Source organism: Rathayibacter festucae DSM 15932, assembly GCF_004011135.1.
GTDB classification, from domain to species: Bacteria; Actinomycetota; Actinomycetes; order Actinomycetales; family Microbacteriaceae; genus Rathayibacter; species Rathayibacter festucae.
Genome location: NZ_CP028137.1, coordinates 4,300,487 through 4,356,232, shown reverse-complemented (window position 1 = coordinate 4,356,232; position 55,746 = coordinate 4,300,487). Strand labels below are relative to the sequence as shown.

The window sequence follows — 55,746 nt, the reverse complement described above, 5'->3', positions numbered from 1 at the left end:
CAGGAGACCGTGCAGGCCGACGTCCGCACGGCGCTCGGCTCGGTCGCCTCGGCCGACGACATCAGCGTCGCCGCGTCTTCCGGCTTCGGCGCCTCCTCGAACATCGAGGTCGACCTCTCCACCGCCTCGCAGAGCGACCTGCAGAGCGCGAACGACGCGCTGCTCACGGCGCTGCGCGGCACCGACGGCATCAGCCAGGCCGAGAGCAACCTCTCCTCCTCGCTGCCCTACATCGCCGTGCGGGTCGACCGCGCGGCGGCCGCCGACGCCGGCTCACCGAGGTCGCGGTCGGCACGCTCGTCAGCCAGGCGCTGCAGCCGACGCAGACGGGCAGTGTCGTGATCGACGACCGCACCCTCTCCGTCTACCTCGCCGACGCGCAGCCGCCGGCCACCCTCGACGAGCTGTCGGCCCTCGAGATCCCGACGCGCACCGGGACGGTGCCGCTCTCCTCGCTCGCCGTCGTCGAGCGGACCGACGGGCCCGCGAGCATCACCACCGAGCGCGGGCAGCGCACCGCCACGATCACTGTGACCCCGGAGGGCGACGACCTCGCCTCGGCGAACGTCGCGGTGCAGAGCGCGATCGACGACACCGAGCTGCCGGCCGGCGTCTCCGCCTCGCTCGGCGGCGTCACGGCCGATCAGAGCGACGCGTTCTCGCAGCTCGGGATCGCGCTGCTGGTGGCGATCCTGATCGTCTACGTCGTGATGGTCGCCACGTTCCGCTCGCTCCTGCAGCCGCTGCTGCTGCTGGTGTCGGTGCCGTTCGCGGCGACCGGCGCGATCCTGCTGCAGGTGCTCACCGGCGTGCCGCTCGGCGTGCCCTCGCTGATCGGCGTGCTGATGCTGATCGGCATCGTGGTCACCAACGCGATCGTGCTGATCGACCTGGTGAACCAGTACCGCGAGCGGGGGATGCCCGTGCGCGAGGCGCTGCTGCACGGCACCGAGCGGCGGCTGCGCCCGATCCTGATGACGGCGCTCGCGACGATCTTCGCGCTGCTGCCGATGGCGCTCGGCATCACCGGCCACGGCGGCTTCATCTCGCAGCCGCTGGCGATCGTCGTGATCGGCGGCCTGGTGTCCTCGACCGTGCTCACCCTGGTCGTGCTGCCGGTCGTCTACAACCTGGTCGAGGGGTATCGTGAGCGGCGGCGTGCCGCCCGCGCCGGAGAGGCGTCGGCATGAGCGACACAGGATTCAGCACCCCGGCAGTGGAGACCACGGCAGCGGAGGTCGTCGCCGCGGCCCCGAGACGATCGGCTCCCGCTGGACGAGCGGCCCGACCGCGCCGCCCGCGCGATCGCCGAGGTCGGCCCCGAGCGCTTCGTCGCCGCGGACTACCGCCCGGGCACCATCCGGCACATCGTCCTGTTCCGCTTCAGGCCGACGGCGCTCGTCGCCGAGGTGGACGGCGTGATCGCGTCCTTCCTCGCGCTCGGCGAGGAGTGCCTCCGCGACGGCCGCCCGTACATCGTCTCGATCGAGAACGGCCCGCAGCTCAGCACCGAGGGCGCGGGCGAGGGCTTCGACCGCGCGTTCCTGCTGACCTTCGCGTCCGAGGGCGACCTGAACTACTACATCGGCCGCCCGGCGGTCGACGGCCCCGGCCTGTTCGATCCGGCGCACGACGCCTTCAAGGGCCTCGTCGGGCCGCTGCTCGACACGGCCGGGGTGGTCGCCTTCGACTTCCGTCCCGAGCCGTTCGACGCCGGCGCGCTCGCCGGCTAGGGCTCGGGAGCCGGACGACGTGGCGACCCCGACTTCATCCTCCGCCTGCGCGAGCGGGTGGGCACCGAGCTGCTCTGGCTGACCGGTGTCACGGCGGTGATCGTCCGCGAGGAGGCCGGTCCGCCAGGTCCTCCTGGTCCGCCGCGCGGACACCGGCGCCTGGACCGCGGTCACCGGCGTGATCGACCCGGGCGAGACGGTCACCGGCACTGCCCGCCGCGAGGCGCTGGAGGAGGCGGGCGTCGAGATCGAGGTCGAGCGCGTCGTCTGGCTGCACACCCTGCCGCCGATGGAGTACCCGAACGGCGACCGGCGCAGTACCTCGACCCACGTGCTGCGCGCCCGCTACCTCTCGGGCGAGGCGCACGTCGCCGACGACGAGTCGAGCGAGGTCGGCTGGTTCGCGCCGGACGCGCTGCCGCCGATGAGCGCCGATCACCGCGAGCGGATCAGCCGCGCGCTGTCCGACGAGACGGCCTGCGCCTTCGACTGAGCGCCGGCGCCTTCGACTGAGGGCCAGCGCCTTCTCAGACCTGCTCCGAGACGAGCACGGCGCTCGTCCCCGGCTCGAGGGCGTCGAAGACGTGCGGCTCGTCGCCCGGGTAGGACAGGCAGTCGCCGGGCGCGAGCTCGACCGGGCGTCGGCCGGACCGGCCAGGGCGCGTCCGGTGGACAGGATCAGGTGCTCGACGGTGCCGCGGGCGTGCGGCTCCGAGTTCCGTGCGGCTCCGGGCTCGGCGGTGAGGCGGTAGACGTCGCGGCGGGCTCCGGCGGGCAGACGCTGAGCAGGGTGGCGGCGTAGTCGGCGGTCGCCGAGGCGATGCGCGGCCCTCCCCGGCGCGGATCAGCTGGACGGACCGCCGCGGCGGCTCGACCAGATGCGAGAACGGCACCCCGAGCGCGCCGCCGAGCGCCCAGAGCGTCTCGAGGCTCGGGTTGCCCTCGCCGGCCTCGAGCTGCGAGAGCGTCGACTTCGCGATCCCGGCGCGGCGGGCGATCTCGGAGATGCTCAGGCCGAGGCGCCCGCGCTCGCGGCGCAGGGCGGAGGCGACCAGGTCGCGGGGTGAGACGGCGTCGGTCATCGCACCGAGCGCGCGAAGCAGACGCCCGAGTCGTCGCCCACGTGTGCGCCGAAGCCGTCGATCTCGGTGAAGCCGAGCGCGCGGGCGGCGGCGAGGGCCGCCTCCGCCTCGACCGGCACGCGGAAGCGGAGCGTGCGGATGCGCTGCACGCTCGCGTAGGAGAGCGCGGCGGCGACGAGCCGGCGGGCGACTCCGCTCCGCCGCGACTCCGGGGCCACTTCGAGGGCGAGCAGCTCGGCGAAGTCGTCGGGCCGGGCGTCAGCGCCAGCACGCCGATCGGCTGCTGCGTCGCGCCGTCGCGGGCGACGAGGAGCCGGGCGTGCGGTGGAAGGTCGGCGGTGAGCAGCGAGGCGAGCGCTGCCGGCTCCGGCTCCAGCCGGACGACGACCCCGGTGGCTCACGAGCGGGCGCCGCGGCGGCGGCGCGTGGCGGCTGCAGTCGCAGGCTCGCGAGGCGCTGGACGCGGCCGGCGCGAGCGTCGACTTCGTCCTCGTGCCCGGCACCCGGCACTCGATCGCGATGCTCGACGACTCGCTCCGCCGCACCGTCGTCGACTTCCTGCACGAGCAGCTCGACGCGCCGGCCGAGCAGACGCTCTCGCTCGAGCCCGCCACGCAGACCGAGCCGGCCGCGGCGCCCGCGTCGTGACCACCGGGGTCGTCGTCCGGCTGGAGCGGCCGGAGCCGGCAGCGCTCGCCTCGCTGCTCACCGCCGACCTTCCACCGCACGCCCGGCTCCTCGTCGCCCGCGACGGCGCGACGCAGCAGCCGATCGGCGTGCTGGCGCTGACGCCGGGGCCGACGACTTCGCCGAGCTGCTCGCCCTCGAAGTGGCCCCGGAGTCGCGGCGGAGCGGAGTCGCCCGCCGGCTCGTCGCCGCCGCGCTCTCCTACGCGAGCGTGCAGCGCATCCGCACGCTCCGCTTCCGCGTGCGGTCGAGGCGGAGGCGGCCCTCGCGCCGCCCGCGCGCTCGGCTTCACCGAGATCGACGGCTTCGGCGCACACGTGGGCGACGACTCGGGCGTCTGCTTCGCGCGCTCGGTGCGATGACCGACGCCGTCTCACCCCGCGACCTGGTCGCCTCCGCCCTGCGCCGCGAGCGCGGGCGCCTCGGCCCTGAGCATCTCCGAATCGCCCGCCGCGCCGGGATCGCGAAGTCGACGCTCTCGCAGCTCGAGGCCGGCGAGGGCAACCCGAGCCTCGAGACGCTCTGGGCGCTCGGCGGCGCGCTCGGGGTGCCGTTCTCGCATCTGGTCGAGCCGCCGCGGCGGTCCGTCCAGCTGATCCGCGCCGGGGAGGGGCCGCGCATCGCCTCGGCGACCGCCGACTACGCCGCCACCCTGCTCAGCGTCTGCCCGCCGGGAGCCCGCCGCGACGTCTACCGCCTCACCGCCGAGCCCGGAGCCGCACGGAACTCGGAGCCGCACGCCCGCGGCACCGTCGAGCACCTGATCCTGTCCACCGGACGCGCCCTGGCCGGTCCGGCCGACGCCCCGGTCGAGCTCGCGCCCGGCGACTGCCTGTCCTACCCGGGCGACGAGCCGCACGTCTTCGACGCCCCTCGAGCCGGGGACGAGCGCCGTGCTCGTCTCGGAGCAGGTCTGAGAAGGCGCTGGCCCTCAGTCGAAGGCGCCGGCGCTCAGTCGAAGGCGCAGGCCGTCTCGTCGGACAGCGCGCGGCTGATCCGCTCGCGGTGATCGGCGCTCATCGGCGGCAGCGCGTCCGGCGCGAACCAGCCGACTCGCTCGACTCGTCGTCGGCGACGTGCGCCTCGCCCGAGAGGTAGCGGGCGCGCAGCACGTGGTCGAGGTACTGCGCCCGGTCGCCGTTCGGGTACTCCATCGGCGGCAGGGTGTGCAGCCAGACGACGCGCTCGACCTCGATCTCGACGCCCGCCTCCTCCAGCGCTCGCGGCGGGCAGTGCCGGTGACCGTCTCGCCCGGGTCGATCACGCCGGTGACCGCGGTCCAGGCGCCGGTGTCCGCGCGGCGGACCAGGAGGACCTGGCGGACCGGCTCCTCGCGGACGATCACCGCCGTGACACCGGTCAGCCAGAGCAGCTCGGTGCCCACCCGCTCGCGCAGGCGGAGGATGAAGTCGGGGGTCGCCACGTCGTCCGGCTCCCGAGCCCTAGCCGGCGAGCGCGCCGGCGTCGAACGGCTCGGGACGGAAGTCGAAGGCGACCACCCGGCCGTGTCGAGCAGCGGCCCGACGAGGCCCTTGAAGGCGTCGTGCGCCGGATCGAACAGGCCGGGGCCGTCGACCGCCGGGCGGCCGATGTAGTAGTTCAGGTCGCCCTCGGACGCGAAGGTCAGCAGGAACGCGCGGTCGAAGCCCTCGCCCGCGCCCTCGGTGCTGAGCTGCGGGCCGTTCTCGATCGAGACGATGTACGGGCGGCCGTCGCGGAGGCACTCCTCGCCGAGCGCGAGGAAGGACGCGATCACGCCGTCCACCTCGGCGACGAGCGCCGTCGGCCTGAAGCGGAACAGGACGATGTGCCGGATGGTGCCCGGGCGGTAGTCCGCGGCGACGAAGCGCTCGGGGCCGACCTCGGCGATCGCGCGGGCGGCGCGGTCGGGGCCGCTCGTCCAGCGGGAGCCGATCGTCTCGGGGGCCGCGGCGACGACCTCCGCTGCCGTGGTCTCCACTGCCGGGGTGCTGAATCCTGTGTCGCTCATGCCGACGCCTCTCCGGCGCGGGCGGCACGCCGCCGCTCACGATACCCCTCGACCAGGTTGTAGACGACCGGCAGCACGACCAGGGTGAGCACGGTCGAGGACACCAGGCCGCCGATCACGACGATCGCCAGCGGCTGCGAGATGAAGCCGCCGTGGCCGGTGATGCCGAGCGCCATCGGCAGCAGCGCGAAGATCGTCGCGAGCGCCGTCATCAGGATCGGGCGCAGCCGCCGCTCGGTGCCGTGCAGCAGCGCCTCGCGCACGGGCATCCCCCGCTCGCGGTACTGGTTCACCAGGTCGATCAGCACGATCGCGTTGGTGACCACGATGCCGATCAGCATCAGCACGCCGATCAGCGAGGGCACGCCGAGCGGCACGCCGGTGAGCACCTGCAGCAGGATCGCGCCGGTCGCCGCGAACGGCACCGACACCAGCAGCAGCAGCGGCTGCAGGAGCGAGCGGAACGTGGCGACCATCACGACGTAGACGATCAGGATCGCCACCAGCAGCGCGATCCCGAGCTGCGAGAACGCGTCGCTCTGATCGGCCGTGACGCCGCCGAGCGAGGCGGAGACGCCGGCCGGCAGCTCGGTGTCGTCGATCGCGCTCTGCACCGCGACGTTCGCCGAGGCGAGGTCGTCGCCCTCCGGGGTCACAGTGATCGTGGCGGTGCGCTGCCCGCGCTCGGTGGTGATGCTCGCGGGCCCGTCGGTCCGCTCGACGACGGCGAGCGAGGAGAGCGGCACCGTCCCGGTGCGCGTCGGGATCTCGAGGGCCGACAGCTCGTCGAGGGTGGCCGGCGGCTGCGCGTCGGCGAGGTAGACGGAGAGGGTGCGGTCGTCGATCACGACACTGCCCGTCTGCGTCGGCTGCAGCGCCTGGCTGACGAGCGTGCCGACCGCGACCTCGGTGAGCCCGGCGTCGGCGGCCGCCGCGCGGTCGACCCGCACGGCGATGTAGGGCAGCGAGGAGGAGAGGTTGCTCTCGGCCTGGCTGATGCCGTCGGTGCCGCGCAGCGCCGTGAGCAGCGCGTCGTTCGCGCTCTGCAGGTCGCTCTGCGAGGCGGTGGAGAGGTCGACCTCGATGTTCGAGGAGGCGCCGAAGCCGGAGGACGCGGCGACGCTGATGTCGTCGGCCGAGGCGACCGAGCCGAGCGCCGTGCGGACGTCGGCCTGCACGGTCTCCTGGTCGGCCGACTCGTCGGTGGTGACGGAGTAGCGGATCGAGGTGCCGCCGCCTCCGCCGCCGAACGCGCTCTGCAGCCCGCCGCCGCCGAGCCGATCGAGAGCTGCACGGTCTGCACGCCGCCGACCTCGAGGATCGCCGCACTGGCCTGCTGCGCGGTCGCGTCCTGCGCGTCCAGGCTCTGCCCGTCGGGCACGGTCTGGGTGACGGTGAAGGTGTTCTGCCCGCTCGCACCGAGGAAGTTGGTCTTCATCAGCGGGTAGAGCGCGCCGGTGCCGACGAGCACGAGCAGCGCGAGCAGGACGGTCGCGACCGAGTGCTGGAGGGTCCAGGCGATCACGGGGCCGTAGACCCGCTGCAGGCCGGCCGCGCGGCGGGGAGTGGCGCGGGCGCTGTGGCGGGCGTGCTCGGGCTCGGCCTCGGGAGCCGGGACCACGGTCTCGCCGGCTGCGCCGCGCTCCTCGGCGAGCGCCGCCTGCGCCGCCTCGCGGACACCGGGGCGCTTGGAGGGCCGGAGGAACCAGTACGCCAGCACCGGCACGATCGTCAGCGCGACGAGCAGCGAGGCGAGCAGCGCGATCGACACCGTCAGCGCGAACGGCCGGAACAGCTCGCCGGTCGTGCCGCCGACGAACGAGATCGGCAGGAACACCGCGACGGTGGTGATCGTCGAGGCGGTGATCGCGCCCGCGACCTCGCGCACCGCGACCGCGATGGTCGCCGCGCGCTCCTCCCCCGCGTCGAGGTGCCGCTTGATGTTCTCGATCACGACGATGGAGTCGTCGACCACCCGGCCGATCGCGATCGTCAGCGCGCCCAGGGTGAGGATGTTCAGCGTGTAACCCGCGGTCTGCAGGCCGATGAAGGTGATCAGCACCGAGGTCGGGATCGAGATCGCCGTGACCAGCGTCGAGCGCACCGAGAGCAGGAACAGCAGGATCACGAGCACCGCGAAGACGAGGCCGAGCGCCCCCTCCTGCGCGAGCGACTCGATCGAGTCCTGGATGTAGGGGGCCTGGTCGAAGACCGAGGTGAAGGTCGCGTTCTCGCCGAGCGACGCCTCGAGATCCGGCAGCAGCGCCGTGACGCCGGTGGAGACCTCGACCGTGTTCGCCGCGGGGAGCTTGGTGATCGAGAGGGTCAGCGCCGGCTGGCCGTTCACCCGCGAGATCGAGGTGATCGGGGCGTCGGTGACGGCCACGGTGGCGACGGAGCCGAGGGTGGGGGCGGGCGTGGGCGCGAGGGCACCGCCGACCTGGATGCCGGCGGCCGCAGAGGCTCCGGCGGACCGGATCAGCGGCAGCGCCGCGATCGCGTCGGTCGAGTCGAGCTTGACGCCGGACTGCACCGAGAAGGTGCTGCCGTCCTGGGTGATCTCGCCGCCGGCGACCAGCACGCCGTTCTGCTGCAGCGCGGTGCGGATGTCGGCGGTCGAGAGGCCGGCGGCGTTGAGCGCTGCGTCGTCCGGGGTGATCGTGACGCGCTGCGCGCTCTCGCCGACCAGGGCGACCTCGCGGACGCCGTCCACCTTCTCCAGGTCCGGGATGACGCTCGTGCGCAGGCGGTCGGCGAGCGCCTTCGCGTCACCGTCGCTCGAGACGGCGAGCTGCAGCACCGGCAGGTCGTCGAACGAGCCGGTCACCACCTGCGGGTCGACGCCGTCCGGGAGCGTGCTCTTGATCCGGTTGATCGCCTGCAGGATCTTCTGCTCGGCGGTCGCCAGGTCGGTGCCGTAGGCGAAGGAGGCGGAGATCAGCGACGAGTTCGTGGACGAGGTCGCGCTGGTCGTCTCGAGCCCGGGAACGCCCTGGATGGCGGTCTCGATCGGCGTCGAGACGTCGTCGTTGACCACCTCCGGAGCGGCGCCCGGGTAGCTCGAGATCACCGCCAGCTGCGGGAAGGAGATCGACGGCGCGAGCTCCTGCTTCAGCCCGGTGAGGGCGACGCCGCCGAAGACGGCGATGACGACGGTGACGAGCGCGATGAGCGCCCGGTTCTTCATGCTGAGGACCGCGAGGAGATGCACGCCGTGAGTCTTCCATCAGCTGGCTGAGTATTCGTCCCCCTCCGGGAGGACCTGGAGGATCAGACGACGTCGGCGAGGTAGCCGGTGTCGGCCGCCGGGTGGCGCGCGACCTGGCTCCAGGCGACGGCGAGCGCGTCCACGGCCCGGTCGGTGATCTCCGGCGAGTAGCCGATCGGGATGCGCAGGAAGCGCTCGAAGGCGCCGTCGATCCCGAAGCGCGGGCCGGCCGTGATCAGCAGACCCGAGGTGCGGGCGGCGAGAGCGAGCTGCGAGCTGGCCGGGCGGCCGAGGCCGACCCAGGTGGAGAGGCCGCCGGAGACCCGCGGCACACTCCACTCCGGGATCGCGCGGGCGAGCGCCGCCTCGAGGTGGTCGCGGCCGGCGCGCAGCTGCTCGCGGCGCAGCTCCAGCACGCCGTCCATCCGGCCGAGCATGTCGGCGACCAGGAGCTGCTCGACGATCGGGCTGCCGAGGTCGCCGGCCGAGCGCGCGGCGACGAGCTTGCGGACGACGCTCCGCTCGGCGCGGATCCAGCCGATCCGGATGCCGCCCCAGAGCGTCTTGCCGACCGAGCCGATCGAGATCACCGTGCCCTCGGGCCCGTAGGAGGCGAAGGGCAGCGGCGACATCCGCCGGTCGATGTCGAGCTCGGCGGTGGTCTCGTCGGCGATGATCAGCGTGCCCTGGCGGGCCGCGGCGGCGATGGCCCGCTCGCGCAGGTCGACGGCCATCGAGCGGCCGGTCGGGTTGTGGAAGTCGGGCATCAGGTAGGCGAGCGTCGGGCTGGTGCCGCGGATCGCCGCGATCAGGCCCTCGCCGTCCCAGCCGTCGGCGCCGTCCACGTTGACCGGCACCAGCCGGGCGCCGGCGAGCCGGAGCGCCTCGTAGGCGTGCGGGTAGGTCGGCGCCTCGATCAGGGCGCGGTCGCCGCGGGCGAGCAGGGTGCGCGCGACGAGCGCGATCGCGTGCTGCGCGCCGATCGTCACCATGATCTGGCCGGGCTCGGTGCGCAGGCCGCGGCGGGTGTAGCGCTCGGCGATCGCGCGGCGCAGCAGCGGCAGGCCGACGGTGTCGTAGGAGCCGTCCTCGAAGTACTCCGGCGCGAGGCGCGCGGCGCGGGCGTAGGCCTCGGCGAGCTCGGGCACGGCGGGCAGCGCCGCCTTGGTGAAGTCGACGAAGTCGGGCGCGAGGGTCGGCACGGCGTGCACCGCGGCGCCGGGCAGGCGGGTCGCGCTGCCGGAGCCGCGGACGCTGACGAGGTAGCCGCTGTCGCGCAGCTCGCGGTAGGCAGCGGCCACGGTGGTGCGGCTCACGCCGAGCCGCGCCGACAGCTCGCGCTCGGCGGGGAGCCGGCTGTCCGTCGGGATGCGGCCGTCGATGCTGAGCAGGCGGATGCGGTCGGCGAGGGCGAGGTACGCGGGGCGGGTGCCGCGCTGCTCGCGCCAGTCGCCGAGGAGGGTCTGCAGGGCGCGCACGCCGAAGTGGACATCAGCCATGCGTCCAAGATAGCCGGATTGGACCGCGCGAAGAAGGCCACTCCTGCGATGGGATTCTCGGCATGACGATCACCGCGCCCCTCGCCGTCCCCGCTCCCCCGGTGAGCCAGTGGCGGCTGCGACCCGTGCCGCGGCTGCTGGTCGGGCTCGTGCTCTACGGCTTCGCCGACGCGATGATGATCCGCGCGTCGATCGGCGTGGACCCGTGGACCGTCTTCGCCCTCGGCGCCGCCCGCCAGACCGGACTGGGGATCGGACTGCTCACCAACGTGATCGGACTGCTCGTCCTGCTGCTGTGGATCCCGCTGCGGCAGCGGCCCGGCCTCGGCACGGTGCTGAACGTGCTGGTGGTCGGCACCACGATCGGCGTCGGGATCGAGCTGCTCGCCGTCCCCGCCGAGTGGTGGGGGAAGGCGCTGCTGTTCGCCGGGGGCCTGGTGCTGCTGGCCGTCGCGAGCGGGATCTACATCGGCGCCCGCCTCGGCGCCGGCCCGCGCGACGGCCTGATGACCGGACTCCACAACCGCTTCGGCGTGCCGATCTGGGCGGCCCGCGGCGGCGTCGAGCTCATCGTGCTCCTGATCGGCTGGGCCCTCGGCGGCGACGTCGGCCTCGGCACCCTCGCCTTCGCCCTGCTGATCGGCCCCCTCTGCGCGGTGACCCTGCCACTGCTGGGCGTCCGCCGCCACTGACGCCACCTGCTGATCGCGCGGCCTGCCCCGTCATGCTGAGCAGCCCGCGCAGCGGGCCCCGTTTCATGCTGATCGAGTAGCCCGCGAAGCGGGCGTATCGAGATCCACCACCGCCGGCGAAACGAGTCTGCAGACCGCCCTGCTGAGGACGGTGGGTCTCGATACGCCGCTGCGCGGCTACTCGACCAGCATGTGGCCGCACAACATCAGCTGAGACGAGGGTCCCTCCCCTGACAGCGGAGGCCCACCCTTCTCAGCTGATGTTGTGCGGCGCCCGGCCGCCCAGCGCTCCTCCTAGCGCTTCGCGCTCAGCTCCGCGCGGGTGCGCTCGGCCTCGTCCGAGTCCTGGATGGAGGCGATGCCCTCGGTGATCGAGGTGCCGGACGCCGGGGCCTCGTGCTCGTCCGCGCCGAGGGTGGCCTCGTCGAAGGGGGCGCGGCCACCGAGCACCTCGCGGACCTGCACCATGTCGATCTGCTTGGTCCAGGTGCCGACGAGGAGGGTGGCGACCGCGTTGCCGGTGAAGTTGGTGACCGCGCGGGCCTCCGACATGAAGCGGTCGATGCCGACGATGACGCCGACGCCGTTGACCAGGTCGGGGCGGAAGGACTGCAGGCCGCCGGCCAGCGTGGCGAGGCCGGCGCCGGTGACGCCCGCGGCGCCCTTGGAGGCGACCATCATGAAGAGCAGGAGCCCGATCTGCTCCGGGATCGACATCGGGGCGCCGGTCGCCGAGGCGATGAAGAGCGAGGCCATCGTGAGGTAGATCGCTGTGCCGTCGAGGTTGAAGGAGTAGCCGGTCGGGACGGTGATGCCGACGACGGGCTTGGAGACGCCCAGGTGCTCCATCTTGGCGATCAAGCGGGGCAGAGCGGCCTCGGAGGAGGAGGTGCCGACGATGAGCAGGTACTCGCGGGCCAGGTACTTCATCAGCGAGAAGATGCTGACGCCGGTGACCAGGCGCAGCAGCAGGCCGAGGATGACGACCACGAAGATCGCGCAGGTGAGGTAGAAGCCGATCATCAGGGTGGCGAGGGCGACGACCGCGCCCCAGCCGGTCTTGCCGACCACCGCGGCGATCGCGCCGAATGCGCCGATCGGCGCGACCCAGAGCACCATCGAGAGGATGCGGAAGACCAGCACCTGGAGCTGCTTGATCGCGCCGAGGATCGGCTGGCCCTTGGCGCCCATCTTCTGCAGTGCGAAGCCGACCAGGAGGGCGACGAAGAGCGTCTGCAGGATGCTGCCGTCCACGAGCGAGGAGAACAGCGAGACCGGGATGATCCCGAGGATGAAGTCGCTGGTCGACTCCGCCTTGAGGTCCGTGGTGTCGTAGGTGGCGCTCGAGATGTCGAGGCCCTCACCCGGGTGCAGGATGTTGCCGACGACCAGGCCGATGGCCAGCGCGAAGGTCGACATCACGATGAAGTAGCCGAGGGCGAGACCGCCGACCTTGCCGACCGTCGCGGCCTTGGCGATCGAGCCGATGCCGATCACGATCGTGCAGAAGATGATCGGCGCGATCATCATCTTGATCAGTCCCACGAACGCCTTGCCGACGGGCTCGAGCGTCGCGGCGAACGCGGGGGCGACCAGGCCGACGATCACGCCGGCGACGACCGCGATGATCACGGCGATGTAGAGCCAGTGGTTGCGGTCGATCCGCCGGCGGGTCTTCGCGGGGGTGACCGCGGGGCTGAGCCTGTCGGTGCGGGGCCGGTCGGCGGGGCTGCCGGGCGTCTTCGCCATGAGCGTGTCCTGTCTCTTCATCGAGCTGGGAGGGGGTGAGACGATGCTGACCCCCGCGGGTCGCCCGGCCGATGTTGCGTTCATACTGTTCACGGACATCGAGCTGTTCACGGACATCGAGGTCCAGGTCGCGGACGAGGAGGTCGGATGCCCGGAGCGAGCCCCCGCGGCAGCATCGCCGCCCGGCTGTTCGCGGTGCAGCTGGTCTGCATCCTCGTGATCGGCGCGGTGGCGGTGCTGGTCCTCGCGTTCGACGCCCGCGGGCGCGCCGGCGACGACGCGGCCCAGCGGAGCCTCGTGGTCGCGCGCACCGTCGCCGACAACCCGTTCGTCCTCGACGCGGCGCAGGGCGCGGACCCGTCCGCCTCGCTCCAGCCCTACGCGGAGGAGATCATGGCCGACACCGGCGTCGACTTCCTCACGATCATGAACCCCGACCGCACCCGCTACACCCACCGCGACCGCGCGCAGATCGGCCTGCCGTTCATCGGCACCATCGCGCCTGCGCTCGAGGGCCGCACCTTCACCGAGACCTACACCGGCACCCTCGGCCCCTCGGTGCGCGCCGTCGCCCCGATCGAGAGCGCCGACGGCACCGTCGTCGCGCTGGTCTCGGCGGGCGTGACCCTCAGCCGCGTGGACGCCTCCTTCCTCCCCCGCCTGCAGGTCGTCGCGGGAGGCGTGCTCGGCGCGGTGGCGCTCGGCGGCATCGGCTCCTGGCTGCTCGCCCGCTACCTCCGCCGGGTCACGGGCGGCCGGGGGCCCGAGCAGATGAGCCAGGTCTTCGCCTACTACGAGTCGGTGCTGCACTCGGTGCGCGAGGGGCTGCTCCTCGTCGACGACCGCGGGCGGCTGGTGCTCGCGAACGACCACGCGCTCGAGCTGCTCGGGCTCGAGGGCGTGTCGATCCCGGTTCCCGTCGCCGAGCTCGACCTCCCCGACGCCCTGCGCGCGGTGCTGCTCGCCGACGAGCCGGTCGCCGACCGCCTGGTCGTCGCGCACGAGCGGATCCTGGTGGTCAACGAGCGACCGGCCGCCTCCCCCGGTGCCCGGCCGCTCGGCACCGTCACGACGCTCCGCGACCGCACCGAGCTGCAGCGAGTGTCCGGCGAGCTGGAGTCGATGCGCACACTCTCGGACGCGCTGCGCTCGCAGACCCACGAGTTCTCCAACCGCCTGCACACCATCGCCTCGCTGATCGAGCTCGGCCGGCCGGAGGAGGCGCTCGCCTTCGCGGCCGGCGAGCTGAACCTCAGCCAGCGGCTCGCGGACCGGGTGCTCGGCTCGGTGCAGGAGCCGGTGATCGCCGCGCTGCTGCTCGGCAAGGCCGCTCAGGCCCGCGAGCGCGGGGTCGAACTGCACCTCGAGACGCACCTCGAGCCGGGCGCGCAGGGCTTCGAGCCCGGCGACCTGGTGACCGTGCTCGGCAACCTGATCGACAACGCGCTCGACGCGGCCGCCTCCTCCGCCGCCGACCGCGAGCCGTGGGTCGAGGTCTACCTCGGCCTGGCCGAGGCGTCGGGAGCCGAGGGCGCCGAGCTGGTGCTGCAGGTCTCCGACAGCGGACCCGGCGTCGCCGAGGCGGCCGACGTCTTCGCCCGCGGCTACTCGACGAAGGAGTCCGATGCGTTCGGCCGCGGCATCGGCCTCGCGCTGGTGCAGCAGGTGGTGCAGCGGCTCGGCGGGAGCATCGAGGTCACCCGGCACGTCGGCGCGGTGTTCACGGTGCAGCTGCCGCTGCGGGACCCGGCCGGGGCGACGCGATGAGCACGCCCGCGACCGCCGCGCCGATCCGCGTCCTCGTCGTCGAGGACGAGCCGCTGACCGCGAGCGCGCACGCCGACTACGTCCGCCGCGTCGAGGGCTTCGAGGTCGCGGCCGTCGCCGGCAGCGGGGCCGAGGCGATCCGGGCCCTGCGCGCCGATCCCGCGATCGCGCTGATCCTGCTCGACATGAACCTGCCCGACATGGGCGGGCTCGACCTCTGCCGTGCCGTGCGCACCGCGGGCCTGGACGTCGACGTGATCGCGATCACCGCCGTGCGCGACGCGGCAGTGGTGCGCGCCTCCGTCGCCGCCGGGATCGTGCAGTACCTGATCAAGCCGTTCGTCTTCAGCGTCTTCGCGGCGAAGCTCGCCAGCTACCGCCAGTACCGCGAGCGGATGCACGGCGCCGACGTCGCGAGCCAGCACGAGGTCGACGGCGCCTTCGCCGCGCTGCGGACCTCCAACGCGCCGGGGCTGGCGAAGGGACTCTCGGCGGAGACGCTCGACGCGGTGACCGCGCTGCTGGGCCCGGTCGGCCTCTCCGCGGGCGAGCTCGCGGCCCGCCTCGACGTCTCACGGGTCACCGCGCGGCGCTACCTCGAGCACCTCGCCGACTCGGGAGTCGCCGAGCGCGCCCCGCGCTACGGCTCGCCGGGGCGGCCGGAGCTGGAGTACCGCAGGGTCTGAGCGGCAGGGTCTGAGCGGCTACTGCGTGTACGACGACAGGAAGTTCCCCAGCCGCTCGATCGCCTCCGAGATGACCCGCTCCTCCGGCAGCGTCACGATCCGCAGGTGGTCGGGTGTCGGCCAGTTGAAGCCGGTGCCGGGCACCAGCAGGATGTGCTCCGCGAGCAGCAGGTCGTAGACCAGCCGTCCGTCGTCGCGGATCTCGTGCACCTCCGGGTCGAGCCGCGGGAACGCGTAGAGCGCTCCCATCGGCAGCTCGCAGGAGACGCCGGGGATCGCCTGCAGTCCCTTCCACGCGGCGTCGCGCTGGCGCCGCAGCCGCCCGCCGGGCGCGATCAGCGCCTCGATCGACTGCACGCCCGAGAGCGCCGCCTGCACCGCGTACTGCCCCGGCACGTTGGGGCAGAGCCGGGTCGAGGCGAGCAGGGTGATCCCCTCGAGGAACCCTGCGGCGTGCTCGCGCGGCCCGGTGATCGCCAGCCAGCCGGAGCGGTAGCCGGCGACGCGGTAGGTCTTCGACAGGCCGTTGAAGGTGAGGCAGAGCTGGTCCGGCGCGAGCGACGCCAGCGGGATGTGCTGGGCGTCGTCGTAGAGGATCCGGTCGTAGATCTCGTCGGCGAGCAGCAGCAGCGAGTGCTCCTCGGCGAGCGCGACGATCCCCTCGAGCACCTCGCGGGTGTAGACGGCGCCGGTCGGGTTGTTGGGGTTGATCACGACGATCGCCTTGGTGCGCGCCGTGATCTTCGAGCGGATGTCCTCGAGGTCGGGCTGCCAGCCGTCGTCCTCCGCGCAGCGGTAGTGCACCGCGGTGCCGCCGGCGAGGCTCGTCATCGCCGTCCAGAGCGGGTAGTCGGGCGCCGGGATGAGCACCTCGTCGCCGTCGTCGAGCAGCGCCTGCAGCGTCATCGTGATCAGCTCGGACACCCCGTTGCCGAGGAACACCCACTCGGGGTCCACCGGCGGGAAGCCGGGGACCTCCTCGTAGCGGTAGGTCACCGCGAGGCGGGCCGAGAGGATCCCGCGGCTGTCGCTGTAGCCGTGCGCGCTGGGCATCGCGGCGATCATGTCGCGGACGATCTGGTGCGGCGCCTCGAAGTCGAAGCCGGCCGGGTTGCCGGTGTTCAGCTTCAGGATGCGGTGCCCCTCGCTCTCCAGCCGCGACGCCTCCACGAGCGCCTTGCCGCGGATCTCGTAGAGGACGTTGCGGAGCTTGGAGGACTGCTCGAGGGGGCGCGGCGGGGTCATCGGTCCAGTATTCACCGGCCGACGACCCCGAGCGCCGGTCAGCCCCTCGTGGCGCGGACCGCGGCGGCGATCTCCTCCTCGATCAGGTCGTAGTTGATCGCGGCGGCGACGCGCAGGCCGTCGGCGGCCGCCGCCATCACCTGCGACATCGGCTCCACCAGCGAGCCGGCGGCGAAGACCCGCGGCGCGGTGGTGCGGCCCATCGGGTCGACGGTGAGGTGCCGGGCGGCGCCGGAGGGGTGGTCGACGAGCTCGAGGCCGAGGCCGTCGGGCAGGTTGCCCTCGACCCGCGGGCCGACGACGAGCGCGTCGAGCTCGAGTCGGCGGCCGTCGACGACGACGCCGACCAGGCGGTCGTCCTCGACGAGGACGACGCCGACCAGGCGGTCGTCCTCGACGAGGACCTCGGTGACGGCCCCGTCGATCAGCTCGATGCCGCGGGCGGCCAGCCCCTCGGCCTCCTCCGCTCCGGGCTGGAAGACGCCGTTGGTGAGGATCGACACCCGGTCGCTGAGCTGGCGGAACATCTGCGCCTGGTGGCCCGAGAAGCCGCTGCCGAGCACGGCGATCCGGCGCCCGCGCACCTCGAAGCCGTGGCAGTACGGGCAGTGCAGCACGTCGCGGCCCCAGCGCTCGGCGAGCCCCGGGATCCCGGGCAGCCGGTCCGTCGATCCGCTCGCGAGCAGGAGCCGGCGGGCGCGGAGCACGGCGCCGTCGGCGAGGGTCGCGGTGACGCCGCCGTCGGCGGTCGAGGCCGACACGATCCACCCCGGGACGACGCGCGCGCCGTAGCCCTCGGCCTCGATCCGGGCGAGGCGGGCGAGCTCGACGGGCGCGGTGCCGTCGCGGGTGAGCACGTTGTGGGCGCCGGGCGAGGGCGCGTTGCGGGGCGGCCCGCCGTCGACGACGAGCACGTCGCGGAGGCTGCGGCCGAGGGCGGTGGCGGCGGCGAGTCCGGCGAAGGAGGCGCCGGCGATGAGGACGTCGGGGAGGTCTGAAGCGGTCATGTCCCGAGCATCCGGTGGCGGCCGCGGTCCGTCGAGGATCCGTGCCGTTCCGGCACGACCGCGCGGCCCGCGTGCCAGGATCGGGGCATGCACCCCGAGCACGACACTCCCTCCGACACTCCCTCCGACGACGAGATCGTCGCCGCTGTCGGACCGCGGCTGAAGCGCCTCCGGCTCCGCCGCGACCGCACGATCGCCTCGCTCGCCGCGGAGACCGGCATCTCCGCGAGCACGCTCTCGCGTCTGGAGAGCGGCGGCCGGCGCGCGACGCTCGAGCTGCTGCTCCCGATCGCCCGCGCGCTCGGCACTCCGCTCGACGAGCTGGTCGGCGCCGCACCTGAGGACCCGCGCGTGCACGGCCGGCCGTTCACCCGGCACGGGATGCGGATCCAGCCGCTCAGCCGCGACGCCGGCGCCCTGCAGGCCTTCAAGACGACGATCCCCGCCGGGCCGATCCCCGCGCCGGAGCAGCAGCGCACCCACGAGGGCTTCGAGTGGCTCTACGTCCTCAGCGGACGGCTCCGGCTGCGGCTCGGCGAGCACGACATCGTCCTGCCCGCGGGCGAGGCGGCCGAGTTCGACACCCGGGTGCCGCACTGGTTCGGCCGGGCCGACGAGCAGCAGGTCGAGTTCCTCAGCCTGTTCGGGCGCCAGGGCGAACGGATGCATGTCCGCGCGTCGACCCGGCGCTGAGACGGCGGCACTGAGACGGCGGCGGCGGCTCAGCCCTCGCCGAGCACCTCGCGGACGAAGCCGGTCGTCTTCGCGCGCAGCATCGCGATCCGCTCGGCCTTCGCCGCCTCGACGTCGAAGCCGACGTAGGCGACCGAGGGCCGGGTGCGGACGTTGGCCGAGCACTGGAAGTCCGCGCAGACCAGCGTGCCGAGAGTGTCGCCCGCGCGCCCGGCCGGGCCGGCCTTCTTCGCGCCGAAGAAGACCACGTCGTTGGGCAGGCGGATGTCGCGGCACCAGGAGCACTGCGCCCGCGAGCGCGGGTTCGCGTCGGCCTGGCGGAGCAGGACGCCCACCAGCCGGTCCTCGAGCGGCACGACGACGTAGGCGCGGCGGCCGATCTTCCTGTCGCGCCAGCCGAGATGGTCGAACGACTCCCAGTCGAGCTCGTCGAAGCCGGCGGGGAGCGAGAGATCCGCGACCTCCTTGCGTGAGGCGTTCACGAAGGAGTCGCGGATCTGCTGGTCGGTGAGGGCGCGCATGTCCTCTCCAGCCTAATCAGCCGAGGTGCGCGACGGCCTCCCGCGGAGCCTGCGCGAGGAACTGCTCCTTCTTGATCCGGATCATCGTGAACGCGATGACCGCGGCGAGCACCAGGCCGACGGCCGCCGCGATGAACACCGCGGAGTAGCCGTCGACGAAGGCGACCGGCAAGGGCTGCTCCCCCGCGACTCCGGCGTAGATCGTGGTGAAGACGGAGAGGCCGATCGAGCCGCCGATCTGCATCGCGGCGTTGGCGGTCGCGCCGGCGGCACCGGCGTCGTGGCCGGCGATCCCGGTCAGCGCCACGTTCTGCACGGGCACGAAGATCATCGCCATGCCGACGCCGAGCAGGATCAGGCCGGGCAGCACCTGCACGAGGTAGGAGCCGTCCGCGGTGATGCGGCTGAGGTAGAGCAGGCCGGCCGCCGCGATCAGCGGGCCGACGATCATCAGCAGGCGCGGGCCGACGGTCGGCAGCAGCTTGGTGGCGATGCCCGCGACGATCATGATCGTGACGGTCATCGGGAGGTTCGCGAGGCCGGCCTCGAGCGGCGCGAGGCCGAGCACGAGCTGCAGATGCAGCGTCAAGTAGAGGGTCGAGCCGATCATGACGCTGCCGACGATCGCCTGGATCAGGAACGCGCCGCCGCGGATGCGGTCGGTGACGATGCGCAGCGGCAGCAGGGGGTGGTCGGAGCGGGCCTGGATGCGGACGAAGACCGCGAGCAGCAGGACACCGGCGAGCAGGAAGCCGAGGGTGTCGACGCGGAGCCAGCCCTGCTCGGCGAGCGTGAAGCCGTAGACGAGGCTCGCGAGGCCGAGCGCGACGGTGATCGTGCCGGCGATGTCGAAGCGGTTGCGGCCCTCGGCGCGGCTCTCGGTCACCAGCAGGGCGCCGGCGACGACGCCGACCAGCACGACGGGGACGTTGACCAGGAGGCACCAGCGCCAGTCGGCGAACTCGGTGAGCAGACCGCCGAGGACGAGGCCGACCGCGGCGCCCGCTCCGGCGACCGCGCCGAAGACCGCGAAGGCGGTGTTGCGCTCGCGCCCGCCCGGGAAGGAGACGGTGAGCAGCGCGAGGGCGGCCGGGGCGAGCAGCGCGGCGAAGGCGCCCTGCAGACCGCGGGCGGCGATCAGCTCCATGCCGGAGGAGGCGACGCCACCCCAGGCCGAGGCCGCGCCGAAGCCGACCATGCCGATCAGGTAGGTGCGCTTGCGGCCGGTGTAGTCGGCGATGCGGCCGCCGAGCAGGAGGAGCGCGCCGAAGGCGAGCGCGTAGGCGGTGACGACCCACTGGCGCTCGACGTCGGTGAGGCCGAGGTCGGCCTGCGCGGCGGGGAGGGCGATGGTGACGATCGTGCCGTCGAGGACGACGACGAGCTGGGTCATCGCGAGGATCACGAGGACCCACCAGCGGCGGGAGGAGGAGGGCGCGGGCATGGCGGTGCCTTTCGAAGCGGAGGGAGCGGGACCGGCGGGTCCGGATCCGAGCCGCGGCAGTGAGGCTAGACCACCCCAACTGGTTGGTTGGGCATCGACGAGTGTACAGTTCGAGCGCCCGGAGGTGTAAGCGTGAGCGAGAAGAAGATCGAGCACGACGCGACGGTCCCCGCCCGCGAGCGCATCCTCCGCGCCGCGACGGCCGAGTTCGCCGAGCACGGCTTCGCCGGCGCCCGCGTCGACCGGGTCGCCGCGGCGGCCGGCCTGAACAAGGAGCGGCTCTACGCCTACTACGGCGGCAAGCGCGGCCTGTTCGTCGCGACCGTGGTCGGCGCCCTGGAGGCGCTCGACGCGACACTGCTCGCCGAGGCGGCCGACCTGCCGGACCTCGCCGGCCGGATGTTCGACCACGTCTGGGACCGCCCCGAGTTCCTCCGCCTGCTCACCTGGGCGCGCCTCGAGGGCGGCGGCGTCTGGGAGGAGGCGGGCGAGCGCCTCGGCGGCATCCCCGCGCCCGAGGCCCGCGTGCTCGAGTGGCAGCGGGACGGGACGGTCGACGCGAGCTGGTCGGCGGAGGACCTCTTCATCGCCCTGCTCGGGCTCTGCGAGATCTGGCACCTGACGCCGTTCGCGCAGCGCGGGGGCGACGGCACCCGCGAGCGCCGCCGCGCCTTCGTCGTGCACGTGGCGACCCTGGTCGGTTCGCCCGCCGGCGTCAGTCCGCGGTCGTGAGCCGCTCGAGGTAGCCGGCGAAGGCGAGCAGGTCGGCCTCGGGCCAGCTGCTCAGGGCCTCCTGCATCCGCTGGCGCTGCTGACCGCCGAGGTCGCCCATCCGCTCGCGGCCGTGCTCGGTGAGTGTGAGGAAGCGGGCGCGGCCGTCGGCCGGGTCGGGGGCGGTCCCGACCAGCTCCAGCGCGCAGAGCTGGCGGATCTGCCGGCTGATCACGCTGCGGTCGACGCCGAGGCGCTCCGCCGCGACGCTCGAGTGCACGGGACCGCAGCGCTCCAGCATCCGGAGCAGCCGCAGCCCGAACGGCGGCAGCCCGGGGTCGATGCTCGCCGCCGCGTCGCGCACGGCCGTCCGGACCTGCACGGCGAGCGCGGTGATCTGCTCCTCGACCTGGAGCAGCGCGCTCGCCGGGGCGGCGGTCAGGACGGCCGGTGCGGCGGTCATCAGGGGCGCTCGGCCACGTCGATCGCGCCGGTGGTGGTCGCGGCGTGCCGGGCGTGGGCGACGGGAGCCGCGTGGCGGCCGTGCGCGCTGTCGTCGTGGGCGCGGTCGTCGTGGGCGATGTCGACAGCGACGCGGTCGACGTGGGTGCGCTCCTCCGCGTGCACCGCGCTGTCGCTCCGGACGCTCTGCCCGACGGGGCGCAGGCCCGCCTGGCCGTCGGAGGCCGCGATCAGCGCGTCCTCCGCGCCGGCGACGACGCCCGAGGGCTCCGTCTTGCGCTGCACGGCGTTCATCGTGCCGAGCGGCGCGTTCGGCAGCAGCAGGACCGCGATCAGCGTGATGACCGCGAGCGGGATGCTGTAGAGGAAGACGTCGCCGACGCCGATGCCGTAGGCGCTCTCGACCACGACGCGCACGGCGTCCGGGAGCGTGTTGACCTGCGGGATCGTGCCGCTGCCGAGCGCCTGGGCGGCGATCGCCTGGTCGGCCGGCGCGAGGCCGGCGATGCCGGTCTTGATGTGGTCGGCGATCACCGTGCCGAGCATCGAGCCCAGCACCGAGACGCCCACGGTGCCGCCGAGGCTGCGGAAGAAGGTGACCGCGCTGGTCGCGACGCCGAGGTTCTTGATGTCGATCGAGTTCTGCACGACGAGCACCAGGTTCTGCATCAGCATGCCCAGGCCCGCGCCGAGGATCGCCATGAAGACGCCCACCAGCACGAGGTTCGTGTCGTAGCGCAGGGTGCTGAGGAGGAAGGTGCCGACGACCGCGAGCACGCCGCCGGTCACCATGATCGCCTTCCACTTGCCGGTGCGCGAGATGATCCCGCCGAAGATGGCGGACGCGATCAGCAGTCCGGCCATCATCGGGATCGTCAGCAGACCCGACTGGGTCGGCGTGGCACCGCGCGAGAGCTGCATGTACTGCGCGAGGAAGACCGCGACGCCGAACATCGAGACGCCGACCGAGATGCTCGCCACGACGGCGAGGCTGAAGGTGCGGTTCTTGAACATCCCCATCGGGATGATCGGCTCGGCGACGGTGAGCTCGGTGATCACCGCGGCGACCAGCAGCACGACGGAGCCGCCGACCATGACCGCGGTCTCCCACGAGGCCCACTCGAAGTTCTTGCCGGCCAGCGAGACCCAGATCAGCAGCAGCGAAACGCCGCCGGCGATGAGGACCGCGCCGAGGTAGTCGATCTTGACCGTGCGCTTGGGGTGCGCGGGGAGGCGCAGCGTCACCTGGAGCAGGATGATCGCGACGATCGCGACGGGCAGCGCGATGAAGAAGTTCCAGCGCCAGCCGAACGCATCGGTGACGACGCCGCCGAGCAGCGGGCCGCCGACGGTGCCGATGGCCATCACGCCGCCGAAGAGGCCGGCGTACTTGCCGCGCTCCCGGGGGCTGATGATGTCGGCCATGATGATCTGGCTCAGCGCCGCGAGTCCGCCGGCGCCGAGGCCCTGGAAGACGCGGAACACGATCAGCATGTTCGTGTCCTGCGAGAACCCGGCCGCGGCCGAGCCGATCACGAAGATCGCGAGCGCGAGCTGGATCAGCAGCTTGCGGTTGAAGAGGTCGGCGAACTTGCCCCAGAGCGGGGTGGAGACGGTGGTCGCGAGCAGCGTCGCGGTGACGACCCAGGTGTAGGCGTTCTGGTCGCCCTTGAGGTCGGAGATGATCAGCGGCAGCGAGGTCGACACGACCGTGCCCGCGAGGATCGAGACGAACATGCCCAGCAGCAGTCCGCTGAGGGATTCGAGCACCTGGCGGTGCGACATGGCCCCGTCGGGGCCGGTGGGGGTGGTGCGCTCTTCTCGAGTGCGCGTGCGCTCTGCGCGGGACATACGGCTCCTTGTTCACGGTGCGGCACCGGTGACGGTGCGGCGGTACTAGTTGACGGCGGTCAACTATTGACCGAGTGCAACTATATAGCCGAGCGAGGTGTTTCCGCCAGTGCTCTGCCGGAGCGCTTCCGTGGGGCGGTCAGCGGGCGATGCCGCGCCGCCGGAGCAGCAGGACGGCCGTCACGACCGCGGCCGCGAGCGCGACGAGGATCCCGATGCCCAGCGGCGAGCCGGCCGCCGCGCCGATCACCGCCCAGAGCACGGCGAAGCCGACGGTCGCGTAGATCAGCGCCCAGGCCGCGCAGCCCGGCAGCATCGCGAGGAGGTAGACGCCGAAGCGCATCCGAGCCGCCCCGGCCGCCGCGTTGATCATCGTCTGGAGTCCGACGGTGAGGAAGCTCACGGTGACCGCGGGAGCGCCGTAGCGAGCGAGCAGTGCCGACGCGCGCTTCAGCGCCGGCGGCTCCAGCCACCGCCCCCACCGCCGCGAGGCCGCCCCGGTGACGACCGCCCGCGCGACCCAGTACGTCGCCTGCGCCCGCACCAGCACGATGACGAACAGCGCCGCGAGCAGCTCCACGAACCCCAGCTCGTCGAGGAAGGCGGGCATGCGGCGCCCCCCTCTCCCCGCTCGGCAGAAGGCAAGGCTACCCTTCCCTGCCCCGCGCCGAGTCACGCTGGTCGAGCAGGCCCCCAGGGGCACAGTCATGCTGGTCGAGCAGCCCCGCAGGGGCGTATCGAGACCCGCCGCCATCAGCAGGGCGGGTCTGCAGACTCGTTCTGCCGACGCGGGTGGATCTCGATACGCCCGCTCCGCGGGCTACTCGATCGGCATGAAGTGCCTAACCGCTCCCGAGGCCCGCCTCTCATGCTGGTCGAGTAGCGCGCAGCGCGTATCGAGACCCACGTGATCAGGCACGGACCCGCCGTGATCCCGCGGGTGCCCGGCCAGGCTCCGACCCCGCCCCTAGGCTCGACGCATGGACAACATCGATCGGAAGATCCTCGATCTGCTGCGCCAGAACGCCCGCGCGGGCTACGGCGACATCGGCGGTGTCGTCGGGCTGTCCGCGTCCGCCGTGAAGCGCCGCGTCGACCGGCTGGTGGCCGACGGCGTCATCCGCGGCTTCACCATCAAGGTCGACCCCGCCGTCGACGGCATGGCCACCGAGGCCTACGTCGAGCTGTTCTGCCGCGGCACGGTCGCCCCCGACGAGCTGCGCCGCATCCTCTCGGCCGTCCCCGAGGTCGTCGATGCCGGCACGGTCACCGGCTCGGCCGACGCGATCGTGCACATCCGCTCGCGCGACATCCCGAGCCTCGAGCTCGCCCTCGAGAAGGTGCGCATCGCGCCGAACGTCGACCACACCCGCTCCGCGATCGTGCTCTCCCGCCTGATCCAGCGCGGCGAGGCCTAGCAAGAGCGCTCCCGCCTCAGTGCGAGCGGCCCGCGACCACGTCGGCGATCGTCGCGAGCGGTGACGTCGTCGCCCGGCCCCGCGCCTCCGCCGCGTCGGCCAGGCCGTAGGCGCGGTAGAGCGACGTGACCGCCAGCCAGCGCAGCGGCTCCGGCTCCCACGGCCGCACCCGGTGGCCCACCCACGGCAGCTCGGTGAGCGGCGTGCTCTCGCCGAGCACGAGGTCGCGCAGCGTGCGCCCGGCGAGGTTCGTCGCCGTGACGCCGGTTCCGACGAAGCCGCCCGCCCAGCCGAGGCCCGTGGCGCGGTCGAGTCCGACGGTCGCGTGCCAGTCGCGGGGCACGCCGAGCACGCCCGACCAGACGTGCTCGATGCCGACGCCGCGCAGCACCGGGAAGAACCGCTCGAGGATCTCGCGCAGCCGGCCGACCGTGCGCGGATCGGTCGCCCCGTCGCGGTCGATCCGGGAGCCGAAGCGGTACGGCACGCCGCGCCCGCCGATCGCGATGCGGTCGTCGGCCGTCCGCTGCGCGTACATGTAGGCGTGCGCCGCGTCGCCGAGGGTCTCGCGGCCGGCCCAGCCGATCTCGTCCCAGACCTCGGGCGCGAGCGGCTCGGTCGCGATCAGCGACGAGTTCATCGGCAGCCACTCGCGGTGGTGGCCGGACAGCCCGGCGGTGAAGCCCTCGGTCGCGCGCAGCACGATCGGCGCGCAGACGACCCCGCGGGGTGTGACGGCCGCGCCGGGCCGGATCTCCTCCACCCGGGTGTCCTCGAAGATCCGCACGCCGAGCGCCTCGACCGTGCGGGCGAGCCCGACCGCGAGCTTCGCGGGGTGCAGCCGCGCGCAGTGCGGGTGCCAGAGGCCGGCCGACGCACCGCTGACCGCGATCCGCGCGGTCGTCTCCCGCGCGTCGAGCAGCTCGACATCGGTGTGGGCGCGGGCGCGGGCCGCCGCCGCGGTGGCCAGGAGCCGGGCCCGCTGCGCCTCGCCGCGCGCCACCTGGAACTCGCCGCCCTTGACGATGTCCGCGTCGATCCCCTCGGCGGCCGCGGCCGCGATCACCTCGTCGACCGTCTCGTTCATCGCGAGCTGGAAGCGGTCGACCGCCTCGCTCCCGTGTGTCCGGGAGTAGGAGGCGACGCCGCCCGTGATCTCGTTGGTCAGCCAGCCGCCGTTGCGACCGGAGGCGCCGAAGCCGGCGAAGCGCTGCTCGAGGATCGCGATCCGCAGCGACGGGTCGGCCTTCGCGAGCGAGTACGCCGTCCACAGACCGGTGTAGCCGGCGCCGACGATGCAGACGTCGACGTCGAGCGGACCGGGCAGGGCGGCCCGGGGCGTGGAACGACCGAGGGAGGCCCACCAGAACGACACGTCGCCGTTGATCACAGTGGGCCTCCCCCGGTCTCGCGGATCTCAGCGGGCGAGAGTCCCGCGAAGGATCAGAGTCCCGAGCTCGGGAACGTCTGCATCATCTCCGAGAACAGCGCCGCGGTCCAGCCGATCGCGATGATGAAGGAGACCGCCACCACGCCGAGGAAGATCCACAGCGGGAGCAGGCCCCCGCCGGTCACGCGCTTCACGACGACGCTGCGCCCGATCACGTAGACGTACGGAGCGGCGAGGAAGGCCCAGGCCCAGTGGAACGGGCGCTGCACACCGGCCTTCTTCAGCTGCCGGTAGTCGAGGAACGCAAAGACGACCTCGGCCGCGTAGATCAGGAAGCCGACGACCTGGACGGCCCCGAGCCCGACGAGGTAGGCGGTCGACATCCCCATCGAGGCGCGCGGACCGTAGGTCGACGAGACCGCCGAGTCGGCGATGGCGCCCGGTGAGAGCAGGAAGATCGACAGCGCCGACAGCAGCGGCAGGAGCACGACGACCCAGATCCACGGGGTGCTGGTGACGATGCTCGGGTCGCGCGGCTGCGGCGCGGGGCGGCCGGCGTAGGCCGGCTGCTGGCCGGGCTGCTGGCCGTACTGCTGCGGGTACTGCTGGCTGTACTCCTGCGGCGGCTGCTGGCCGTACTGAGGCTGCTGGCCGTACTGGGGCTGCTGGCTGTACTGGGGCTGCTGAGCGTACGGCTGCTGCGGCGTCTGCTCGCCGTACCGCGGCTGCTGCGGGATCTCGCGCTCCGGAGCCGACTGACCGGACGCCGACTGGCCGTAGCTCGTGGCCTGGCCGCTCGAGGTCTCGCCGTAGGCGGGCCCGGAGACGGGCGGCACGATCGGCGGCTGCGGTGCGCTCTGCGCAGCAGGAGAAGCCGGGGCGGCGGGAGGGGTCGGGGCGGCGGGAGCCGCGGCGGGGGCGTCGCGCAGCGAGTCGGTCCAGCCCTGGCCGTCCCACCAGCGCTGACGCGGCGAGCCCGCGGGATCCGGGTACCAGCCGGCGCGCGGTCCGGAGGCCGAGGCCGCGCCCCGCTCCTGCTCGCCGTTCCGGTCGTCGCCGTGCTCGTTGCCGCCCTGGTCGTCCGTCATCGCGTCCTCCGCTCCCCTTCGGGCGCTCTGCCCGCCATCGGAGACGAGCGTATCGCCGCGATCCCCGGTCGCACCTGGGCGCGGCCTTGCCACGACCTCTGCCGCGCCTGAGCGGACGCCGTGCGCCCGCCTCCGCCAGGATGGACGGATGCCGCACCTCCTCCGCGCCCGCGCCCTGCTCTTCGACATGGACGGCACCCTCGTCGACTCCACCGCGATCGTGGAGACGATCTGGCGCTCCTTCGCCGAGCGCTTCGCCCTCGACCCCGCCGTCGTCCTGGGCGCCGTGCACGGGGTCCGCGCGGAGGACAGCGTCCGCCGCTTCGCCCCCGCGGGCAGCGACGTCGCCGGGATCGTCGACGAGCTGAACGCCTACGAGCTCGAGCACACCGAGGGCACGGTCGAGATCCCCGGCGCCGTCGCCTTCCTCGCCGCGCTCCCCCGCGACCGCGTCGCGCTGGTCACCTCGGCGAGCCCCGCGCTGGCCGCCGGTCGCCTCGCCGCCGCCGGCGTGCCCTCCCCCGCGGCCGTCGTCACCGCCGACGACGTCGTGCACGGCAAGCCCGCCCCCGACGGCTACCTCGCCGCCGCCGGCCTCCTCGGGGTCGACCCGGCCGACGCGGTCGTCTTCGAGGACGCCGAGGCCGGGATCCTCGCGGGTCTCGCCGCCGGCATGCGCGTCGTGGTCGTCGGCGCGCACGAGTCCGAGACCACCCGCGGGCTCCCGCGGATCCCGCACTACGCCGACGCGGGCGTCGAGCGCGACGGCGACGAGCTGGTGCTCACCCTGCCCTGAGCCGGCACGCGCTTCCGGTGCTCAGTACCGGATCGCGTCGATCACCTTCACCCGGACCGCCACGATCGCGGGCACGAGCCCGGCCAGCGCGCCCACGAGCGTCGCCGCCCCGAGCCCCAGCAGCGCCGCCTCGACCGGGAACGGCGGGATGTCGCTGATCCCGTTCTCCTTGACGAGCGCGACCGTCCACGGATTCGTCACCAGGATCACTGCGATCGTCACGCCGACCACGCCGGCGACGACCGTCGCGACGACGCTCTCCATCATGATCGAGAAGAAGATCCGCCCCGAGGAGGCGCCGAAGCTGCGCCGGATGCCGATCTCGCGGATCCGCTGCCGCACGGTGACGAGCGCGATGTTGAGCAGCCCGAGCGCGCCGAGCGCCAGCACGAGGCCGGCGACACCGCCGATCACCCAGGTGAGCACCGCGAACGGGTCGGAGTCGTAGCTGAGGTAGTCCTGCCGGTAGACGTCCGCCTCGAAGCCCGGGCCGAGCGCCGCGGTGACGTCGCGCTTGACGGCCTCGATCAGCGGATCCGCGATCTCGAGCGGCACCCACATCTCGTAGTTCGGCAACTGCGGCCCGCCGAACGCGGGATCCGCCTCGGGCGCGACGGCCGAGTAGGCGTCGACGAGCATCATCGCGCTCGGAGAGGTGTCGTACTGGTTCGAGGGCGTCACCCCGATCACGACCGCGGTCGTGTCGTGCTCCCCGCCGAGGAGGGTCGCGGTCGGGTGGGTCCGCAGGTCCGGGCGCCCGAGGCGGTCCCAGAAGACCTCGTTGATCACCAGCGCGGGAGCGAGCCGCCGCTCGTCGCCCTCGACGAACCAGCTGCCGCTCGTCAGCTCCACCCGGTGCATCTCCGCGTAGGGCTGGTCGACCGCGGTGATCCCGACGTCGACCGCGCCGTCGGTGAACTGGACGCGGGTGCCGCCGTAGGTCGTGCGGCTCGCGTAGTCGATGCGGTAGCGCTCGAGCACCTTCTCCCAGGCGTTCTGCATCACGACCGGGTCGACGACGCCCTCGGGGCCGGTCGTGTAGGCGCTGATGTACAGGCTCGCGGGCCGGCCGCCGCTGCGCTCCGAGACCTCGATGTTCGCCTGCCGGGCGATCCCGCCCGCGGCGACGACGCCGGTGAGCGCCGCGACGGCCACCGCCACGCCGATCAGCGAGAGCAGCACGCGGCCGCGGTGGATCCGCAGCTCGGTCCACGCCTCGACGATCGCGCCGACGACGCCGGTGAGGCCGCCCATCAGTGCCGCCCCGAGCTCGTTGCGGGGGCGGCGGTCGCGGACGTCGAGGCGCTGAGCCTGCCGTGGTCGAGCCGGTAGTGCCGCTCGGCGCGCGCCGCGATCGCCGGGTCGTGGGTGATGGTGACCAGGGCCGAGCCGGACTCCTGGGCGATCTCGTCGAGCAGGCTCATCACGCTCTCGCCGGTGTCGGTGTCGAGCGCGCCGGTCGGCTCGTCGGCGAGGATCAGCCGCGGACGGCGGACCAGCGCCCGCGCGATGGCGATCCGCTGCTGCTCGCCGCCGGACATCCGGCCGGGCATCGAGTCGACCCGGTGCCCCAGCCCGACCCGCTCCAGCATCTCGGCGGCCAGCGACGCCCGCCGCCAGAACTCGGTGCCGGTGGCGTAGAGCAGCGGCGTCATCACGTTCTCGCGGGCGGTGCGGCCCTCGAGCAGATTGAACTGCTGGAAGATGAAGCCGATGCTGCCGCCGCGGATCCGCGCGCGGGCCCGCGAGGAGAGCGACTCGGTGGGCTTCCCCTCGAGCAGCATCCGCCCCTCCGTCGGCTCGTCGATCAGGCCGAGGATGTTCAGGAGCGTCGACTTGCCGGAGCCGCTGCGGCCGACGACCGAGACGTGGTCGCCCTCGCCGACCTCCAGGTCGACGCCGTCGAGGATCGTCAGCGGGGGTGCGTCGGGCAGGGGGACGACCTTGCGGATCCCCTCGAGCCGCAGGATCGTGCGCTTGCCGTCGGTCACGAGCCCGTCCGTCACGAGCAGTACACCGAGCCGTCGGCGTTCTGCACGCAGTTCCCCTCGAGCTGCTCGCCCTCGCCGGCGGCGGCGCCCGGCACGAACTGCAGGATCTCGGCACCCTCGTCCACGCCGCCGGTGACCTCGATGCTGATCCCGTCGGTGAGGCCGAGGGTGACCGGGACCTCCTCGGTCGAGCCGTCCTCGGCGAGGCGGTAGACGACGCCCGACTCGGCGGTGCCCTCGACGGCGGTGGTCGGCACGACGAGCACGTTCTCCGCGAGGCCGCCCGCGAGGGTGACGGTGGCGGCGAGCCCGGGGAACACGGTCACCTCGCCGGGGACCTGGCAGCGGAAGCTGGTGCCGGAGCCGCCGGTCGCGCCGGTGCCGCCGGTCTCTCCCGCGGGCGTCTCGCCCTCGCCGGCGAGCGGGGTGGTGATGGTGAGCCCGGTGCAGGTGAAGGCGGCCGGGCCGCCGGTGACGGCGATCTGCGCCTCGGTCGGCCGGTTCTGGATCCGGTAGAGCTGCTCGGCGTCGATCGAGCCGGTGACGGCGTAGGTCGGCGGGGCGACCTGGCCGGTGACCTCGCCGACCGCGACGGCCTGGTCGTGGATGACGCCGAGGGCGCTGAGCACGCCGGCGGCCGGCGCGTAGACGCGCTCGAAGCGGACGGAGGGCGGCGGCTGGGTGACGGTGACCAGGCCGTCGGCGCCGGTGGTCTCGACGGGATCGCGCACGGTCTCGACGCGGATGTCGTAGATCAGGTCACCCGAGGCGACGGTGGCGCCCTGGGTGATGTAGACGTCGTCGACGGTGCCGACGGCGGTCGCCTTCACCGGCACGGCCGGGTCGGCGGCGACCGTGCCCTGGAGCGTGAGGTCGTTGGTGACGGTGCCGCGGCCGACGACGACGGTCGGCTCGGTCAGCTCACCGGTGGGCACGGTCGGGTCGGCCTCGGCGGACCCGTCCGGGAAGAACGCGATCTTGACCAGCGCGACCGCGACGGCCCCGATGACCACCAGCCAGAGGATCGGGAACACCCATCGTCGAACCGCACCCATGTCTGTCCCCCGACTCCGGCGCCCGTGCGCCCTGCGGCGCTCCCCCGTGGCGCGCCGATCGGCAGCCTACCGACCACGCGACGCACCGCGCGTCAGCCGCTGTGACTACTCCGGGGGCGGACGCCCCACCCCTCCGCCTCATGCTGATCGAGTAGCCCGCGCAGCGGGCGTATCGAGATCCGCCGGCGTCAGAACTCGAGTCTGCAGACCCGCCCCGCTGAGGACGGCGGGTCTCGATACGCCCCTCCGGGGCTACTCGACCAGCAATGGTGCGCGTCAGGCGCCGAGCTTCGCGACGACCGCGGCGACGCGGCGGGCCCGAGTCTCGGCGGCCTTGGCGCCCTCGACGGCGGTGACGTGGGCCTTCCGCGCGCTGGGCGAGAGGGCGTCGAAGGCGGCGGTGGCCCCGGACGCGCTCAGCGCGGCGGCGAGGTCCTCCGGCACGGCGACCGTGCGCGGGGCGGAGTCGAGCTCGAGGTCGACCTCGATCGCGTCCCCGCCGGCCAGACCGGTCGCGGCGCGCTTCTCCGACGAGAAGGAGATCAGTGCACGGCCGCCCATCGCGCCGACCGTGCCCTGGAAGGCGTAGCCGTTGACGACGACGCTCACCGCGGGCCGCTTGCCGCCGCCGAGGGCGTCGAGCACCTCGGGTGGCACCTCGATGCCGGTGTTGGTGCCCGTCTGGAAGAGCGTCGTCGTGTAGTGCACGGGACGAGGATGGCATGCGGCCGTTCCGCCCGCCAGACGCGCTCGCTGGCCGGGGGCTCAGCAGTCGCGGTCGGCCGGGTCCTCGCCGTCCTGCCGGCCGGGATCGCCGAGGGCCGAGCGCACGGCGTCGACGGTCATCCGGCCCTCCGGATCGAGGCGCGTCAGCATCCGGGTCATGATGTCGGCGAGCTGCGGGATCTGCTCGGCGTCGAGCGGGTCGATGACGTCGGCGAGCACCGTCGCGACGTGACCCGGGGCGGTGTCGACGATCTTCTGCAGCCCGGCGTCGGTGAGCACGGCGTTGGTCGCGCGCCCGTCGGTCGGGCACGGCCGGCGCTCCAGGTAGCCGCGGGCGACGAGCCGGGTGACGACGTGCGAGAGCCGCGGGAGGGTGGCGTTCGTGCGGGCCGCGAGCGTCGTCATCCGCAGGGCCCGGTCGGGCGCCTCCGAGAGCATCGCGAGGGTCATGTACTCGAAGTGCGTCAGCCCCGCGTCGCGCTGCAGCTGGGTGTCGAGCGCGCCGGGCAGCAGCTCGACCACCGCGACGAACCGCAGCCACGCCGCCAGCTGCTCCTCCGTGAGCCAGCGCGTACCCGCCGCACCCGCCGCTCCCCCGTCATCCATCCCCCCACCCTACCGCTTTGTTGCCGCGACAAGTAAGCAAGCGAGAAGGACTGTGCGACGTCCCGCCTCCGAGATCGGCGACCACCCACGAGGCGATCCGCGGATTCGCGTGCCAGCGAATCCACGAAGCCGAACGCACCCCGCTCTGCGGAACGCCCCCACCTCGCGAGCCGACCGCGCCGAGCCGCACAGGGGGCGGCTCGGAATCAAGCTCAGACGACGTCGTCGGACAGATCGATCGCCGCTCCGAAGCGGTGGTTGGTGATCGAGATCGACTGCTCCCGGAGGAAGGGCAGCAGCTCCACGCGGCCGGCCGGAGTGACGGGGTCGGCGTAGATCGCGACGTCGGGCGAGCCGCCGAGCGCCTCGGCGAGCGCCGTCGACAGCGGCACCCGCGAGCCGTCCGCGCGCACGAGCGGGACGGGCTTGCCGGTGCTGCCGCGAGTCATGCCGCTCACCACGTCGGTGAAGGAGCGGGTGGAGTCGCGGACGCTCTGCAGCGCCTCGATCGAGGAGTCCGGGCCGAGTGACGGCGCGGTGCCGCCCTGGGGTCCGCCGAACTCGTCGACCCGGTCCGAGACGATGTCGCCGACGATCCGGATCCGCGAGGCGGTGATCCGGCCGGCCGCGGCACGGGCGAGCCACTGCGCGTCCGACTCGACGACCACCTTCGGGGCCAGGCCCGCCATCTCGAGCAGCTCGTCGCCGGCGAGCATCCCGGCGACCTTGGGCGGCAGCGGGATCGACGTCGACACGTCCAGGCGTGCCCGCACGAGCAGCGCGGCGGCGATGACGCGGAGGAGCTCGCCGAGGTCGCCGCCGTCGGCCAGCCGCACGGCGACCGGCACCCGGAGGTAGCGGAACAGGTTGCGCTCCACGCCGACCTTCGAGATGTCGGTGACGACGCCGAACTCGGTCGCCCAGGCGAGCTGGTCCGAGAGCGCGGAGCGGCGCAGCAGGTCGAACTGCTCGAACTGGAGCGAGGACTGCGCGGCCTCGATGAACTGCCGGGCGCGGTCGTCCAGGCCCCGGAGGTGCAGGGTCGTCGACGGGCGGGCCGGCGAGGGCTTCCACGAGCCGAGCCCGATCAGGTGGTTCGGGCCGCCGGCCTTCGCGCCGCCGCCGACCGAGGAGCGCTTCCAGCCGCCGAACGGCTGGCGGCGGACGATCGCCCCGGTGATGCCGCGGTTGACGTAGAGGTTGCCGGCCTCGACCGAGTCGAGCCAGAGCGCGAGCTCGTCCGAGTGCAGCGAGTGCAGCCCGGCGGTGAGGCCGTAGTCGGTCGCGTTCTGCAGGCGGATCGCGTCCTCGAGGGTCGCCGCGTGCATGATGCCGAGCACCGGGCCGAAGAACTCGGTGAGGTGGGCGTAGCTGTCCTCGGTGACGCCCTCGCGGACGCCCGGCGACCACAGGCGGCCGGTGTCGTCGAGGCGCTGCGGCTCGACGAGCCAGGACTCCCCGGCGCCGAGGGTGGTCAGCGCGTGCGCGAGCTTGCCGGTCGGCTTCTCGATCAGCGGGCCCATCGCGGCGGCCGGGTCGCTCGGCCAGCCGACGCGGAGGGACGTCACGGCGTCGACCAGCTGCGCTCGGAACCGCTTCGAGCGGGCGACCGAGCCGACGAGGATCACGAGCGAGGCGGCCGAGCACTTCTGCCCGGCGTGCCCGAAGGCGCTCCGCACGATGTCGGCGACGGCGAGGTCGTAGTCCGCGTGCGGGGTGACGACGATCGCGTTCTTGCCGCTGGTCTCGGCGAGCAGCGGCAGGTCGGGTCGCCAGGAGCGGAAGAGCTTCGCCGTCTCGTAGGAGCCGGTGAGCAGCACCCGGTCGACCAGCGGGTCGGTGATCAGGGCGCGGCCGAGCGTCTCCTCGTCGAGGTCGACGAGCGCGACGAGGTCCTGCGGGATCCCGGCGTCCCAGAGCGCCTCCACGAGCACCGCGGCCGAGCGCCGGGCCTGCGGGGCCGGCTTGACGACGACGCCGGAGCCCGCGGCGAGCGCCGCGAGGATCGAGCCGGCCGGGATCGCGACCGGGAAGTTCCACGGCGGCGCGACCACGGTGACCCGCTCGGGCACGAAGGTGGCGCCGCCGACGGCGTCCAGCTCGCGGGCGCGGGTGGCGTAGTAGTGGGCGAAGTCGATCGCCTCGGATACCTCGGGGTCGGCCTCGGCGACCGTCTTGCCGGTCTCGGAGGCCATCACCTCGATCAGCCGGTCGCGGTTGGCCGCGAGGGCGAGCCCCGCGCGGTCGAGGATCGCGGCGCGGTCGTAGCCGAGGCGCTCGCCCCAGCGCTCCGCCCGGAGCGCGACCCGGCGCAGCAGCTCCTGCAGCTCCGCCGCGTCGGTGATCCGGGCGCGGTCGGCCGCGAGGGTGCCGATGGTCGATCGCGCGATGCGGTCGGTGATCAGCCGGGCCCAGCGGCGGTTGCCCGGCAGTGCCGGGTCGGTGTCGGGCTCGTTGCGGAAGGCGCTGGTCGCCGCGGTCGCCCCGGAGCCGCGGCGCAGCCCCAGCACCGCCTCGGTGAGGCCCTCGGCGGCCGGGTCCTGCACACGGGCGCCGGCGCCGGCGTGCTCGCGCACGAGCCGGACACCGGAGCCGGACGACCACTCGCGCAGCCGGTCCTGGGTGCGGTTCGGGGTCGGCACCGTGTCGTCGGGCGCCTCGAGCGAGGCGCGGAAGCGGCCGAGCTCGCGCTGCAGCACGCTCTCGTCCTCGAGCTCGAAGACGGCCGAGAGGAAGTTCTCCGGGCTGGAGTTCTCCTCCAGGCGGCGGATCAGGTACGAGATCGCGACGTCGAACTCGCGCGGGTGCACGACCGGCGTGTAGAGCAGGAGCCGGCCGACGTCCTCGCGGACGGCGCGCGCCTGACCGGTCGCCATGCCGAGCAGCATCTCGATGTCGACCGCGTCGGCGACGCCGCGCTCGTTCGCGGTGATCCAGGCCCAGGCGATGTCGAAGAGGTTGTGACCGGCCACGCCGATCCGGACCGCGTCCGTCCGCTCGGGCCGCAGCGCGTAGTCGAGGAGCCGCTTGTAGTTCGTGTCGGCCTCGGCCTTGCTGCCCACCGTCGCGAGGGGCCAGTCGTGGATCGCCGCATCCACCCGCTCCATCGCGAGGTTCGCGCCCTTGACGACGCGGACCTTGATCGGCGCGCCGCCGAGCCGCCGGCGCTCGGTCGCCCACTCCGTCAGCGACACCAGCACGCCGAGGGCGTCGGGGAGGTACGCCTGCAGGACGATGCCGGCCTCGAGCTGCTGCATGCCCGGCTGCTCGAGGAGACGGCGGAACACCGCGACGGTGAGGTCGAGGTCCTTGTACTCCTCCATGTCGAGGTTGATGAACTTCGGCTCCGGGCTCGCCGCGGCGAACTGGTAGAGCGGGGTCAGCCGCTGCACGACGCGGTCGACGGCCTCGTCGAACGCCCACATCGAGAGCTGGCTGGCGATGCTGGAGACCTTGATGCTCACGTAGTCGACGTCGTCGCGCTCGAGCAGCCGCCGGGTGCCCTCGAGGCGCCGGTCGGCCTCGCGCTCGCCCAGCACGGCCTCGCCGAGCAGGTTCAGGTTGAGGCGGTCGCCGCCCTCGCGCAGCCGGCGGATCGCCGAGCCGAGCCGGGCGTCGGAGGCGTCGACGACGAGGTGGCCGACCATCCTGCGCAGCACCTGACGGGCCGCCGGGACGACGACCCACGGCAGCACCGGGCCGACGGCGCCGCCGGTCGCGACCGCGGCGCGCAGGTAGGAGGGGAGGAACGCGGGGGTCTTCGCGGTCAGCGCGGCGAGGTTCTCGGCCGCGACCACCGGGTCCTCCGGGCGGGCGACCCCGTCGACGAAGCCGACCGTGAAGTCGAGGCCGTTCGGATCCTGCAGGACGCCGGCGAGGCGCTGCGCCGCGGGGTCGACCGGGAACGCCCGGCTGCGCACCAGCCAGCGGCGCACCAGCGCCTCGACGCGGGACAGGATCGGCGCCTCGACGTCGAACTCGGGCTTCTGCCGGGGCAGCCGCAGCGCCATGCCGGTCTGGTACTGGCCGGTGTCGCTCAGGGCGTGGCGGTCGATCTTCTCGTCGTGCCCGGCCGGCTCGCCCGGCTCGCCCGTCTCGTCCGGCTCAGCGCTCGTCTCGTCCTGCGGGTCGATCGTCTCGTCCTGCTCCGGGTCGTTCCCGGGCACGGCTGAGGGCGTCGACTTCTCCATCCCCCGAGGCTATGCCCGAGGCGGCGCGACGGCCGGTCGTGTCGCCCCGTCTGTGGACACTCGACGGAGAACTGCCGCTGTGGACGACACCCGTGCAGGGGCGATGGACGCGGGCCCGGCGGAGGAGCACCATGGGGCGCACCCGACACTCCCGCTCCCGATCGGAGACCCCGATGGATCCGCTGCCCATCCCCCGCGCCGCGATGATCGCGGCGCAGGCCCTGATCGACAGCTCCGCGTCCTACGACGGCGAGGCGACCGGCACCGTCAACCGCGCCGTCCTCGAGCGCGCGCTGAGCCCGATCGAGAACGGCGTGCTGGACGAGGACGGCGTCGTCGTTCCCACCTCCTCCGACGTCGCCGGCGCCGCGGTGATCTGCCTCACCTGGCTGACCGGTCGCCTCGTCGAGGCGAGCGGCCGCTCCAGTGAGGAGATCCTCTTCTCCCTGCGCGAGTTCGTCACCGAGGCGCTGCGCAGCGACGAGGGCTGACGCCAGACTGGGAATCATGGCCCGACGCGACAGGCACCGCACCCGAGACCTCTCCGAGCGCAGCGGCACCGCGCCCGGCCCGCTGCGCTCCGACACCCCCGCCGCGGTCGATCCCTCGGTCGACGTCGTGATCGTCGGCGCCGGTCACAACGGCCTGGTCGCGGCGGCCTACCTCGCCCAGGCCGGACTCGACGTCCTCGTCCTCGAGCGCGGGGCGCGCGCGGGCGGCGCGACCGTCTCGGAGTACCCCTTCCGCGGCGTCGAGGCGCGGCTCAGCCGCTACTCCTACCTCGTCAGCCTGCTGCCGCCGTCGGTCCTCGCCGATCTGCGGGTCGACGTGCCGCTGCTGCGGCGGCGCTACTCCTCCTACACGCCCGACCCCGCCGATCCGACGCGCGGACTGCTCGTCGACACCGGCGACGCCCTGGCCACCGCGGACTCCTTCGCGCGGATGGGCACCCCGGAGGACGCCGAGACGTTCGCCGACTTCTCCCGGCACACCTCGCGGCTGGCGCGCGCCCTCTGGCCGACGCTCACTCAGCCGCTGCTGCGCCGGGAGGAGGCGCGGCGGCTCGTCGGCGAGGACGCGATCTGGCGGGCGATGATCGAGCGCCCGATCGGCGAGGTGATCGAGCGGAACATCGCCGGCGACGCGGCGCGCGGCGTCCTGCTCACCGACGCGCTGATCGGCACCTTCGCCGGTGCCGGCGACGCCGACCTCGCGCAGAACCGCTGCCTGCTCTACCACGTGATCGGCGGCGGCACCGGCGACTGGGACGTCCCGGTCGGCGGCATGGGCAGCGTCTCGGGAGCGCTGGAGCGGGCGGCCCGGAACGCCGGCGCGCGGATCCTCACCGGCGCCGAGGTGACGAGCGTGGATCCGGCCGGCGAGGTCGTCTACCGCCGCGGACCGCGCAGCCGCCGGGTGCGGACGCGCTTCGTGCTCTCCAACGTCGCCCCGTTCGTCCTCGACAGGCTGCTGGGCGACGGCGAGGCCCTGAGCCCGGGAGTCCCGCGCCCCGAGGGCGCGCAGGTGAAGGTCAACCTGGTGCTGCGCCGCCTGCCGCGCCTGCGCGACGAGAGCGTCGCCCCGGAGGCGGCCTTCGGCGGCACCTTCCACGTCAACGAGGGCTACCGCCAGCTCGACGAGGCCCACCGCGACGCCGAGCAGGGCCGCGTCCCCTCGCCGATCCCCTGCGAGATCTACTGCCACTCGCTGACCGACCCGACGATCCTCTCGCCGGAGCTCGCCGCGAGCGGCGCGCAGACGCTCACCGTCTTCGCCCTGCACGTCCCCGACCGGCTGCTGACCGGCGAGAACGCCCCGACGCGCGAGCAGCTCGAGACCGCGGTCCTCGACTCGATCGACTCCGTGCTCGCCGAGCCGATCCGCGACCTGGTGCTCCTGGACGCCGACGGGAACCCCTGCATCGAGACGCGCACGACCCGCGACCTGGAGGAGAGCCTCGGCCTGCCCGGCGGCCACATCTTCCACGGACCGCTCTCCTGGCCGTTCGCGGAGGACGACGAGCCGCTGGACACCCCGGCCCAGCGCTGGGGTGTCGCCACCGAGCACCCGCGGGTGCTGCTCTGCGGCGCGGGCGCGCGCCGGGGCGGCGGCGTCTCGGGGATCGGCGGCCACAACGCGGCGATGGCGGTGCTGGAGGCGCTCGGCGCCTGAGACCGGGACCGCCTCAGTGCACTCGGCGGATCAGAGCACTCGGCGGATCAGTGCCACCGGTGGTCCTGGATCGTCATCCGCGGGCCGTGCCGCGGCTTGCGGGCGCCGCTCGTCCCGATCAGGCGGATGATCCGCTGCCGGTGCCCGCGCCACGGCTCGAGCAGCTCGAGCATCCCGTCGTCGTCGACCCCGAGGCGCCCGGTCAGCGCGAAGCCGACCGCCGCGGCCAGGTGGTAGTCGCCCACGCTCACCGCGTCCGGGTCACCGTGGGCCCGCATCATCACCTCGGACGCCGTCCACGGCCCGATGCCGGGCACCGACTGCAGGCGCTGCGCCACCACCTCGCCGCCGCGGCCGAGCGCCAGCGTGCGCTCGAGCCCCTTCGCCACCAGCGCCGCCGTCAGCACGGTGCGCGAGCGCCGCGGATCGACGCCCGCCCGGTGCCAGTCCCAGGACGGGACCCGGCGCCACTGCTCGGCCGACGGCGCCACGTGCAGCGCCACCGGCCCGGGAGCCGGCTCGCCGTGCAGTCGCACCAGCGCGCGGTAGGCGCGCCACGCCTCCGTGCTGGTGACCTTCTGCTCCAGGATCGACGGCGCCAGCATCTCGAAGACGAGGTTGGCCCGGGTCAGCCGCAGCCCCGCCGAGCGGCGCAGCACCTCGGCCAGCGGACCGTGTGCGGAGAGATCGAGCGCGCTCCAGTCGTCGCCGTGGCCGAGCAGCTCGGGCACATGATCGATCAGCCACTCCGCGCCCTCGCCCCAGGCCCGCGCGTGCACGGCACCATCGGCCGCCTGCCGCAGGTGCAGCGTGCCGGGGCCGAGCGGCGTGCGGAACGCGCGCCAGAAGCCGGTCGCGTCGATCAGCATCGTCGGGTCGCCCGAGCCGCGCAGCAGCGTGCGGAGCGTGAGCGCGAGGCTCACCGGCACGGCCGGCGCGTAGACCGTGGCCAGGAACGGCACGGGAGCGGGGAGCGCGGACGACACGCTGCGATGCTAGCCGCGGCCGCCGACACCCGCCGGGACCGGTCGATCCCGGCCTTGATCAGGCCTCCCGCAGAACTGCCATCCACGACGTGTTCGGAGCGGCGCCCCGCCCGGATTGGTTCAACCGGGAAGAACACATGCGCAATCTGGATCCCCCGATTCCGCTAGGCAGTACCCCGATCCCGGGCGTAGTTTCGCGCTGTCGCGGCACAGTCCGTCAGCCCGGCCAACCGCCTATCACTGGAGATGCGCACATGTTCGACACCACATTCATCCGCAACGCGATCGTCAGGAGCTCGGAGACGGCTCTCGACCGTCGCCGCTTCTTCGAGGCCACCGGCGTCGCCGGACTCGGCATCGGAGCGGCGGCCCTGGCCTCCGCCCCCGCCGCCTCGGCCGAAGAGGTCGCCGCTGAGGGCCCCGGCGACGCCGCCGTCCTCAACTTCGCGCTCAACCTCGAGTACCTCGAGGCCGAGTTCTACCTCCGCGCCGTCACCGGCTCCGGCCTCGCGAGCAGCGACACCGGCGGCACCGGCAAGCTCGGCGGCGTCAAGGGCGGCCGCGCCGTCCCCTTCAAGACCCCGTGGCTGAAGTCCTTCGCCCGCGAGGTCGCCAACGACGAGAAGGCGCACGTCAAGTTCCTCCGCGGCCAGCTCGGTGCTGCCGCTGTCGCCCGCCCCTCGATCAACCTCGAGGCCAGCTTCAACGCCGCGGCCGCCGCGGCCGGCCTCATCCCCGCGGGCGGCACGTTCGACCCGTTCCTCAACGAGCAGAACTTCCTGCTCGGCGCCTTCGTCTTCGAGGACGTCGGAGTCACCGCCTACAAGGGCGCTGCCCCCCTCATCCAGTCGAAGCTCTACCTGGAGGCGGCCGCCGGCATCCTCGCGGTCGAGGCCTACCACGCCGGTGCCATCCGCTCGGCGATCTACGGCGCCGGACTCGACGTGCAGGCGGGCAAGCTGTCCGACGCGCGCGACAGCCTCGACGGCCCCACCGACGACGACCAGGGCGTCAAGGTCGACGGGCAGGCCAACATCCAGCCCACCGACGCCAACGGCATCGCCTTCAGCCGCAACCCCGGCCAGGTCCTGAACGTCGTCTACCTGAACAGCAAGGCCACGACCTCCGGTGGATTCTTCCCCGCCGGCGTCAACGGCGTCGTCAACACCAGCCAGGCCAACTAGTCACTGACACTCTCTAGTCCCTGAACGACGCAGGGCCCTTCCTCGAGGCGGCGAGGAGGGGCCCTTCGTCGTCCCCGCTCAGAGGCGCTCGAACGGCCGGCCCGCCGGAACCTGCCCGAACGGGTGCCTCGAGCGCTCTCCCGCGTCCTCTACTCTGAGCGGGTGAAGATCGGGATCCTGACCTCCGGGGGCGACTGCCCCGGGCTGAACGCCGTCATCCGCGGTGCCGTGTACAAGGGCATCAAGGTGTACGACCAAGAATTCGTGGGCTTCCGCAACGGGTGGCGCGGAGTGGTCGACGGCGACCTCCTCCCCCTCGGGCGGCCCGAGATCCAGGGCATCGCCAAGCAGGGCGGCACGATCCTCGGCACGAGCCGGACGAACCCCTTCGAGGGCGACAACGGCGGCCCCGAGAAGATCGCCGAGATGATGGACCGCAACGGCATCGACTCGATCATCGCGATCGGCGGCGAGGGCACCCTGGCCGCGGCGAAGCGCCTCACCGATGCGGGCCTCAAGATCGTCGGCGTCCCCAAGACGATCGACAACGACCTCGGCGCCACCGACTACACCTTCGGATTCGACACCGCCGTCGGCATCGCCACCGACGCGATGGACCGCCTGCGCACCACCGGCGACTCGCACGGCCGCTGCATGGTCGCCGAGGTCATGGGCCGCCACGTCGGCTGGATCGCGCTGCACTCGGGCATGGCGGCCGGCGCGCACGTCATCCTCATCCCCGAGCGGAAGACCTCGATCGAGCAGATCGTCGAGTGGGTGCAGAGCGCCCAGGACCGCGGCCGCGCCCCGCTCGTCGTCGTCGCCGAGGGCTTCTCGCTCGACTCGATGGACGACGCGCACTCCGAGCGCGGCCTCGACGCCTTCGGCCGCCCGCGCCTGGGCGGCATCGGCGAGATGCTCGCCCCGATGATCGAGGACCGCACCGGCATCGAGACCCGCGCCACCACACTCGGCCACATCCAGCGCGGCGGCACCCCCAGCGCCTTCGACCGCGTGCTGGCCACCCGCCTCGGCATGGCCGCGGCCGACTCCGTCGTCGCCGAGCACTGGGGCCGCATGGTCGCCCTGCGCGGCACCGACATCTACCACGTCGACTTCGCCGAGGCCCTCGGCACCCTGAAGACGGTGCCCGACTCCCGCTACGAGGAGGCGCGCACCCTCTTCGGGTAGCGCGCTGCATGCTGGTCGAGTAGCCGCGCAGCGGCGTATCGAGACCCGCCGTCATCAGCATGGCGGGTCTGCAGGCCTCGCTCCTGACGGCGGTGGATCTCGAGACGCCCGCTCCGCGGGCAACTCGACCAGCAAGCAAGGGGCGCACGCTGCATGCTGGTCGAGTAGCCGCGCAGCGGCGTATCGAGACCCCGGGCCGGTCAGCCCTTCGCGCCGTCCGGCGTCGCCGTCGCGACCAGCACCGCACGCGCGAGCGTGTGGAAGTGCGCGTTGAAGCCGAGGATCGCCGGCGTCGACTCCGGGTCGAGCTCGAGCTCCTCGACGTCGAGCGCGTGCACGACGAAGAAGTAGCGGTGCTCGCGGTCCGGCGGCGCCGCTCCGATGAACTGGCGCAGCCGCATCTCGTTCGGCAGGGTCTGCGCGCCCGCGGGCAGCAGCTCGAAGCCGGCCGCGCCTGCGCCGGTCGGCAGCTCGGTGGTGTCGGCCGGCAGGTTGTAGACCGCCCAGTGCCAGAAGCCCGAACCGGTCGGCGCATCGGGGTCGAACACGGTCACCGCGAAGCTCTTGGTCTCGGCGGGCGCTCCCGACCAGCGCAGCTGCGGCGAGACGTCCTCGCCGCCCGAGCCCTCGCCGTAGTGGCGCGGGGCGAGCGCTGCGCCGTCGCTGATGTCGTCGCTCTCTAGAGTGAAGGTCGGCACCTCACCGAGGCGGGCGTAGGGGTCGTAGTTCCAGTCGGACATCCGGTTCTCCGTTCGGGCGCGGCAGTCGCGCGCCTGGGACCAGCCTAGGAACCACCGGCCGCAGGTCGAGGGCTTGCGCCGCTCACACTGCGCCGCTCAGGAACCGAGGTAGCGCCCCGGCCGGTGGTTGAAGGCGAGCACGAGATTCAGCACCACGACGCCCGCGGCCGAGATCAGCACGTTCAGCGGCGGCACCACCAGCAGCGCCGCGACGACCACGCAGGCGTCGAGCGCCATCATCACGTAGCCCGCCCGCCAGCCCAGCCGCTCCTGCGCGAGGAGGGCCAGGATGCTGAAGCCGCCCAGGCTCGAGCCGTGCCGGAACAGGATGAGCAGGCCGATCCCCGCGAGCACGTCGCCGGTGAGCACCCCGTACACCGGGTCGATCCGGAGCGTCCCGAAGGCGAGCGGGTGCAGCCCGGCGAGCACCGAGACCAGCACGATCGAGGACATCGTCCGCAGGGTGAAGCGCCAGCCCTTCTTCCAGAGCGAGAGCGCCAGGAACGGCAGGTTGACGACGACCAGGATCACGCCGAACGGGATCGGCGCGACGTAGCCCAGCAGCAGCGCGAGCCCCGCGGTCCCACCGGTCACCGCCTCGCTCGCGCGGAGCAGGAACAGGCCGAGCGAGACGACGAACGCGCCGGTCACGAGGCCGAAGACGTCCTCGAAGCGGCTGTGCGGCACGGGGAGAGGGGCGTCGGTCACCGGGAGATGCTGTCACACCCGCGTTGCCGGAGCGTTTCGGCCGACCCGGCCCGGCCCTCGTAGGATGACCCGGTGCTGCCGAAGATCCTGCTGTTCTACCGCTTCGTGCCGCTCGCCGACCCCGAATCCGTCCGGCTCTGGCAGCGCGAGCTCGCCGAGCACCTCGGCCTGCGCGGCCGGGTCCTGCTCTCGAAGGACGGCGCCAACGGCACCCTCGGCGGCGAGATGGGTGCGCTCAAGCGCTGGGTCCGCCGTACCCGTGAGCACTCCGCCTTCCGCGGGCTCGAGGTGAAGTGGAGCGACGGCTCGGGCCTGGACGAGGAGGGCCGCAGCATCGACTTCCCCGGGCTCTCGGTGAAGGTGCGCGAGGAGATCGTCTCGTTCGGAGCACCCGAGGAGCTGCGGGTGGACGAGTCCGGCGTCGTCGGCACCGGCGTCCGGCTCGCCCCCGACGAGCTCGACGCCCTGGTCGCCGAGCGCGAGGACGTGGTCTTCTTCGACGGGCGCAACGCCTTCGAGGCCGAGATCGGCCGCTTCGACGGCGCGGTCGTGCCGGGCGTCGCGAGCACCCGCGAGTTCGTCGAGCAGCTCGACTCCGGCGCCTACGACCACCTCAAGGGCCGGCCGGTCGTCACCTACTGCACCGGCGGGATCCGCTGCGAGGTGCTCTCGAGCCTGATGCTCGCCCGCGGCTTCGGCGAGGTGTACCAGCTCGACGGCGGGATCGTCCGCTACCAGGAGGCCCGCCGCGACACGGGGCTCTGGCGCGGTGCGCTCTACGTCTTCGACGGGCGCGGCTCGCTGACCTTCTCCCCGGACGCCGAGGTGCTCGGCCGCTGCGCCGTCTGCGCGGAGCCGACCAGCCGGATGCGCAACTGCGCCGATCCCGCCTGCCGCGAGCAGCTCGTCGTCTGCGAGGGCTGCGGGAGCGCGGTCTGCGCCGAGCACCGCGCGGATTCTCCGGTCTGACCATCGACCTGCGCCAGCCCCCGCGAGCGCGCCCCGCGGGCCCCTACGGTCGAGGGATGAGCATCGAAGCGCGCGGCCGCACCCTCGTCGACCTCCACACCGCCCCCGAGCTGCTGAGCGTGGTGAACGTCTGGGACGTGGTCTCGGCGACCACGATCACCGCCCTTCCCGAGACCCGGGCGCTGGCGACGGCGAGCCACTCCATCGCCGCGACCTTCGGCTACGAGGACGGCGAGCGGATCCCGCTCGACCTGCACCTGAGCATGATCGAGCGGATCGTCGCCGCGGTCGACGTCCCCGTCTCGGCGGACCTCGAGGCCGGCTACGGCGACGCCGGCGAGACCGTCCGCCGCGCCATCGAGGTCGGCGTCGTCGGTGCGAACCTCGAGGACCAGGCGAAGCCGCTCGCCGAGGCGCTGCGCTCCGTCGAGAAGGCGGTCGCCGCCGCCGAGGAGGAGGCCGTGCCCTTCGCCCTCAACGCCCGCACCGACGTGTTCCTCCGCGCCGGCGACCGCGACCGCGGCGAGGTGCTCGCCGACGCCGTCGAGCGCGGACGCGCCTACCTCGACGCGGGGGCGACCTGCTTCTTCGTCCCCGGCCTGCTCCAGGACGCGGAGCTCGAGGCCCTCGTGGCCGAGCTCGGCCGTCAGCGGGTCAGCGTGATCGGCGTCCCCGGCTCGCAGTCGCCCGCGCGCTTCGAGGAGCTCGGCCTGGCCCGCGTCTCCTACGGACCGTGGACGCAGCGCGTCGCGCTGACCGCCCTGCAGGACGCGGCGACCGCCCTCTACGCCGGCGGCGCGCTGCCCGAGGGCACCCGTCCGCTGAACTGACCCCGCCGCCCGGGCGCGTTCCGCGCGCTCGGGCGTAGCGTGGGCTCATGTTCCGAGCCGTCGTCGTCGAGCAGCACTCCTCCTCCGACACCGAGACCCCGAATCGCGCACGACTGACCGAGCGGGACGATCCCGATCGCTCGCACGGGGACGTGACCCTCGCCGTCGAGTACTCGAGCGTGAACTACAAGGACGCTCTCGCGCTCGCCGGCCGGCCGGGTGTGGTCCGCCGCACCCCGCTGATCGCGGGCATCGACGTCGTCGGCACGGTCGAGTACGCGGACGGCGCCGCGGCCGAGCGCTTCGACTCCGGCGACCGCGTGGTGCTCAACGGCGCCGGCCTCGGCGAGCGCTTCGACGGCGGCTTCACCGAGCGGGCCCGCGTCGACTCCGCGTCGCTGCTGCGCATCCCCGGCGCGATCTCCTCCGCCCGCGCCGGTGCGATCGGCACCGCCGGCTTCACCGCGATGCTCGCCGTCCTCGCCCTCGAGCGGCACGGCGTCCGCCCCGGCGACGGACCGGTGCTGGTCACCGGCGCCTCGGGCGGCGTGGGCTCCCTCGCCGTCGCGCTGCTCGCGAAGCTCGGCCACGAGGTGGTCGCCTCGACCGGGCGCGCGGACGAGCACGGCGAGCTGCTCCAGCGCCTGGGCGCGACGGAGGTCCTCGACCGGGCCGAGCTGTCCGAGAAGGGCAAGCCGCTGCAGTCGGAGCGCTGGGCCGGCGCGATCGACTCCGCCGGCTCGCACACCCTCGCCAACGCGCTCGCGCAGACCCGCTGGGGCGGCACCGTCGCCGCCTGCGGTCTCGCGCAGGGCGGCGACCTGCCCGCGACGGTGATGCCGTTCATCCTGCGCGGAGTGACGCTGGCGGGCATCAACTCCGTGGAGGCGCCGCGGAAGCTCCGCGAGGAGGCCTGGCGCCGGCTGGCCCACGACCTCGACCTGGAGCTGCTCGACGGACTGACCTCGACGGTGCCGCTTGCAGGCGCGATCGACGCCGCGACCGACCTGCTGGAAGGGCGCGCGCACGGGCGCACGCTGGTCGACGTGCGAGGCTGACGCTCCGGAGCTCGGGTCGCGAGGCGGTCCGAGCTACTCGGCGGCCTCGGTCGCGCCGCTGGGCTCGGCGGAGGCGTGACCGACGGAGGAGTCGGGGCGCGGCTTCGCGGCGGGCTTCTTCGCGGACGGCTTCTTCGCGGCGGGCTTCTCGGGCGCCGGCGCATCGGTGGTGGTCTTCTCGGCGACCGGCTTCTCGGCGACCGACTTCTCGGGCGCCGGCTTCTTCGTGGGCGCCTTCTTCGCCGCGGGCTTCGTCGCGACCGTCTCCTTCGCGGCCGGCGTCTCCTCCGCAGGCCCCCGCTCGTCCCTGCGCTCCGCCTCCGCCTGCGCTGCGGCCAGACGCTCGGCGGCCTGCTCCGCGACGGCCGGCACGACGACGAGGTCGTCCGTCTCGATGACGGGGATCGCCGAGGTCGCGGTCCCCAGCTGCAGCGCCGCGATCAGCTCGGGAGCGTGCTTCGTGCTGACGATCAGGCGCGAGTACTCCTCGTCGACGAGGTCGATCACCACCGCGGCGGCCGTCCGCTTGATCAGCAGGAAGTCCTTGCCGCCGTGGAACTTCCAGGTGCCGGCCGCGAGGGTCAGCGGCACCGCGGTCCCCGGCGCCCGGATCCCGCGCACCCAGATCCACGGATCCTCGGTGACGGTCGCCGAGCGGATGCTCGAGCGCTCGACGACGACGTCGCCGCGGTGCAGGGCGAGCACCCGTTCGGCGCGGGTCAGGCGGAGTTCGAGGCGGTCGGGGAGCACGGTCACGACGGGCATGCCCCTAGTCTGCCCCGCCCATCGCACTCGGCGCCCGGGAGTCGCAGTGGCAGCATGGAGGGATGGCCACGGATCCGGACGAGCGGCGCCTCCTCGACGCGCGCCTCGCCGAGCGGCAGGCCGAGGCCCGCCGCGAGGCGGAGCGCCTGGACGAGTCCCTCCGCGAGCTCCTCCTCGACCGCGCCGACGGCACCGCCGACGACGAGCACGATCCGGAGGGCACCCCGCTCTCGGCGGAGTGGTCGCGGATGGCCGGGGTGCGCGACGCTCTCGCCCGCACCGAGCGCGATCTCGCCGCCGCCCGCGCGCGCCTCGCCGCCGGCGACTACGGCGACTGCGCCCGCTGCGGCCGCCCGATCGGCGCCGCCCGCCTCGAGGCCCGCCCCACCGCCGACCTCTGCATCGCCTGCGCCCGCGCCGCCGAGTCCCGTCGCCGCTGACGGCGGTTCCCCGCCCGCACCTGAAGGCCCCCACAGGCCAAGGCGTGCAGAAACCCGGGTGCTCCTGCGAGAGTTCACATGCGGTCGTACCCCCGATGGGTGGTCCCGCTTCCCCTCCCCCTTTCTGCCGCCTCTCGAAAGGCCTCCCTCCGCATGACCGAGACGTCGTCCGACCGCGTGACCGGCGCCCCGCCGGCCCCCGACCGCCGCGCCTGGCGCTCCCTCGTGGTTCTCCTGGCGGGCATGTTCATCGCCCTGCTCGACACCACCATCGTGAACGTCGCCCTGCCGACGATCCGCACCACCCTCGACGCCTCCGAGTCGACGCTCTCCTGGATCATCTCGGGCTACGCGCTCGCCTTCGGCCTCGCGCTGATCCCGGCCGGCCGCCTCGGCGACCGCTTCGGGCACAAGTGGGTCTTCGTCAGCGGCGTCGCGCTGTTCACCGTCGCGAGCTTCGCCTGCGGCCTGGCCGCCGACGACGTCCAGCTCGTCATCGCGCGCGTCGTGCAGGGCCTCGCGGGCGGGATCTTCGTCCCGGCGGTCAACGCCTACATCCAGATCCTCTTCCGCGGCCCCGCCCGCGGCAAGGCGTTCGCGGTGATGGGCGCCGTCCTCGGCGTCTCGTCGGCGCTCGGCCCGATCATCGGCGGACTGATCATCCAGGCCTTCGGCGACGAGAACGGCTGGCGCCTGGTCTTCTGGGTGAACCTGCCGATCGGCGTCGCGACGCTCATCGCCGCCGCGATGCTGCTGCCGACCCGCAGCGAGCTCCAGGACGGCGACCGCGCCCCGAGCGGCGGCGTCGACTGGCTCGGGCTGATCCTCGTCTCGGGCGGCCTCGTCGCGTTGCTCGTGCCCCTGATCCAGGGCGAGGACGAGGGCTGGCCGCTCTGGACCTTCCTCTCGATCGCCGGCGGCGTGATCCTCCTCGCCGCGTTCGGCGCCTGGGAGGTCGCGTACACCCGCCGCGGCCGCGCGCCGCTCGTGCCGCCGACCCTGTTCCACCACCCCGCCTTCACCGGCGGAGTGATCCTGGCGCTGGTCTACTTCGCGGCCTTCACGAGCATCTTCTTCACCATCTCGCTGCTCTGGCAGTCCGGCCTCGGCCACACGGCACTGGAGTCGGGGCTCGTCTCGATCCCGTTCGCGATCGGCAGCATCGTCAGCTCCTCGCAGAGCAACCGCCTCACCGCCAAGCTCGGCCGCAACGTCCTGGTGCTCGGCAGCGGACTGCTCGCCGTCGGCCTGATCTGGGTGTGGCTGGTGCTGCTGACCGCGACGCCGGACTCGATCACCAACTGGCAGCTGCTCGCGCCGCTGTTCATCGCGGGCGTCGGCAACGGCTTCTTCATCGCGCCGAACGTGCAGTTCATCGTCTCGACGGTCGACCCTCAGGACGCGGGCGCGGCCAGTGGCGTGATCTCCGCGATCCAGCGGATCGGCTCGGCGGTCGGCATCGCCGCGATCGGCAGCATCCTCTTCGGCGGCCTGGTCATCACCGGCCCGGACACCGTCGCCTCGGGCTTCCTCGACGCCGCGGCCCCGGCGATGCTGGTCAGCGCGCTGATGGCGATCGCGGCCTTCGCGCTCGTCTTCGTGCTGCCGAAGTCGGTGTCGCGCCGGGGCTGACCCCCGGCGCCACCGCCTACTCCTGCGGGCGGGCTGCCGCCGCGGCCTTCGCGGCGGCCGGCAGCGCGTCGACGATCCGGCCGATCGCCGCGTCGTCGTGCGCGGCCGAGACGAACCACGCCTCGAACACCGACGGCGGCAGCGAGACGCCCGCGTCGAGCATCGCGTGGAAGAAGGCCGGGTAGCGGAACGACTCCTGCGCCTGGACCTGGGCGTAGTCGCGCACCGGTCCGCCGACGTCGGTGAACAGGAAGCTGAAGAGGCTGCCCGCGCTCTGCACCGTGTGCACGACGCCCTCGGCCGAGAGCGCGGCCGAGACCTCGCGCTGCAGCGTCAGGGCGGTGCGGTCGAGCGAGGCGTAGACGGCGTCGTCGGCGAGCTGCAGGGTACGGATGCCCGCGGCCACGGCGACCGGGTTCCCCGAGAGCGTGCCCGCCTGGTACACCGGCCCGAGCGGGGCCAGGTGGTCCATCACGTCCGCGCGGCCGCCGAGCGCCGCTACGGGCATCCCGCCGCCGATGACCTTGCCGAAGGTGTAGAGGTCGGCGACGTAGGGCGCCTCGGCGCCGGCGTTCTCGAGCCCCCACCAGCCGCCGGCGCTGACGCGGAAGCCGGTGAGCACCTCGTCCATGATCAGCAGCGAGCCGTTGGCGTGCACGAGCTCGGCGAGTGCCGCGTTGAAGCCCGGCGCGGGCGGGACGACGCCCATGTTCGCGGCGGCCGCCTCGGTGATCACCGCGGCGATCTCGGAGCCGCGCTCGGCGAGGACCGCGCGCACCGCGTCGAGGTCGTTGTAGGGCAGCACGATCGTCTGCGCCGCGGTGGCCGCGGTGACGCCGGCCGAGGCGGGCAGCGCGAGCATCGCGAGGCCGGAGCCGGCGTCGGCGAGCAGGCCGTCGGAGTGGCCGTGGTAGTGGCCGGAGAACTTGATCAGCAGGTCGCGGCCGGTGACCCCGCGGGCCAGGCGGATCGCGGTCATCGTCGCCTCGGTGCCGGTGGAGACCAGGCGCAGCTTCTCGATCGGCGACACTCCGCCGGCCGTGATCCGCGCCTCCACCAGCTCGGCGAGCTCGGTCTCGGCCGGGGTCGACGCACCGAAGGAGAGCCCGCGGGCCGCCGCCTCCTGCACGGCGGCGACGACCTCGGGGTGCGCGTGACCGAGGACGGCCGGACCCCAGGAGCAGACCAGGTCGACGTACTCGCGGCCGTCGGCGTCGGTGATGTACGGGCCGGTCGCCGACACCATGAACCTCGGGGTCCCGCCGACCGAGCGGAAGGCGCGGACCGGCGAGTTCACGCCGCCGGGGATCGCGTGCCGGGCACGCTCGTACAGGGTGTCGTTCGCGGTGGGAGTCACCCGACCACGATACGGCGCGCGCCTCAGCGGACGCCGGACGCCGGACCGCCCGGCCTACTTCAGCAGATCGTTCGCCAGCTCGACGGCCCAGTAGGTGAGCACGGCGTCGGCGCCGGCGCGGACGATGCCGGTGACCGACTCCACGATCGCCGCCTCGCGGTCGATCCAGCCGTTCGCAGCGGCGGCCTCGATCATCGCGTACTCGCCGGACACCTGGTACGCCCAGACCGGCACGTCCGAGATCGCGGCGACGTCGGAGAGCACGTCGAGGTAGGACATCGCGGGCTTCACCATCACGACGTCCGCGCCCTCGGCGAGGTCGAGCGTCGCCTCGCGCAGCCCCTCGCGGCGGTTCGCCGGGTCCTGCTGGTAGGTGCGGCGGTCGCCCTCGAGCGTCGACTGCACGGCCTCGCGGAAGGGGCCGTAGAAGCTGGAGGCGTACTTCGCGGAGTAGGCGAGGATCGCGGTGTCGAGGTGCCCGGCGCCGTCGAGGGCCGCGCGGATCGCGCCGACCTGGCCGTCCATCATCCCGGAGAGCCCGAGCAGGTGCGAGCCGGCCTCGGCCTGCGCGAGCGCCATCTGCTCGTAGCGGAGCAGCGTCGCGTCGTTGTCGACCCGGCCGTGCGCGTCGAGCACGCCGCAGTGCCCGTGGTCGGTGAACTCGTCGAGGCAGAGGTCGGTCTGCACGACGAGCGCGTCGCCGACCTCCTCGACGACGACCCGCGTGGCGGCGTTGAGCACACCGTCGGGGTCGGTCGCTCCGGAGCCCACCGCGTCGCGGGTGGTGGGCACGCCGAACAGCATGACGCCGCCGAGCCCGGCCTCGGCCGCCTCGGTCACCGCCCGCCGGACGCTGTCCAGCGAGTGGTGCGACACCCCCGGCATCGAGCCGATCGGCTGAGGTTCCGTGATGCCCTCGGCGACGAAGAGCGGAAGGACGAGCTGGGCGGGGTGGACGCGCGTCTCCCGCACGAGCCGGCGCAGGGCCGGGGTCGTGCGGAGGCGCCGCGGGCGGATCGCGGTCATGCCTCCAGCCTAAGCCGGGCTCGCGTCGCGCCCCGTGACCGTCGACATCCACTCCTCCACAGGATCGTCTCGTCGTCCTTCCTGCACAGATCACCGACGAGCGCCCGCACCCGAGGCGGTGTTCCGCCACCGTCGACACCATGGACGGAGTCGGCTCTCTCCTCGCCTCGGGCGGCGGGTTCGCTCCCGCGAGCGCCTTTCGCGCCGCCGGCGTGGACCGGTCCGCGGTCGAGCGCGCCCTGTCGACGGGCGAGATCGTCCGCGTGCGGCGCGGCTGGTACGCGATGGCAGGAGCGCCCGAGGCCGAACTGGCTGCCGTGCGTGCGGGCGGAGTCCTCACGTGCGTCTCTCTGCTGCACGCTCTCGGGCTCTGGACCACCGAGCGGCCAGGCCTGCACATCGCGCTCGGCGACTCCTTCGTCCATACCCTGCGTCCGGGGGCGGTCGGCCACTGGCGGCGATGGCCGGGTCAGGGCCGGCGCTCGTTCTCGCAGGACGGGATCGGTGCGGCGATCCTGAATCTCATCACCTGCATCGGTGAGGACGACGCCGTCGTGACGATCGACTCGGCTCTCAACCTGGGCCTGCTCGCCGAGGACGACCTGCCGACGCTCCGCGCGCTCGCTCCGGCGGGGAAGCGGGAGGTCTTCGCCCGTGTCGACGGCCGCAGTCAGTCCGGCCTCGAGACGAAGACCCGCTTGAGCGTGCGCCGCCGCAACGTGCCGGTCCGCCCGCAGGTCCTCGTCCCGCGTGTCGGCCGTGTGGACGAGGTGATCGGCGAGCGGATGGTCCTCGAGACCGACGGCTACCGCTACCACTCCAGCATCGAGCAGTTCCACGAGGACCGGCGGCGCGATCTCGAGCTCGCCCGCCAGGAGTACCTCTGCATCCGGCTCGACAACCACCAGATCATGGACGACTGGCCCCGCACCGAAGCGGCCCTCTTCGAGATGATCCGCCGGAACGAGCACATGTGGACTGCAGCGCAGCGCAGGCGCCGGGCACTCGAACACTGGTGAGCACTCACCTCGACCAGCGACGGCCGCACAACATCAGCTGAGACGGGGGTCCCTCCTCTGTCAGCGGAGGCCCACCCGTCTCAGCTGATGTTGTGCGCGAACAGCGCCGGTCAGCGGGTGGCGCGCTCCGCGGCGACGCCGGCGACGGCGTCGATCAGGGAGGAGGCGGAGCGCTCGTCGGCGACGACGTCGACGCGCAGGCCGAAGGCGCGCGCGTCCTTCGCGGTCTGCGGGCCGATCGCGGCGACCAGCGTCGACTCGGGCACGGGGCCGAGCTGCTTCTGCACCTGCTCGGCCACGCTCCCCGAGGTGACCAGGATCGCGTGCACGGCACCGCTCGCGACATCGGCGACGACGCGGTCCTCGACCTGCACGCCGACGGTGCGGTAGGCGACCACGGAGCGGACGTCGTGGCCGATGCGCTTCAGGCCCTCGGTCAGCAGCGGCTTCGCGATCTCGGAGCGCAGCGTGAGCACGCGGAGCGGGTGCTGCCCGCCGGTCGCCTGCTCCCACTCGGCGAGGAGGCCCTTCGCGGAGTTGTCCTCGGACGGCACGAGGTCGACCGAGTAGCCGGCCGCCACGAGCGCCGCGGCCGTGGTCTCGCCGACGGCGGCGACCTTCGTGCCCGCGGGCACGGTGGTGCGCAGCAGGGACAGCACGTCGACCGTGGTCGCGCTGGTCACCGTCATCCAGTCGAAGGCGCCGGCCTCGAGGTCGGCCAGGGCCTGCTCGAGTGCCGGGAAGTCGTCGGTCGGCGCGAAGTTGATCATGGGCGCGACGACGGGCGACGCTCCCTTCGCACGCAGGGCACCGGCGACGCCGTCGCCCCACGGACCTCCGCGGGGGACGAGGACACGCCAGCCCTGCAACGGCTTCTCCCACTGGGAGTAGGCGGCGGGCACGATCACGAAGAGGCTCCCAGAGGTGCGAGTTGGGCGGCACCCGCACCGAGAAGCGCGTCAGCGAGCAGAGAGCCGCAGCGGAACGCGGCTTCGACGACGGGCAGTTCGCGACCACCATACTGCGAAACCGCCAGGTGTCGAGGTCCGTCGACCGAACCGTTATCGATCGGCTCCGCCACCTCCCGAGAGAGGGACGCCGAGCCGTCGACCGCGAAGACCACGCCGCGGGTCACCACCCGCCCGCCCTCGACCGTCGCGCTCGCGCCGATCGGCGCCGCGCAGCCCGCCTCGAGCACGGCCAGCAGCGCCCGCTCGGCGGTGATCGCCGCCCGGGTCGGAGCGTGCTCGACCGCCGCGAGGGCCGCGCGCAGCTCGTCGGACGGCTCCTCGTCCCGGACCTCGATCGCCAGCGCACCCTGACCGGGCGCGTGCGGTGAGACCCCGAAGTCGAGGACCTCGGTGACCGCGTCGGTGCGCCCGAGGCGCCGCAGCCCCGACAGGGCGAGCACGATCGCGTCCAGCGGCGACGAGCTCCCGGCGGCCACGCGGCCGAGCCGGGTGTCGATGTTGCCGCGGATGTCGACGATCTCGAGATCGGAACGTGCCGCGAGCAGCGCCGCGCGCCGACGCGGCGAGCCGGTGCCGACCCGCGCACCGCGGGGCAGCGTCGCGAGGGTCGCCCCGTCGCGGGCGCAGAGCGCATCGCGCGGATCCTCGCGCTCAGGTACCGCGCCGAGGACGAGGCCCTCGACCGGCGCCGTCGGCAGATCCTTCAGCGAGTGGACGATCGCGTCGCAGCGCCCGGCCAGCAGCGCGTCGCGCAGTGCGCTCACGAAGACCCCGGTGCCGCCGAGCGAGGCGAGCGAGCCGCGCATCCGGTCGCCGTCGGACTCGATGCGCACCAGCTCGACGGGCACGCCGGCGGCCTGCGCCATCCGATCGGCGGTCATCCGGGTCTGCGCCACCGCGAGCGCGCTCGCGCGGGTGCCGACTCGGATGCTCACGGGGCGGTGCTCCCCGTCACAGGGCGACCCCGCCCGTCACGGCGCGATCCCCGCCAGCGCCGGCTTGAAGCCCGCGCGCACGTTCTCGCAGCAGCCGGGACGGCAGACGTCGTACCAGGGGCCGAGCGCCGTCATCGACGGACGGTCCTCCACCGGCGTGCCGTTGACCCGCTCCATCACCAGGTCGACGAGACCGGAGACGTAGACCGGGTCGGTGCCCGGCGTCGCCACGCGGACGGCGACGAGGCCGTGCTCCTCCGAGGTCTCGAGCGCCTCGTTGTCGAGGTCCCACATGACCTCCATGTGGTCCGAGACGAAGCCGAGCGGAACGATCACCAGCGCCTTGCGGCCCTTGGCGGGCAGCTCGGCGATCGCGTCGTTGATGTCGGGCTCGAGCCACGGCTGGGTGGGCGGGCCGGAGCGCGACTGGTAGACGAGCTGCCACGGCACGTCCTCCGCGCCGGCGGCCGCCATCACGACCTCCGCGACCGCGAGGTGCTGCGCCTCGTACGCGCCGCCGTCGCCGAAGTGGTGCACGTCGACGACGGTGCCGTCCTCGTGCCGCTCGTGCGGGCCGCTGCGCGCGGCGTCGGTGGAGGGGATCGAGTGCGTCGCGAAGAGCACCTCGACCTCGGTGGTGGCGTCCAGCCCGGGCAGGCGCGAGCGCAGCTCGTCGAGCCCGTCGTGGACGGCCTTCACGAACGGCATGACGAAGCCGGGGTGGTCGAAGAACTGGCGGACCTTGTCGATCCGCAGCTCGCCCTCGAGGCCGGTCGCGTCGAGCGCTGCCGCGAAGTCCTCGCGGTACTGCCGGCAGGAGGAGAAGGAGGAGTAGGCGCTGGTGGCGATGGCGATCAGGTTCGAGAAGCCGCGCTCCTTCGCCTCCGTCACCGCCTCGCTCATGTACGGCGCCCAATTGCGGTTGCCCCAGAGCACCGGGAGGTCGATGCCGCGGTTCGCGAGCTCGGCCTCGAGGGCGGCCTTCAGCGCACGGTTCTGCGCGTTGATGGGGCTGACGCCGCCGAAGTGGCGGTAGTGGTGGGCGACCTCCTCGAGGCGCTCCTCCGGGATGCCGCGGCCGCGGGTGACGTTGCGCAGGAACGGGATGACGTCGTCCTGCCCCTCGGGGCCGCCGAAGCCGGCGAGCAGGATCGCGTCGTAGGCGACCGGCTCGGTCACGTGCTCGGGGCCCGACGCCGCGGCCGGCGTGGCACCGCGGACGAGGACGCCCTCGGCGACCTCGGGGACGGGTTCGGCGAAGTCGCGCGCCTCGGGGGCGGGGACGGTGGAGCTCATCGGAGGACCTCGGCGATCTGGTCGGCCTCGATGCGCCGACCGGTGTAGAAGGGGACTTCCTCGCGCACGTGACGGCGGGCCTCGGTGGCTCGCAGATCGCGCATGAGGTCGACCAGGTTGACCAGCTCCTCGTCCTCGAGCGCGAGGATCCACTCGTAGTCGCCGAGGGAGAACGAGGCC

At 73.4% G+C, this 55,746-nt stretch carries 51 protein-coding genes and 2 pseudogenes (2 of these 53 only partly in view); 22 read left to right on the top strand and 31 right to left on the bottom strand.

From position 1 onward, the window contains the following. The 3 genes and pseudogenes from C1I64_RS19900 to C1I64_RS19890 all read left to right on the top strand — a co-directional run. Nucleotides 1-1,190, top strand: a pseudogene (locus tag C1I64_RS19900) (efflux RND transporter permease subunit); it begins 2,025 nt to the left of the window's first position. Nucleotides 1,191-1,418: 228 nt separating this feature from the next. Beyond that, nucleotides 1,419-1,733, top strand: coding sequence for a Dabb family protein (locus C1I64_RS19895; protein WP_244209551.1), 315 nt, complete (start codon nt 1,419-1,421; stop codon nt 1,731-1,733). Nucleotides 1,734-1,911: 178 nt separating this feature from the next. After that, on the top strand, nt 1,912-2,226 hold the full coding sequence (locus tag C1I64_RS19890; RefSeq protein ID WP_244209550.1) for an NUDIX domain-containing protein: 315 nt from the start codon (nt 1,912-1,914) through the stop codon (nt 2,224-2,226). A 34-nt stretch (nt 2,227-2,260) separates the two neighbouring features. Here the strand turns inward: C1I64_RS19890 and C1I64_RS19885 are convergent, their stop codons facing one another. After that, entirely contained in the window at nt 2,261-2,815 is a 555-nt protein-coding gene (locus C1I64_RS19885) for a helix-turn-helix domain-containing protein (protein WP_341867844.1), read from the bottom strand. Beyond that, nucleotides 2,812-3,216 (bottom strand): GNAT family N-acetyltransferase, encoded by a 405-nt coding sequence (locus tag C1I64_RS20850; RefSeq protein WP_341867843.1) that lies wholly within the window; start codon nt 3,214-3,216, stop codon nt 2,812-2,814. Before C1I64_RS20850 ends, C1I64_RS19885 begins: the two co-directional genes overlap by 4 nt. A 91-nt stretch (nt 3,217-3,307) precedes the next feature. On the opposite strand from C1I64_RS20850, the gene C1I64_RS20265 reads away from it, so the two are divergent. Beyond that, nucleotides 3,308-3,463 carry a hypothetical protein gene (locus C1I64_RS20265; protein WP_164874608.1) on the top strand — a complete coding sequence of 52 codons (156 nt, stop codon included), beginning with the start codon at nt 3,308-3,310 and terminating at the stop codon, nt 3,461-3,463. Nucleotides 3,464-3,860: 397 nt separating this feature from the next. Then, nucleotides 3,861-4,511 carry a helix-turn-helix domain-containing protein gene (locus C1I64_RS19875; protein WP_244209549.1) on the top strand — a complete coding sequence of 217 codons (651 nt, stop codon included), beginning with the start codon at nt 3,861-3,863 and terminating at the stop codon, nt 4,509-4,511. Here C1I64_RS19875 and C1I64_RS20690 read toward each other — a convergent pair. The 3 genes and pseudogenes from C1I64_RS20690 to yczR form a co-directional block, all read right to left on the bottom strand. Next, nucleotides 4,434-5,492, bottom strand: a complete 1,059-nt coding sequence (locus C1I64_RS20690) for a Dabb family protein (protein WP_244209548.1) — start codon at nt 5,490-5,492, stop codon at nt 4,434-4,436. The two genes, C1I64_RS19875 and C1I64_RS20690, sit on opposite strands and share 78 nt — an antisense overlap. Further along, nucleotides 5,489-8,703: pseudogene (locus tag C1I64_RS19860) on the bottom strand (efflux RND transporter permease subunit). The gene C1I64_RS20690 and the pseudogene C1I64_RS19860 overlap by 4 nt, the downstream one beginning before the upstream one ends. Before the next feature lie 59 nt (nt 8,704-8,762). Then, the gene (yczR, locus tag C1I64_RS19855) at nt 8,763-10,199 is read right to left on the bottom strand and encodes a MocR-like transcription factor YczR (RefSeq protein WP_127888403.1); all 1,437 of its coding nucleotides are present in this window, start codon (nt 10,197-10,199) and stop codon (nt 8,763-8,765) included. Nucleotides 10,200-10,261: 62 nt separating this feature from the next. On the opposite strand from yczR, the gene yczE reads away from it, so the two are divergent. Continuing rightward, a complete protein-coding gene (gene yczE, locus C1I64_RS19850; RefSeq protein ID WP_244209547.1) occupies nt 10,262-10,891 on the top strand; it encodes a membrane protein YczE in 630 nt (209 codons plus the stop codon). Between the two features lie 294 nt (nt 10,892-11,185). Here the strand turns inward: yczE and C1I64_RS19845 are convergent, their stop codons facing one another. After that, nucleotides 11,186-12,640 (bottom strand): cation:dicarboxylate symporter family transporter, encoded by a 1,455-nt coding sequence (locus tag C1I64_RS19845; RefSeq protein ID WP_123733409.1) that lies wholly within the window; start codon nt 12,638-12,640, stop codon nt 11,186-11,188. A gap of 147 nt (nt 12,641-12,787) precedes the next feature. Between C1I64_RS19845 and C1I64_RS19840 the strand changes: the two genes are divergently transcribed. Both C1I64_RS19840 and C1I64_RS19835 read left to right on the top strand, forming a co-directional pair. Continuing rightward, on the top strand, nt 12,788-14,407 hold the full coding sequence (locus C1I64_RS19840; RefSeq protein ID WP_127888402.1) for an ATP-binding protein: 1,620 nt from the start codon (nt 12,788-12,790) through the stop codon (nt 14,405-14,407). After that, entirely contained in the window at nt 14,404-15,093 is a 690-nt protein-coding gene (locus C1I64_RS19835; protein ID WP_123733406.1) for a response regulator, read from the top strand. Before C1I64_RS19840 ends, C1I64_RS19835 begins: the two co-directional genes overlap by 4 nt. Nucleotides 15,094-15,111: 18 nt before the next feature. Here C1I64_RS19835 and C1I64_RS19830 read toward each other — a convergent pair whose 3' ends face one another. Further along, nucleotides 15,112-16,338 (bottom strand): pyridoxal phosphate-dependent aminotransferase, encoded by a 1,227-nt coding sequence (locus C1I64_RS19830; RefSeq protein ID WP_123733405.1) that lies wholly within the window; start codon nt 16,336-16,338, stop codon nt 15,112-15,114. 38 nt (nt 16,339-16,376) lie between these two features. Further along, nucleotides 16,377-17,345 carry an NAD(P)/FAD-dependent oxidoreductase gene (locus C1I64_RS19825; protein ID WP_127888401.1) on the bottom strand — a complete coding sequence of 323 codons (969 nt, stop codon included), beginning with the start codon at nt 17,343-17,345 and terminating at the stop codon, nt 16,377-16,379. 87 nt (nt 17,346-17,432) lie between these two features. Between C1I64_RS19825 and C1I64_RS19820 the strand changes: the two genes are divergently transcribed. Further along, nucleotides 17,433-18,038: a helix-turn-helix domain-containing protein gene (locus tag C1I64_RS19820; RefSeq protein WP_127888400.1), complete on the top strand. Its 606-nt coding sequence runs from the start codon at nt 17,433-17,435 to the stop codon at nt 18,036-18,038. A gap of 29 nt (nt 18,039-18,067) precedes the next feature. Here C1I64_RS19820 and C1I64_RS19815 read toward each other — a convergent pair whose 3' ends face one another. Together C1I64_RS19815 and C1I64_RS19810 are read right to left on the bottom strand one after the other, a co-directional pair. Beyond that, entirely contained in the window at nt 18,068-18,559 is a 492-nt protein-coding gene (locus tag C1I64_RS19815; RefSeq protein ID WP_127888399.1) for an FBP domain-containing protein, read from the bottom strand. 16 nt (nt 18,560-18,575) lie between these two features. Then, nucleotides 18,576-20,003, bottom strand: coding sequence for an MFS transporter (locus C1I64_RS19810; protein ID WP_127888398.1), 1,428 nt, complete (start codon nt 20,001-20,003; stop codon nt 18,576-18,578). Between the two features lie 132 nt (nt 20,004-20,135). Between C1I64_RS19810 and C1I64_RS19805 the strand changes: the two genes are divergently transcribed. Then, nucleotides 20,136-20,735 carry a TetR family transcriptional regulator gene (locus C1I64_RS19805; RefSeq protein ID WP_164874607.1) on the top strand — a complete coding sequence of 200 codons (600 nt, stop codon included), beginning with the start codon at nt 20,136-20,138 and terminating at the stop codon, nt 20,733-20,735. On the opposite strand, the gene C1I64_RS19800 is transcribed toward C1I64_RS19805, so the two are convergent. From C1I64_RS19800 to C1I64_RS19790, 3 genes are all read right to left on the bottom strand, one after another. Continuing rightward, a complete protein-coding gene (locus tag C1I64_RS19800; RefSeq protein ID WP_127888396.1) occupies nt 20,719-21,177 on the bottom strand; it encodes a MarR family winged helix-turn-helix transcriptional regulator in 459 nt (152 codons plus the stop codon). The two genes, C1I64_RS19805 and C1I64_RS19800, sit on opposite strands and share 17 nt — an antisense overlap. Beyond that, on the bottom strand, nt 21,177-22,961 hold the full coding sequence (locus C1I64_RS19795; RefSeq protein ID WP_244209605.1) for an MDR family MFS transporter: 1,785 nt from the start codon (nt 22,959-22,961) through the stop codon (nt 21,177-21,179). Before C1I64_RS19795 ends, C1I64_RS19800 begins: the two co-directional genes overlap by 1 nt. Before the next feature lie 205 nt (nt 22,962-23,166). Further along, nucleotides 23,167-23,637, bottom strand: coding sequence for a DedA family protein (locus tag C1I64_RS19790; RefSeq protein WP_127888395.1), 471 nt, complete (start codon nt 23,635-23,637; stop codon nt 23,167-23,169). A gap of 370 nt (nt 23,638-24,007) precedes the next feature. Between C1I64_RS19790 and C1I64_RS19785 the strand changes: the two genes are divergently transcribed. After that, nucleotides 24,008-24,445, top strand: a complete 438-nt coding sequence (locus tag C1I64_RS19785) for an Lrp/AsnC family transcriptional regulator (protein WP_055786568.1) — start codon at nt 24,008-24,010, stop codon at nt 24,443-24,445. A gap of 16 nt (nt 24,446-24,461) precedes the next feature. On the opposite strand, the gene C1I64_RS19780 is transcribed toward C1I64_RS19785, so the two are convergent. Beyond that, nucleotides 24,462-25,835, bottom strand: coding sequence for an NAD(P)/FAD-dependent oxidoreductase (locus tag C1I64_RS19780; RefSeq protein ID WP_127888394.1), 1,374 nt, complete (start codon nt 25,833-25,835; stop codon nt 24,462-24,464). Between the two features lie 53 nt (nt 25,836-25,888). Continuing rightward, nucleotides 25,889-26,923: a DUF2510 domain-containing protein gene (locus C1I64_RS19775; protein WP_164874606.1), complete on the bottom strand. Its 1,035-nt coding sequence runs from the start codon at nt 26,921-26,923 to the stop codon at nt 25,889-25,891. 148 nt (nt 26,924-27,071) lie between these two features. Between C1I64_RS19775 and C1I64_RS19770 the strand changes: the two genes are divergently transcribed. Continuing rightward, on the top strand, nt 27,072-27,719 hold the full coding sequence (locus C1I64_RS19770; RefSeq protein WP_123444892.1) for an HAD-IA family hydrolase: 648 nt from the start codon (nt 27,072-27,074) through the stop codon (nt 27,717-27,719). A gap of 21 nt (nt 27,720-27,740) precedes the next feature. Here C1I64_RS19770 and C1I64_RS19765 read toward each other — a convergent pair whose 3' ends face one another. The 6 genes from C1I64_RS19765 to C1I64_RS19740 form a co-directional block, all read right to left on the bottom strand. Beyond that, the gene (locus C1I64_RS19765; protein WP_123444891.1) at nt 27,741-28,973 is read right to left on the bottom strand and encodes an ABC transporter permease; all 1,233 of its coding nucleotides are present in this window, start codon (nt 28,971-28,973) and stop codon (nt 27,741-27,743) included. Continuing rightward, nucleotides 28,973-29,710, bottom strand: a complete 738-nt coding sequence (locus C1I64_RS19760) for an ABC transporter ATP-binding protein (RefSeq protein WP_123735562.1) — start codon at nt 29,708-29,710, stop codon at nt 28,973-28,975. Before C1I64_RS19760 ends, C1I64_RS19765 begins: the two co-directional genes overlap by 1 nt. Before the next feature lie 11 nt (nt 29,711-29,721). Continuing rightward, entirely contained in the window at nt 29,722-30,744 is a 1,023-nt protein-coding gene (locus tag C1I64_RS19755; protein ID WP_127888392.1) for an efflux RND transporter periplasmic adaptor subunit, read from the bottom strand. Nucleotides 30,745-31,041: 297 nt separating this feature from the next. After that, entirely contained in the window at nt 31,042-31,473 is a 432-nt protein-coding gene (locus C1I64_RS19750) for a YdeI/OmpD-associated family protein (protein WP_127888391.1), read from the bottom strand. Between the two features lie 57 nt (nt 31,474-31,530). Further along, nucleotides 31,531-32,097: a MarR family winged helix-turn-helix transcriptional regulator gene (locus tag C1I64_RS19745; RefSeq protein WP_127888390.1), complete on the bottom strand. Its 567-nt coding sequence runs from the start codon at nt 32,095-32,097 to the stop codon at nt 31,531-31,533. Between the two features lie 212 nt (nt 32,098-32,309). Next, nucleotides 32,310-36,107: a proline dehydrogenase family protein gene (locus C1I64_RS19740; protein WP_127888656.1), complete on the bottom strand. Its 3,798-nt coding sequence runs from the start codon at nt 36,105-36,107 to the stop codon at nt 32,310-32,312. A 353-nt stretch (nt 36,108-36,460) separates the two neighbouring features. Between C1I64_RS19740 and C1I64_RS19735 the strand changes: the two genes are divergently transcribed. Then, nucleotides 36,461-36,778 (top strand): hypothetical protein, encoded by a 318-nt coding sequence (locus C1I64_RS19735; RefSeq protein WP_123444887.1) that lies wholly within the window; start codon nt 36,461-36,463, stop codon nt 36,776-36,778. Nucleotides 36,779-36,794: 16 nt separating this feature from the next. Continuing rightward, nucleotides 36,795-38,459, top strand: a complete 1,665-nt coding sequence (locus C1I64_RS19730; protein WP_208645173.1) for a phytoene desaturase family protein — start codon at nt 36,795-36,797, stop codon at nt 38,457-38,459. Nucleotides 38,460-38,506: 47 nt separating this feature from the next. Here the strand turns inward: C1I64_RS19730 and C1I64_RS19725 are convergent, their stop codons facing one another. Further along, nucleotides 38,507-39,445 (bottom strand): DNA-3-methyladenine glycosylase family protein, encoded by a 939-nt coding sequence (locus tag C1I64_RS19725; protein WP_127888389.1) that lies wholly within the window; start codon nt 39,443-39,445, stop codon nt 38,507-38,509. Between the two features lie 254 nt (nt 39,446-39,699). Between C1I64_RS19725 and C1I64_RS19720 the strand changes: the two genes are divergently transcribed. Both C1I64_RS19720 and C1I64_RS19715 read left to right on the top strand, forming a co-directional pair. Then, complete coding sequence (locus tag C1I64_RS19720; RefSeq protein ID WP_123733390.1) at nt 39,700-40,629, top strand: ferritin-like domain-containing protein; 930 nt, start codon at nt 39,700-39,702, stop codon at nt 40,627-40,629. Nucleotides 40,630-40,791: 162 nt separating this feature from the next. After that, complete coding sequence (locus C1I64_RS19715) at nt 40,792-41,820, top strand: 6-phosphofructokinase (protein ID WP_123444884.1); 1,029 nt, start codon at nt 40,792-40,794, stop codon at nt 41,818-41,820. A 200-nt stretch (nt 41,821-42,020) separates the two neighbouring features. Here the strand turns inward: C1I64_RS19715 and C1I64_RS19710 are convergent, their stop codons facing one another. Continuing rightward, nucleotides 42,021-42,560 (bottom strand): YbhB/YbcL family Raf kinase inhibitor-like protein, encoded by a 540-nt coding sequence (locus tag C1I64_RS19710; RefSeq protein ID WP_123701810.1) that lies wholly within the window; start codon nt 42,558-42,560, stop codon nt 42,021-42,023. Nucleotides 42,561-42,656: 96 nt separating this feature from the next. Beyond that, entirely contained in the window at nt 42,657-43,268 is a 612-nt protein-coding gene (locus tag C1I64_RS19705; protein ID WP_123444882.1) for a YitT family protein, read from the bottom strand. Nucleotides 43,269-43,343: 75 nt separating this feature from the next. Between C1I64_RS19705 and trhO the strand changes: the two genes are divergently transcribed. Genes trhO through C1I64_RS19690 form a run of 3 tightly spaced genes read left to right on the top strand, consistent with a single transcriptional unit; the run spans nt 43,344 to nt 46,125 of the window. Then, nucleotides 43,344-44,237, top strand: coding sequence for an oxygen-dependent tRNA uridine(34) hydroxylase TrhO (trhO, locus tag C1I64_RS19700; protein ID WP_482822409.1), 894 nt, complete (start codon nt 43,344-43,346; stop codon nt 44,235-44,237). A gap of 56 nt (nt 44,238-44,293) precedes the next feature. Then, a complete protein-coding gene (locus tag C1I64_RS19695) occupies nt 44,294-45,067 on the top strand; it encodes an isocitrate lyase/PEP mutase family protein (RefSeq protein ID WP_127888388.1) in 774 nt (257 codons plus the stop codon). Between the two features lie 47 nt (nt 45,068-45,114). Then, complete coding sequence (locus C1I64_RS19690) at nt 45,115-46,125, top strand: MDR family oxidoreductase (RefSeq protein ID WP_127888387.1); 1,011 nt, start codon at nt 45,115-45,117, stop codon at nt 46,123-46,125. Nucleotides 46,126-46,158: 33 nt separating this feature from the next. On the opposite strand, the gene C1I64_RS20685 is transcribed toward C1I64_RS19690, so the two are convergent. After that, complete coding sequence (locus C1I64_RS20685; protein ID WP_244209544.1) at nt 46,159-46,890, bottom strand: hypothetical protein; 732 nt, start codon at nt 46,888-46,890, stop codon at nt 46,159-46,161. A gap of 62 nt (nt 46,891-46,952) precedes the next feature. On the opposite strand from C1I64_RS20685, the gene C1I64_RS19680 reads away from it, so the two are divergent. After that, on the top strand, nt 46,953-47,330 hold the full coding sequence (locus tag C1I64_RS19680; RefSeq protein ID WP_127888386.1) for a TraR/DksA family transcriptional regulator: 378 nt from the start codon (nt 46,953-46,955) through the stop codon (nt 47,328-47,330). Nucleotides 47,331-47,483: 153 nt separating this feature from the next. Continuing rightward, a complete protein-coding gene (locus C1I64_RS19675; protein WP_127888385.1) occupies nt 47,484-48,962 on the top strand; it encodes an MFS transporter in 1,479 nt (492 codons plus the stop codon). A gap of 16 nt (nt 48,963-48,978) precedes the next feature. Here the strand turns inward: C1I64_RS19675 and hemL are convergent, their stop codons facing one another. Both hemL and hemB read right to left on the bottom strand, forming a co-directional pair. After that, complete coding sequence (hemL, locus tag C1I64_RS19670) at nt 48,979-50,319, bottom strand: glutamate-1-semialdehyde 2,1-aminomutase (RefSeq protein WP_208645172.1); 1,341 nt, start codon at nt 50,317-50,319, stop codon at nt 48,979-48,981. 54 nt (nt 50,320-50,373) lie between these two features. Continuing rightward, nucleotides 50,374-51,345 (bottom strand): porphobilinogen synthase, encoded by a 972-nt coding sequence (gene hemB / locus C1I64_RS19665; protein ID WP_123444876.1) that lies wholly within the window; start codon nt 51,343-51,345, stop codon nt 50,374-50,376. 140 nt (nt 51,346-51,485) lie between these two features. Between hemB and C1I64_RS19660 the strand changes: the two genes are divergently transcribed. Further along, on the top strand, nt 51,486-52,364 hold the full coding sequence (locus tag C1I64_RS19660; protein WP_127888384.1) for a type IV toxin-antitoxin system AbiEi family antitoxin domain-containing protein: 879 nt from the start codon (nt 51,486-51,488) through the stop codon (nt 52,362-52,364). Between the two features lie 110 nt (nt 52,365-52,474). Here the strand turns inward: C1I64_RS19660 and C1I64_RS19655 are convergent, their stop codons facing one another. The 4 genes in view from C1I64_RS19655 to hemQ are tightly spaced (at most 36 nt apart) and all read right to left on the bottom strand, a layout consistent with a single transcriptional unit that may run on beyond the window. Continuing rightward, nucleotides 52,475-53,269 (bottom strand): uroporphyrinogen-III synthase, encoded by a 795-nt coding sequence (locus C1I64_RS19655; RefSeq protein ID WP_127888652.1) that lies wholly within the window; start codon nt 53,267-53,269, stop codon nt 52,475-52,477. Next, entirely contained in the window at nt 53,269-54,270 is a 1,002-nt protein-coding gene (gene hemC, locus C1I64_RS19650; RefSeq protein WP_127888383.1) for a hydroxymethylbilane synthase, read from the bottom strand. The genes C1I64_RS19655 and hemC overlap by 1 nt, the downstream gene beginning before the upstream one ends. 36 nt (nt 54,271-54,306) lie before the next feature. Beyond that, a complete protein-coding gene (locus tag C1I64_RS19645; RefSeq protein WP_123444874.1) occupies nt 54,307-55,566 on the bottom strand; it encodes a ferrochelatase in 1,260 nt (419 codons plus the stop codon). After that, nucleotides 55,563-55,746, bottom strand: the final stretch of a protein-coding gene (gene hemQ / locus C1I64_RS19640; protein WP_127888382.1) for a hydrogen peroxide-dependent heme synthase. 593 nt of this gene lie beyond the right edge of the window; 184 of the gene's 777 nt are visible here — the last part of the coding sequence; its start codon lies off the right edge, out of view; it ends in the stop codon at nt 55,563-55,565. The genes C1I64_RS19645 and hemQ overlap by 4 nt, the downstream gene beginning before the upstream one ends.

Bases quoted from the DNA above. Each gene is read 5' to 3' on its own strand.
- C1I64_RS19820 (WP_127888400.1), top strand. From the start codon at position 17,433: ATGCACCCCGAGCACGACACTCCCTCCGACACTCCCTCCGACGACGAG.
- C1I64_RS19690 (WP_127888387.1), top strand. From the start codon at position 45,115: ATGTTCCGAGCCGTCGTCGTCGAGCAGCACTCCTCCTCCGACACCGAG.
- C1I64_RS19815 (WP_127888399.1), bottom strand. From the start codon at position 18,559: ATGCGCGCCCTCACCGACCAGCAGATCCGCGACTCCTTCGTGAACGCC.
- C1I64_RS19680 (WP_127888386.1), top strand. From the start codon at position 46,953: ATGGCCACGGATCCGGACGAGCGGCGCCTCCTCGACGCGCGCCTCGCC.
- C1I64_RS19735 (WP_123444887.1), top strand. From the start codon at position 36,461: ATGGATCCGCTGCCCATCCCCCGCGCCGCGATGATCGCGGCGCAGGCC.
- C1I64_RS19770 (WP_123444892.1), top strand. From the start codon at position 27,072: ATGCCGCACCTCCTCCGCGCCCGCGCCCTGCTCTTCGACATGGACGGC.
- C1I64_RS19660 (WP_127888384.1), top strand. From the start codon at position 51,486: ATGGACGGAGTCGGCTCTCTCCTCGCCTCGGGCGGCGGGTTCGCTCCC.
- C1I64_RS19825 (WP_127888401.1), bottom strand. From the start codon at position 17,345: ATGACCGCTTCAGACCTCCCCGACGTCCTCATCGCCGGCGCCTCCTTC.
- yczE (WP_244209547.1), top strand. From the start codon at position 10,262: ATGACGATCACCGCGCCCCTCGCCGTCCCCGCTCCCCCGGTGAGCCAG.
- C1I64_RS19765 (WP_123444891.1), bottom strand. From the start codon at position 28,973: ATGGGCGGCCTCACCGGCGTCGTCGGCGCGATCGTCGAGGCGTGGACC.
- C1I64_RS20685 (WP_244209544.1), bottom strand. From the start codon at position 46,890: ATGCCCGTCGTGACCGTGCTCCCCGACCGCCTCGAACTCCGCCTGACC.
- C1I64_RS19675 (WP_127888385.1), top strand. From the start codon at position 47,484: ATGACCGAGACGTCGTCCGACCGCGTGACCGGCGCCCCGCCGGCCCCC.
- C1I64_RS19710 (WP_123701810.1), bottom strand. From the start codon at position 42,560: ATGTCCGACTGGAACTACGACCCCTACGCCCGCCTCGGTGAGGTGCCG.
- C1I64_RS19845 (WP_123733409.1), bottom strand. From the start codon at position 12,640: ATGGCGAAGACGCCCGGCAGCCCCGCCGACCGGCCCCGCACCGACAGG.
- C1I64_RS19790 (WP_127888395.1), bottom strand. From the start codon at position 23,637: ATGCCCGCCTTCCTCGACGAGCTGGGGTTCGTGGAGCTGCTCGCGGCG.
- C1I64_RS19775 (WP_164874606.1), bottom strand. From the start codon at position 26,923: ATGACGGACGACCAGGGCGGCAACGAGCACGGCGACGACCGGAACGGC.
- C1I64_RS19840 (WP_127888402.1), top strand. From the start codon at position 12,788: ATGCCCGGAGCGAGCCCCCGCGGCAGCATCGCCGCCCGGCTGTTCGCG.
- C1I64_RS19785 (WP_055786568.1), top strand. From the start codon at position 24,008: ATGGACAACATCGATCGGAAGATCCTCGATCTGCTGCGCCAGAACGCC.
- C1I64_RS19875 (WP_244209549.1), top strand. From the start codon at position 3,861: ATGACCGACGCCGTCTCACCCCGCGACCTGGTCGCCTCCGCCCTGCGC.
- C1I64_RS19720 (WP_123733390.1), top strand. From the start codon at position 39,700: ATGTTCGACACCACATTCATCCGCAACGCGATCGTCAGGAGCTCGGAG.
- C1I64_RS19740 (WP_127888656.1), bottom strand. From the start codon at position 36,107: ATGGCGCTGCGGCTGCCCCGGCAGAAGCCCGAGTTCGACGTCGAGGCG.
- C1I64_RS19795 (WP_244209605.1), bottom strand. From the start codon at position 22,961: ATGTCGCACCGCCAGGTGCTCGAATCCCTCAGCGGACTGCTGCTGGGC.
- C1I64_RS19645 (WP_123444874.1), bottom strand. From the start codon at position 55,566: ATGAGCTCCACCGTCCCCGCCCCCGAGGCGCGCGACTTCGCCGAACCC.
- C1I64_RS19835 (WP_123733406.1), top strand. From the start codon at position 14,404: ATGAGCACGCCCGCGACCGCCGCGCCGATCCGCGTCCTCGTCGTCGAG.
- C1I64_RS19800 (WP_127888396.1), bottom strand. From the start codon at position 21,177: ATGACCGCCGCACCGGCCGTCCTGACCGCCGCCCCGGCGAGCGCGCTG.
- yczR (WP_127888403.1), bottom strand. From the start codon at position 10,199: ATGGCTGATGTCCACTTCGGCGTGCGCGCCCTGCAGACCCTCCTCGGC.
- hemB (WP_123444876.1), bottom strand. From the start codon at position 51,345: ATGACCGCGATCCGCCCGCGGCGCCTCCGCACGACCCCGGCCCTGCGC.
- C1I64_RS19745 (WP_127888390.1), bottom strand. From the start codon at position 32,097: ATGGATGACGGGGGAGCGGCGGGTGCGGCGGGTACGCGCTGGCTCACG.
- C1I64_RS19885 (WP_341867844.1), bottom strand. From the start codon at position 2,815: ATGACCGACGCCGTCTCACCCCGCGACCTGGTCGCCTCCGCCCTGCGC.
- C1I64_RS19810 (WP_127888398.1), bottom strand. From the start codon at position 20,003: ATGCCCGCGCCCTCCTCCTCCCGCCGCTGGTGGGTCCTCGTGATCCTC.
- C1I64_RS19830 (WP_123733405.1), bottom strand. From the start codon at position 16,338: ATGACCCCGCCGCGCCCCCTCGAGCAGTCCTCCAAGCTCCGCAACGTC.
- C1I64_RS19730 (WP_208645173.1), top strand. From the start codon at position 36,795: ATGGCCCGACGCGACAGGCACCGCACCCGAGACCTCTCCGAGCGCAGC.
- C1I64_RS19695 (WP_127888388.1), top strand. From the start codon at position 44,294: ATGAGCATCGAAGCGCGCGGCCGCACCCTCGTCGACCTCCACACCGCC.
- C1I64_RS20690 (WP_244209548.1), bottom strand. From the start codon at position 5,492: ATGAGCGACACAGGATTCAGCACCCCGGCAGTGGAGACCACGGCAGCG.